The sequence below is a fragment of the Enterococcus sp. DIV0755f genome, from assembly GCF_051713725.1.
GTDB classification, from domain to species: Bacteria; Bacillota; Bacilli; order Lactobacillales; family Enterococcaceae; genus Enterococcus_D; species Enterococcus_D casseliflavus.
Map to the genome: position 1 here is coordinate 1,970,343 of NZ_JBIOQL010000001.1, position 57,671 is coordinate 2,028,013.

Annotated in this window: 52 protein-coding genes, 1 tRNA gene and 1 riboswitch (2 of these 54 cut by a window edge); of the genes, 13 read left to right on the plus strand and 40 right to left on the minus strand. The window is 43.7% G+C overall.

The features are described 5' to 3' along the window. From purH to purC, 8 genes are all read right to left on the minus strand, one after another. Window positions 1-1,481, minus strand: the 5' portion of a protein-coding gene (purH, locus tag IGI73_RS08930; RefSeq protein WP_015509884.1) for a bifunctional phosphoribosylaminoimidazolecarboxamide formyltransferase/IMP cyclohydrolase. The gene continues 55 nt to the left of window position 1, outside the view; 1,481 of the gene's 1,536 nt are visible here — the first part of the coding sequence; it begins with the start codon at window positions 1,479-1,481; the stop codon falls past the left edge of the window. Then, window positions 1,474-2,058, minus strand: a complete 585-nt coding sequence (gene purN / locus IGI73_RS08935; RefSeq protein WP_428207211.1) for a phosphoribosylglycinamide formyltransferase — start codon at window positions 2,056-2,058, stop codon at window positions 1,474-1,476. Before purN ends, purH begins: the two co-directional genes overlap by 8 nt. Next, window positions 2,055-3,101 (minus strand): phosphoribosylformylglycinamidine cyclo-ligase, encoded by a 1,047-nt coding sequence (gene purM, locus IGI73_RS08940; RefSeq protein ID WP_010749591.1) that lies wholly within the window; start codon window positions 3,099-3,101, stop codon window positions 2,055-2,057. Before purM ends, purN begins: the two co-directional genes overlap by 4 nt. 115 nt (window positions 3,102-3,216) lie before the next feature. Beyond that, the gene (gene purF, locus IGI73_RS08945) at window positions 3,217-4,641 is read right to left on the minus strand and encodes an amidophosphoribosyltransferase (protein WP_010749590.1); all 1,425 of its coding nucleotides are present in this window, start codon (window positions 4,639-4,641) and stop codon (window positions 3,217-3,219) included. Continuing rightward, window positions 4,626-6,854 carry a phosphoribosylformylglycinamidine synthase subunit PurL gene (purL, locus tag IGI73_RS08950; RefSeq protein ID WP_197081988.1) on the minus strand — a complete coding sequence of 743 codons (2,229 nt, stop codon included), beginning with the start codon at window positions 6,852-6,854 and terminating at the stop codon, window positions 4,626-4,628. The genes purF and purL overlap by 16 nt, the downstream gene beginning before the upstream one ends. Continuing rightward, the gene (gene purQ, locus IGI73_RS08955; protein WP_010749588.1) at window positions 6,847-7,524 is read right to left on the minus strand and encodes a phosphoribosylformylglycinamidine synthase subunit PurQ; all 678 of its coding nucleotides are present in this window, start codon (window positions 7,522-7,524) and stop codon (window positions 6,847-6,849) included. Before purQ ends, purL begins: the two co-directional genes overlap by 8 nt. Continuing rightward, window positions 7,521-7,793 carry a phosphoribosylformylglycinamidine synthase subunit PurS gene (gene purS, locus IGI73_RS08960; protein WP_010749587.1) on the minus strand — a complete coding sequence of 91 codons (273 nt, stop codon included), beginning with the start codon at window positions 7,791-7,793 and terminating at the stop codon, window positions 7,521-7,523. Before purS ends, purQ begins: the two co-directional genes overlap by 4 nt. Next, window positions 7,784-8,509 (minus strand): phosphoribosylaminoimidazolesuccinocarboxamide synthase, encoded by a 726-nt coding sequence (gene purC, locus IGI73_RS08965; protein ID WP_081116641.1) that lies wholly within the window; start codon window positions 8,507-8,509, stop codon window positions 7,784-7,786. The genes purS and purC overlap by 10 nt, the downstream gene beginning before the upstream one ends. Before the next feature lie 214 nt (window positions 8,510-8,723). On the opposite strand from purC, the gene IGI73_RS08970 reads away from it, so the two are divergent. The 3 genes from IGI73_RS08970 (at window position 8,724) to pbp4 (ending at window position 11,914) form a co-directional block, all read left to right on the plus strand. Then, window positions 8,724-9,158: a hypothetical protein gene (locus IGI73_RS08970; RefSeq protein ID WP_016611022.1), complete on the plus strand. Its 435-nt coding sequence runs from the start codon at window positions 8,724-8,726 to the stop codon at window positions 9,156-9,158. Window positions 9,159-9,258: 100 nt separating this feature from the next. Continuing rightward, window positions 9,259-9,864 (plus strand): DUF1054 domain-containing protein, encoded by a 606-nt coding sequence (locus IGI73_RS08975; protein WP_142964805.1) that lies wholly within the window; start codon window positions 9,259-9,261, stop codon window positions 9,862-9,864. Window position 9,865: 1 nt separating this feature from the next. Then, a complete protein-coding gene (pbp4, locus tag IGI73_RS08980; RefSeq protein WP_347482517.1) occupies window positions 9,866-11,914 on the plus strand; it encodes a penicillin-binding protein PBP4(5) in 2,049 nt (682 codons plus the stop codon). 49 nt (window positions 11,915-11,963) lie between these two features. Here the strand turns inward: pbp4 and purB are convergent, their stop codons facing one another. The 9 genes from purB to IGI73_RS09025 all read right to left on the minus strand — a co-directional run bounded on the left by purB (window position 11,964) and on the right by IGI73_RS09025 (window position 20,193). Further along, window positions 11,964-13,262 (minus strand): adenylosuccinate lyase, encoded by a 1,299-nt coding sequence (gene purB / locus IGI73_RS08985; protein WP_005231933.1) that lies wholly within the window; start codon window positions 13,260-13,262, stop codon window positions 11,964-11,966. A 13-nt stretch (window positions 13,263-13,275) separates the two neighbouring features. Further along, complete coding sequence (gene purK, locus IGI73_RS08990; RefSeq protein ID WP_284591656.1) at window positions 13,276-14,403, minus strand: 5-(carboxyamino)imidazole ribonucleotide synthase; 1,128 nt, start codon at window positions 14,401-14,403, stop codon at window positions 13,276-13,278. Beyond that, on the minus strand, window positions 14,387-14,875 hold the full coding sequence (gene purE, locus IGI73_RS08995) for a 5-(carboxyamino)imidazole ribonucleotide mutase (protein ID WP_010749580.1): 489 nt from the start codon (window positions 14,873-14,875) through the stop codon (window positions 14,387-14,389). The genes purK and purE overlap by 17 nt, the downstream gene beginning before the upstream one ends. A gap of 329 nt (window positions 14,876-15,204) precedes the next feature. Next, entirely contained in the window at window positions 15,205-16,509 is a 1,305-nt protein-coding gene (locus IGI73_RS09000) for a nucleobase:cation symporter-2 family protein (protein WP_010749579.1), read from the minus strand. Further along, entirely contained in the window at window positions 16,509-17,090 is a 582-nt protein-coding gene (locus IGI73_RS09005) for a xanthine phosphoribosyltransferase (protein WP_010749578.1), read from the minus strand. The genes IGI73_RS09000 and IGI73_RS09005 overlap by 1 nt, the downstream gene beginning before the upstream one ends. A gap of 76 nt (window positions 17,091-17,166) precedes the next feature. Beyond that, window positions 17,167-17,264: riboswitch (purine riboswitch) on the minus strand. Window positions 17,265-17,346: 82 nt separating this feature from the next. Beyond that, window positions 17,347-18,024 carry a hypothetical protein gene (locus IGI73_RS09010; RefSeq protein WP_010749577.1) on the minus strand — a complete coding sequence of 226 codons (678 nt, stop codon included), beginning with the start codon at window positions 18,022-18,024 and terminating at the stop codon, window positions 17,347-17,349. Between the two features lie 20 nt (window positions 18,025-18,044). Continuing rightward, the gene (locus IGI73_RS09015; RefSeq protein ID WP_005229997.1) at window positions 18,045-18,650 is read right to left on the minus strand and encodes a glycoside hydrolase family 73 protein; all 606 of its coding nucleotides are present in this window, start codon (window positions 18,648-18,650) and stop codon (window positions 18,045-18,047) included. Continuing rightward, the gene (locus IGI73_RS09020; protein ID WP_034696034.1) at window positions 18,647-19,657 is read right to left on the minus strand and encodes a M15 family metallopeptidase; all 1,011 of its coding nucleotides are present in this window, start codon (window positions 19,655-19,657) and stop codon (window positions 18,647-18,649) included. The genes IGI73_RS09015 and IGI73_RS09020 overlap by 4 nt, the downstream gene beginning before the upstream one ends. A gap of 32 nt (window positions 19,658-19,689) precedes the next feature. Continuing rightward, a complete protein-coding gene (locus tag IGI73_RS09025; protein ID WP_005229993.1) occupies window positions 19,690-20,193 on the minus strand; it encodes a hypothetical protein in 504 nt (167 codons plus the stop codon). A 123-nt stretch (window positions 20,194-20,316) separates the two neighbouring features. On the opposite strand from IGI73_RS09025, the gene IGI73_RS09030 reads away from it, so the two are divergent. Further along, window positions 20,317-21,273, plus strand: a complete 957-nt coding sequence (locus IGI73_RS09030; protein ID WP_005229991.1) for a Gfo/Idh/MocA family protein — start codon at window positions 20,317-20,319, stop codon at window positions 21,271-21,273. Between the two features lie 32 nt (window positions 21,274-21,305). On the opposite strand, the gene IGI73_RS09035 is transcribed toward IGI73_RS09030, so the two are convergent. Beyond that, entirely contained in the window at window positions 21,306-22,268 is a 963-nt protein-coding gene (locus IGI73_RS09035) for an aromatic acid exporter family protein (RefSeq protein ID WP_284591654.1), read from the minus strand. 98 nt (window positions 22,269-22,366) lie between these two features. Here IGI73_RS09035 and IGI73_RS09040 point away from each other — a divergent pair, with 98 nt between their 5' ends. Further along, a complete protein-coding gene (locus tag IGI73_RS09040) occupies window positions 22,367-22,966 on the plus strand; it encodes an FUSC family protein (protein ID WP_005231932.1) in 600 nt (199 codons plus the stop codon). Between the two features lie 44 nt (window positions 22,967-23,010). Here the strand turns inward: IGI73_RS09040 and IGI73_RS09045 are convergent, their stop codons facing one another. The 5 genes from IGI73_RS09045 to IGI73_RS09065 form a co-directional block, all read right to left on the minus strand. Beyond that, a complete protein-coding gene (locus IGI73_RS09045; protein ID WP_428207210.1) occupies window positions 23,011-26,433 on the minus strand; it encodes an FtsX-like permease family protein in 3,423 nt (1,140 codons plus the stop codon). Further along, complete coding sequence (locus tag IGI73_RS09050) at window positions 26,434-27,135, minus strand: ABC transporter ATP-binding protein (protein WP_015509898.1); 702 nt, start codon at window positions 27,133-27,135, stop codon at window positions 26,434-26,436. It abuts the gene before it with no gap. A gap of 195 nt (window positions 27,136-27,330) precedes the next feature. Continuing rightward, window positions 27,331-28,170, minus strand: coding sequence for an SDR family oxidoreductase (locus tag IGI73_RS09055; protein ID WP_428207209.1), 840 nt, complete (start codon window positions 28,168-28,170; stop codon window positions 27,331-27,333). 122 nt (window positions 28,171-28,292) lie between these two features. Further along, entirely contained in the window at window positions 28,293-29,438 is a 1,146-nt protein-coding gene (nagA, locus tag IGI73_RS09060) for an N-acetylglucosamine-6-phosphate deacetylase (protein WP_195961253.1), read from the minus strand. Between the two features lie 68 nt (window positions 29,439-29,506). Beyond that, the gene (locus tag IGI73_RS09065) at window positions 29,507-30,352 is read right to left on the minus strand and encodes a helix-turn-helix domain-containing protein (RefSeq protein WP_015509901.1); all 846 of its coding nucleotides are present in this window, start codon (window positions 30,350-30,352) and stop codon (window positions 29,507-29,509) included. A gap of 159 nt (window positions 30,353-30,511) precedes the next feature. On the opposite strand from IGI73_RS09065, the gene IGI73_RS09070 reads away from it, so the two are divergent. Next, window positions 30,512-30,691 (plus strand): hypothetical protein, encoded by a 180-nt coding sequence (locus tag IGI73_RS09070; protein WP_005229977.1) that lies wholly within the window; start codon window positions 30,512-30,514, stop codon window positions 30,689-30,691. A gap of 55 nt (window positions 30,692-30,746) precedes the next feature. Here IGI73_RS09070 and IGI73_RS09075 read toward each other — a convergent pair whose 3' ends face one another. The 4 genes from IGI73_RS09075 to IGI73_RS09090 form a co-directional block, all read right to left on the minus strand. Further along, complete coding sequence (locus tag IGI73_RS09075) at window positions 30,747-31,964, minus strand: pyridoxal phosphate-dependent aminotransferase (protein ID WP_005229975.1); 1,218 nt, start codon at window positions 31,962-31,964, stop codon at window positions 30,747-30,749. A 167-nt stretch (window positions 31,965-32,131) separates the two neighbouring features. Continuing rightward, window positions 32,132-33,007, minus strand: coding sequence for an ABC transporter ATP-binding protein (locus IGI73_RS09080; protein ID WP_005229973.1), 876 nt, complete (start codon window positions 33,005-33,007; stop codon window positions 32,132-32,134). 10 nt (window positions 33,008-33,017) lie between these two features. After that, complete coding sequence (locus IGI73_RS09085) at window positions 33,018-34,232, minus strand: ABC transporter permease (RefSeq protein WP_325845038.1); 1,215 nt, start codon at window positions 34,230-34,232, stop codon at window positions 33,018-33,020. Beyond that, window positions 34,229-35,341: a hypothetical protein gene (locus tag IGI73_RS09090; RefSeq protein ID WP_428207208.1), complete on the minus strand. Its 1,113-nt coding sequence runs from the start codon at window positions 35,339-35,341 to the stop codon at window positions 34,229-34,231. The genes IGI73_RS09085 and IGI73_RS09090 overlap by 4 nt, the downstream gene beginning before the upstream one ends. Before the next feature lie 196 nt (window positions 35,342-35,537). Between IGI73_RS09090 and IGI73_RS09095 the strand changes: the two genes are divergently transcribed. The 3 genes from IGI73_RS09095 to IGI73_RS09105 all read left to right on the plus strand — a co-directional run bounded on the left by IGI73_RS09095 (window position 35,538) and on the right by IGI73_RS09105 (window position 38,724). Beyond that, window positions 35,538-35,620, plus strand: a tRNA-Leu gene (locus IGI73_RS09095). Between the two features lie 404 nt (window positions 35,621-36,024). After that, a complete protein-coding gene (locus tag IGI73_RS09100) occupies window positions 36,025-37,251 on the plus strand; it encodes an Ltp family lipoprotein (RefSeq protein ID WP_428207207.1) in 1,227 nt (408 codons plus the stop codon). A 201-nt stretch (window positions 37,252-37,452) separates the two neighbouring features. Further along, complete coding sequence (locus IGI73_RS09105) at window positions 37,453-38,724, plus strand: hypothetical protein (RefSeq protein WP_421758634.1); 1,272 nt, start codon at window positions 37,453-37,455, stop codon at window positions 38,722-38,724. Between the two features lie 88 nt (window positions 38,725-38,812). Here the strand turns inward: IGI73_RS09105 and IGI73_RS09110 are convergent, their stop codons facing one another. From IGI73_RS09110 to IGI73_RS09165, 12 genes are all read right to left on the minus strand, one after another. After that, window positions 38,813-39,040: a hypothetical protein gene (locus IGI73_RS09110; RefSeq protein ID WP_005229963.1), complete on the minus strand. Its 228-nt coding sequence runs from the start codon at window positions 39,038-39,040 to the stop codon at window positions 38,813-38,815. Between the two features lie 64 nt (window positions 39,041-39,104). Beyond that, window positions 39,105-39,977 carry a VOC family protein gene (locus IGI73_RS09115; RefSeq protein ID WP_422704114.1) on the minus strand — a complete coding sequence of 291 codons (873 nt, stop codon included), beginning with the start codon at window positions 39,975-39,977 and terminating at the stop codon, window positions 39,105-39,107. 165 nt (window positions 39,978-40,142) lie between these two features. Continuing rightward, complete coding sequence (locus IGI73_RS09120; protein ID WP_438759190.1) at window positions 40,143-40,976, minus strand: sugar phosphate isomerase/epimerase family protein; 834 nt, start codon at window positions 40,974-40,976, stop codon at window positions 40,143-40,145. Window positions 40,977-41,125: 149 nt separating this feature from the next. Continuing rightward, on the minus strand, window positions 41,126-42,619 hold the full coding sequence (locus IGI73_RS09125; protein WP_015509909.1) for an extracellular solute-binding protein: 1,494 nt from the start codon (window positions 42,617-42,619) through the stop codon (window positions 41,126-41,128). A gap of 3 nt (window positions 42,620-42,622) precedes the next feature. Then, window positions 42,623-44,215, minus strand: a complete 1,593-nt coding sequence (locus tag IGI73_RS09130) for a glycoside hydrolase family 43 protein (RefSeq protein ID WP_428207205.1) — start codon at window positions 44,213-44,215, stop codon at window positions 42,623-42,625. Continuing rightward, window positions 44,212-44,658: a DUF4064 domain-containing protein gene (locus IGI73_RS09135; RefSeq protein WP_151195050.1), complete on the minus strand. Its 447-nt coding sequence runs from the start codon at window positions 44,656-44,658 to the stop codon at window positions 44,212-44,214. Before IGI73_RS09135 ends, IGI73_RS09130 begins: the two co-directional genes overlap by 4 nt. Continuing rightward, entirely contained in the window at window positions 44,655-45,572 is a 918-nt protein-coding gene (locus tag IGI73_RS09140) for a pectinesterase family protein (RefSeq protein ID WP_428207204.1), read from the minus strand. The genes IGI73_RS09135 and IGI73_RS09140 overlap by 4 nt, the downstream gene beginning before the upstream one ends. After that, complete coding sequence (locus IGI73_RS09145; RefSeq protein WP_151195048.1) at window positions 45,533-46,423, minus strand: dienelactone hydrolase family protein; 891 nt, start codon at window positions 46,421-46,423, stop codon at window positions 45,533-45,535. Before IGI73_RS09145 ends, IGI73_RS09140 begins: the two co-directional genes overlap by 40 nt. Then, the gene (locus tag IGI73_RS09150; protein ID WP_428207203.1) at window positions 46,420-47,736 is read right to left on the minus strand and encodes a glycoside hydrolase family 28 protein; all 1,317 of its coding nucleotides are present in this window, start codon (window positions 47,734-47,736) and stop codon (window positions 46,420-46,422) included. Before IGI73_RS09150 ends, IGI73_RS09145 begins: the two co-directional genes overlap by 4 nt. After that, window positions 47,733-48,854, minus strand: coding sequence for a glycoside hydrolase family 88/105 protein (locus IGI73_RS09155; protein ID WP_428207202.1), 1,122 nt, complete (start codon window positions 48,852-48,854; stop codon window positions 47,733-47,735). The genes IGI73_RS09150 and IGI73_RS09155 overlap by 4 nt, the downstream gene beginning before the upstream one ends. A gap of 165 nt (window positions 48,855-49,019) precedes the next feature. Continuing rightward, window positions 49,020-49,697, minus strand: coding sequence for a YesL family protein (locus IGI73_RS09160; protein WP_123833678.1), 678 nt, complete (start codon window positions 49,695-49,697; stop codon window positions 49,020-49,022). 15 nt (window positions 49,698-49,712) lie between these two features. Beyond that, window positions 49,713-50,681 (minus strand): ABC transporter permease, encoded by a 969-nt coding sequence (locus IGI73_RS09165; protein WP_005229934.1) that lies wholly within the window; start codon window positions 50,679-50,681, stop codon window positions 49,713-49,715. A 259-nt stretch (window positions 50,682-50,940) separates the two neighbouring features. Here IGI73_RS09165 and IGI73_RS09170 point away from each other — a divergent pair, with 259 nt between their 5' ends. Further along, entirely contained in the window at window positions 50,941-51,828 is an 888-nt protein-coding gene (locus IGI73_RS09170) for a carbohydrate ABC transporter permease (protein WP_015509917.1), read from the plus strand. Window positions 51,829-51,888: 60 nt separating this feature from the next. On the opposite strand, the gene IGI73_RS09175 is transcribed toward IGI73_RS09170, so the two are convergent. Continuing rightward, a complete protein-coding gene (locus IGI73_RS09175; RefSeq protein ID WP_325845023.1) occupies window positions 51,889-54,102 on the minus strand; it encodes an AraC family transcriptional regulator in 2,214 nt (737 codons plus the stop codon). A 162-nt stretch (window positions 54,103-54,264) separates the two neighbouring features. On the opposite strand from IGI73_RS09175, the gene IGI73_RS09180 reads away from it, so the two are divergent. The 3 genes from IGI73_RS09180 to IGI73_RS09190 form a co-directional block, all read left to right on the plus strand. Next, complete coding sequence (locus IGI73_RS09180) at window positions 54,265-55,245, plus strand: LacI family DNA-binding transcriptional regulator (RefSeq protein WP_005229927.1); 981 nt, start codon at window positions 54,265-54,267, stop codon at window positions 55,243-55,245. 71 nt (window positions 55,246-55,316) lie between these two features. Next, window positions 55,317-56,720 carry a tagaturonate reductase gene (locus IGI73_RS09185; RefSeq protein WP_428207201.1) on the plus strand — a complete coding sequence of 468 codons (1,404 nt, stop codon included), beginning with the start codon at window positions 55,317-55,319 and terminating at the stop codon, window positions 56,718-56,720. Between the two features lie 12 nt (window positions 56,721-56,732). Next, window positions 56,733-57,671: the 5' portion of a UxaA family hydrolase gene (locus tag IGI73_RS09190; RefSeq protein ID WP_015509921.1), read on the plus strand. 573 nt of this gene lie beyond the right edge of the window; the window shows 939 of its 1,512 coding nt (coding positions 1-939); it begins with the start codon at window positions 56,733-56,735; its stop codon lies off the right edge, out of view.

The window sequence follows — 57,671 nt, forward strand, 5'->3', positions numbered from 1 at the left end:
GCCATGTCGATCGATTCTTGATCTTTGATACTACCACCAGGTTGAATAATCGCTTTGATTCCTTGTTGTGCTGCATATTCGACACTGTCATCCATCGGGAAAAAGGCATCGCTTGCCAGCACTGAACCAGCCAATTTATTGTTTTCACGGGCTTGTTCCACAGCGATTTTCACTGAACCAACGCGGTTCATTTGACCAGCACCGATCCCGACGGTTTGCTGTTGATTGGCTAAAACGATCGCATTGGACTTCACGTGTTTCACCGCTTTCCAAGCAAATGCCAAGGCTGCGATTTCTTCTGGTGTCGGCTGTCTTTTGGTCACCACGGTCCAATCTGCTGGTGACTCCATTTGATCGTCTGGTTCTTGCACCAATAAGCCCCCAAGGACAGAGACAACTTCTGGCTGTTTGGCTGCTTTTTCGAAATCAACAACCAGCAAGCGCAGATTTTTTTTCTTCGTTAGGATTTCAAGTGCTCCTTCTTCAAATGCAGGTGCAATAATGATCTCAAGAAAAATCCGCTGCAGCTGCTGCGCAGTTGCCACATCAACTGGACGATTTAAGACGATAATCCCGCCAAAAATCGACACTGGGTCTGCTTCGTAAGCTTCTTGGAAAGCTTCAGCAATCGTTTCTCCACTTCCGATTCCACATGGATTCATGTGCTTTAGGGCTACTGCAGTTGGCTCTGTAAATTCTTCTGCGATCCGTAAGGCAGCGTCAGCATCTTTAATGTTGTTGTAAGACAATTCTTTGCCGTGGATTTGTTTTGCGCTGGCAATCGAATAGGGCACGGGTAATGCGTCTTGATAGAAGGAAGCTTTCTGATGACTATTTTCACCATAACGCAATGTTTGTTTCAAAACATAGGTTTTCGTCAAGTTCTCCGTTTCTGTTTCAGCCACCGCTTTGGTCAAGTATTCACCAATCAAGGCATCGTAGGCTGCGGTATGGCGGAAGACTTTGGCAGCTAATTTCTTTCTTGATGCCAACGTCGTATTGCCTTCCTTCAGCTCAGTTAAAACCCAGTCGTAATCCTTGGGATCAACGACAACAGTTACTGAGGCATGGTTTTTCGCCGCAGAACGCAGCATGCTTGGTCCGCCGATGTCGATATTTTCGATTGCGTCGGCTTCTGTGACATCAGGCTTGCTGATCGTTTCTTTAAATGGATAAAGATTGACGACAACGAGGTCGATCGGTAAAATACCGTGCTCAGCCATTGCCTCCATATGAGAAGGCAGATCACGTCGCCCTAACAGACCACCATGCACCCGCGGATGTAGCGTTTTTACCCTACCGTCCATCATTTCAGGAAATTCTGTGATCGCTTCGATGCCGATCGGTTGAAGCCCTGCTTCCTCCAAGACGGTTTTGGTCCCGCCAGTTGAAATGATCTCAAATCCTAAATTGGTCAATTCTTGGACAAATGGTACCAGTCCTTCTTTGTCAGACACACTGATTAATGCACGTTTATTCACGATTTGATAGCCCCTTTTCCACAATTTCAGCTAAAACAGCTGGATAGATTTGGTGTTCCACTTGATGAATTTTCTCTGTCACACTTGTTAACGTATCGTCGGTGTCAATCCGAACGATTTCTTGGGCAATGATTGGCCCTGTATCAATGCCAGCATCGACATAATGAACCGTAACCCCCGTCACTTTCACGCCATAAGCGAAGGCATCGGCAATCCCAGATTTGCCTGGGAAGCTCGGCAACAACGAGGGATGGATATTAATGACTCTGCCTTCATAAGCGGATAATAGGGTGTTCCCGATGATCCGCATATACCCAGCTAAAACAATAAAATCGATGGCATGATAATGCAATTCTTCGATCAATTTCCTTTCAAAGGCTGCTTTTGACGCAAAAGCCGCTGGCTCCAAGACAAGCGTTTCATAGTCTCTTGCGCGGGCTTTTTCTATCACTGGCGCTGCAGGTTTATCGGAAAAGACCAATCCGATCTGCGCCCCTTTGATTTCATTAGCCTGGATCGCATCGGCGATCGCTGTAAAATTGCTGCCCGTTCCAGAAGCAAAGACGGCGATCCTCATCGGACTGCCTCTTTAAAGCAGACAGCTTCGTTGTCACGTTTCGTCACTTTACCGATCCGATACGCTGGTTCTTCATTGGCGGATAGAAGCGCCATTACTGCCGCAACATTTTCTGGCGCAACGGCTAAGACCATACCGATCCCCATGTTGAAAATCTCGAACATTTCTTGGTGAGGAATCGCGCCATGAGCAGCGATCAGATCAAATATCGGCAACTGCGGCCAAGTGTCTAAGGAGATTTCTGCCGCCAGACCTTCAGGCAGCATCCGCGGGATATTTTCAACAAAGCCGCCACCAGTGATATGAGAAATTCCAGCTAGCAATCCTTCTGTCAATAAAGGCTTCAATGCATCCACGTAAATTCTCGTTGGCGTCAATAAACTTTCTGCAAGTGTTTGGTTGTCAAGTTCTGCAAATGTTTCTGCTCCTGTATAGCCATGCTGTTCAAAAAAGACTTTTCTGACTAAAGAGTACCCATTCGAGTGAATGCCTGATGAAGGCAAACCAATCAGCTCATCGCCTTCTTTGATGGTTTCTCCAGTGATCAAGCGACTTTTTTCGACGATTCCTACGGCAAAGCCAGCAAGATCATATTCTTCTGGTTGGTACATTCCCGGCATTTCAGCGGTTTCCCCACCAATCAGGGCAGCACCCGCTTGCACACAGCCCTCTGCGACACCAGCAATGATTTGTTCGATCTTTGCAGGATCGTTTTTACCGACTGCAACATAGTCAAGGAAGTAGATAGGTTCTGCCCCTTGAGCGACGATATCATTCACGCACATTGCGACACAATCAATGCCGATCGTTGTGTGCTGTTCTTGCTGGATCGCCAATAAAAGCTTAGTTCCTACACCATCTGTCCCAGAAACGAGTACTGGTTCTTTCAATTGGTACGATGATAAGTCAAAACATCCACCAAAACCCCCGATTGCCCCCATCACGCCTAGACGTTCTGTTCGTTTCACATGCTTTTTGATCCGTTCGACTACTTCATAACCGGCTTCGACATCGACACCGGCTTTTGCATATGCATTTGCCACGTTTGTTCCTCCTCAATCATTCATCCGCTTTTCTTCATTCAGCTCATTCGTCGTTAACGCAAGTAAACCAGCGGTCCTTCACTGCTTCGTTTGAAAAACCATTTTTGCCTACAATTTATTCAGCTAAAGACGCGAGATAGTTTTCTTCATAATCATACAAAGGGGTTGGATAATCGCCATTGAAATAGGCCATACACAATCCTGAGTAAGGTGCGTCAAAATCTAAACCGATCGCTTCGATCAACCCGTCTTCACTTAAAAAGGCCAAAGAATCTGCTTCGATTTTTTCACAAATCTCAGCTTCCGTATATTTGGCTGCGATCAATTCTTTTCTCGTTTGAATGTCGATCCCGTAAAAACACGGATAGCGCAAAGGCGGCGAACCGATACGTACATGAACTTCTTTGGCACCTGCTTCTTTTAGCAGTTGCACGATACGGCGGCTGGTGGTTCCTCGGACGATCGAATCGTCGACTAGAATCACTCGTTTGCCTTCGACTACGCCACGAACAGCTGAGAGCTTCATCCGTACACCTTGTTCCCTTAACTCCTGCGTCGGTTGAATAAACGTTCGTGCGATGTATTGATTTTTTACTAAGCCTAATTCATAGGGAATACCTGATGCTTCTGCGTACCCGCTGGCAGCAGATAAGGATGAATTCGGTACACCAATGACCATATCCGCTTCGATCGGCGCCTCTTGTGCTAAGCGACGGCCCATATTTTTACGGGCACGATGGACGTTGACGCCAGCGATGTTGGAATCAGGACGGGCAAAATAGATAAACTCCATCGAACATATCGCGGGTTGTACTTCTTGGGTATACTGTTCAATTTGAATGCCTGCATCATCAATGATCACGACTTCGCCTGGTCGGACATCACGAATAAATTCCGCACCGATGACTTCCAACGCACAGGTTTCTGAAGCCACCACATAAGCACCATTGACCATTTTCCCGATTGACAATGGCCGAAAGCCATTGGGGTCTAGTGCTGCGATCATGGCATTTTCGGTCAGTAAAAGGTACGCAAATCCACCTTTAACTTGATTTAATGCCTCCTTGACCCGATCCATAAAAAGCGGTTCTTCGCTGCGACGGATCAAGTGCATGAGAATCTCTGTATCGGAATTCGAGTGGAAAATCGCACCAGCCTTTTCTAAGGATTTCCGTAGACTTTTCGCATTCGTCAAGTTGCCGTTATGAGCTAAGCCAATCTGCTGATCAAAAAATTTGAATAAAAATGGTTGAATATTATCAACGCTACCATTACCAGCAGTTGCGTAACGAACGTGACCAATGGCAGCATCTCCTGTCAGACGCTGGAGGACACGTTCATCCGAAAAGACTTCCGCTAGCAACCCTAAATCACGGTGGCCATTGAGTTTCCCCGCATCATTCGTGACAATCCCTGCACCTTCTTGGCCGCGATGTTGCAAACTGTGTAGTCCGAAGTAGGTGACACGAGCGGCATCTGGATGACCCCAAACACCAAAAACCCCACATTCCTCGTTGAGGCTCTTTACTTCATTAAACATGGAATGGCTTCCTCCCATTTCAATTTCGCCTCAGTAAGGGGCATCTCGATCGTATCATCTTGTGCTTGCATGCGAATCTGGCCATCAGCAGTCACTTCCCCGATCGCTGTTGCAGCAGCGCCTACCAGCGCTTCAAAAGCTGCTTGCTTATCAGGTGCGACTGAAAGCACAAATCGGGATTGGGTTTCTGAAAACAATTGTGCTGCTGGCAATGACACGGTCACATTTAGACCAAAGCCCTTGTCAAAAGCGGATTCGGCTAAAGCGATCGCTAAACCACCTTCGGCACAATCGTGGGCACTTTGAACAAGACCTGCTTGGATCGCTGCGGTAACCAATTGTTGGTTCATTTTTTCTGTTTCAAGGTCAAAGGACATTAAACGCCCAGCGATCTTTCCTGTCTGCAGTTTTTGCAATTCAGACCCATTGAAGTCAGCATGGGTTTCCCCTAGGACATAGATCAGATCCCCCGCTGCTTGGAAATGCTGCGTCGTGATATGCGCCAGCTCTTCGATCAATCCGACCATCCCAATTACCGGCGTTGGATAGACCGATTGTCCGTCCGTTTCGTTGTATAAGGAGACGTTCCCAGAAATGACTGGTGTCTCTAGCACACGACAAGCTTCTGAGATCCCGTCAGCAGCCGTGGATAACTCCCAGAATCCTTCTGGTTTATCTGGCGAGCCGAAGTTAAGGCAGTCAGTGATCGCCAATGGACGCCCACCGGAAGCGACGATATTTCGAGCAGCTTCTGCAACTGCGATCTGTCCGCCGACTTCTGGATCTAAGTACAGGTAACGAGCATTACAGTCAGTCGTCATCGCCAAGGCTTTATTGGTTCCCTTGATTCGTAACACAGCGGCATCACTGCCGGGTCCTACCACGGTATTGGTACGAACTTGCGAATCGTAGGTTTCAAAAATCGAGCGTTTTGAAGCGATCGTCGGCTGCTGCAGTAGATCGGCAAATACAGACGTTGCTGAGTGAATCACTGGAACAAAGTCTGGTGTTTCCTTAAACACTTTGATCCGTTTCGGTTCTGCCATCTCTTTGTAGTAAGTCGGCGCATCTTCAGCTAAAGCATCTACTGGCAAATTAGCGACTTCCTGTCCGTGATGGAACAAACGATAGTTGCCATCATCTGTTACTTCACCGATCACGACGGCTTCTAGATCGTATTTCTTAAAGAGTGCTTCCACTTCAGTTTCATGTCCTTTTTTGACACAGATCAGCATCCGCTCTTGAGATTCTGACAACATCATTTCATAAGGCGTCATATTGGTTTCTCGTTGTGGAACATCATCTAACGTTAAACGCAACCCTGATCCGGCTTTTGATGCCATCTCGGCACTAGAAGAAACCAATCCAGCAGCACCCATATCTTGAATTCCGACTAAAATGTCCGAATGATCCACGATCAATTCCAAACAAGCTTCCAACAAAAGTTTTTCCATAAAAGGATCACCGACTTGTACGGCGGAACGTTGTTGTTCTTCCCCTTCGACAAATTCTTCCGATGCAAAAGTCGCCCCATGTATCCCGTCGCGTCCTGTTTTTGCGCCGACATACATGATGGTGTTTCCAACACCTTTGGCCTGCCCTTTTTGAATATCCTTGTGGGCAATGATCCCTACACACATCGCATTGACTAATGGATTGCCTTCATAACAAGGATCAAATGCCACTTCACCACCGACGGTCGGAATCCCAATACAGTTGCCATAGCCACTGATTCCAGCAACGACTTCTTCCAAAAGATATTTCGTTCTTGGATTATCTAACTCACCAAATCGTAAGGAGTCTAAAACAGCAATCGGTCTTGCTCCCATACTGAAGATGTCGCGGATGATCCCACCAACACCAGTTGCTGCTCCTTCATAAGGTTCCACCGCAGAAGGATGATTATGGCTTTCCGCTTTAAAAACGACGGCTAGATCATCGCCGATATCCACGATACCCGCACCTTCTCCAGGTCCTTGCAGTACTTGCGGCCCTTCTGTCGGGAATTTCCGCAAAACAGGTTTGGAATTTTTGTAAGAACAATGTTCACTCCACATCACTGAAAAGAGTCCAGTTTCGGTATAGTTCGGTAAACGTCCCAAAATATCTTCTGAGATCATCCGATATTCTTCTTGGGTCAATCCCCATTGCTCGTATAATTTCGTGTCTTTGATTTCTTGTGGTGTAGGTTCTTTTACGATCATTTTATCCATTTACCGGCACCTTCCCAAAATTTTTCAATAATGAAGCAAAAAACTTCTTGCCATCTTCTGAGCCTAATAAGCTTTCCATCGCTCGTTCTGGATGAGGCATCATGCCTAGAACATTGCCAGCTTTATTACAGATACCAGCGATGTTGTGTAGGCTACCGTTGACGTTATCTTCATAACGGAAAACGATTTGATTGTTGGCAACCAATTCCTGATAAGTCGTTTCATCACAATAATAATTGCCCTCACCATGAGCGACAGGAAGCGTGATGACTTGATCCGTTTCATATTCAGAAGTAAAAGCTGTTTGATTATTCACTTGCAGACGGACCGGTTTGCAAATAAAATGGAGTGATTCATTTCTTTGTAAAACCCCTGGTAACAAGCCCGCTTCCGTTAAAATTTGAAACCCATTGCAGGTACCAAAGACAGGTTTGCCTTCATTTGCCAGACGAATGACCTCTGACATGATCGTTGAAAAACGGGCGATCGCTCCACATCTTAAGTAATCACCATAAGAAAATCCTCCTGGAAGCAAAACACCGTCAAAACCGGCTAAACTGTCTGCATCATGGCGCACATATTCTGCTTCTGCCCCCATGATATCTTTGATTGCCCACATCAAATCAACATCACAATTTGATCCAGGAAAAACGATCACTGCAAATTTCATAGGGCCGCTTCCTCCATTTGAACCATTTCATAACGGTAGGTTTCCATATTGACATTTGCCAAAAGCTTGTCGCAGATCGCTTCGATTTCTTCTGCTACAGCTGCTTGTGTTTGATTGTTTGAAGGTGTCACTTTGATTTCAAAGTATTTCCCGATCCGAATATCACTGACATCTTGATACCCCAAGCGATGAACCGCTCCTTTCACAGCTTCCCCTTGAGGGTCTAAAACAGATTCCTTATAGGTTACATAAACTTTGACTAAATACATGCTGAATTCTCCTTTTCTAAACGATTTAAGACTTCTTCATAAACAGGAACGATGTCCCCTAAATCACGTCGATAAACATCTTTATCAAGATGCTCATTTGTCCCCATATCCCATAAACGACAAGTATCTGGTGAAATCTCATCAGCCAGAAGCAACTCGCCCTTTTTGGTTTTGCCGATCTCGATTTTAAAATCGATCAAGCGAATGTTGATGTTCGCAAAGATTTCCAGTAACGCAGCGTTGACTTGCAGCGCCAATGTTTTGATCTGGTCCAGCTCCTCTTCTGAGGCAAGCCCTAGATAAAACACATGATCATCATTGATAAACGGATCATCCAAGCGATCTTCTTTGTAGTAAAACTCTACGATCGGCTTTGGCAGTTTGGTTCCTTCTTCGATGCCCAAGCGCTTTGAAAAACTACCAGCAGCCGTGTTGCGAACAACGACTTCTAAAGGAATCATGGTGACAGCTCGAATTAATTGTTCGTGTTTAGACACTAATTGAAGAAAGTGACTTGGGACGTTTTTGTCGGCTAGCCGCTGAAAAAGATGCGCAGTGATCTGATTGTTCAAGGCACCCTTTCCTACAACGGCATCTTTCTTTTGACCATTCAATGCAGTAGCTTGATCCAAATAAACGACTCTCAATACATCCTCTTCGTTGGTTTTAAACAATTTCTTGGCTTTTCCTTCATAAAGAAGCACTTCTGATTCCATAATCCACCTCAGTTAAGTAATATTTTTCACATAGCGATGACACACATCTTTATTTGCTTATTATTCTAACAACGCAGAAAAAGCGGGTCAACGATTATCTGTACATTTACATATTAACAAACACGAATGTTCGCTTTTTACCCATTTGGTTGAAAGTAGATTCCTCTTTAGAAGCAGCAAAGGATTTATAAAGCGTTTACAATATTCTTTTTTCATGCTATATTTAGGTCGTATTGTAGCTACATTCAAGGAGGAGTACTATATGTGGTCGCTAAAGAATCGTGCTGAACTTTTTTTAGCTCATTTATCAGACAAAGAAAAACAACAGCTCCATAACGAATTATTGGCCGTGCAGCAAATCCTTTCCATCAACCAACAAACAAGTTTCTATTTATTCAGTCCCTTCAAAAAAGGGGCGCGCCCTCATTATGCCGAAGAACAAAAGCGTGTTCTACAATTTCAAAATGAACGCAATGACGAATTGATCATTCATCAAATCCATCGCCAAAGCTTATTTAAACATACGTATTCTTTTCGGATTTATTTTAATTTAGAAGAAATGGACTTTTCTTTCTTGGATGATCTTTTGCATCTTTTGAAGGAACAAAGCCAGACACCAACGTTTAAATTGAGTCCAGCGGCAAACTGACTGAGTATCCTTCGATAAAAAAAGGTAAAATAAACAAAAGCCCGTATTTTATCGGGCTTTTTTTGTTATACTATTTTCAGACAACAGAAAGGATACGATTATGCTATTTACGAAACAATCATTTGATGCTTTTTCTTTAGAAACGTTAGACGAACGAATGGAAAAAATCCGTGCCGAGATTCAGCCGATTTTTCAAACGATCGGTGAGGAAGCGATCCCATTAATTGAAGAAAGCTGCCAAGAGCCTTTTTATTTGCATATTGCTCAGCACCGACGCAGAACCGTCTACCCTCCTGCCGAAACCTGGGCAGGGATCGGTCCGAACAAACGAGGCTATAAAATGGATGCCCACTTTCAAATTGGGATCAATCAAGCGTATGTCTTTGTTTGGCTCAGCGTGATCGACCAACCGAAAAATCAGGCAACGATCGCTGAATCCTGGTTGGCCCAAAAAGAATTATTCGATCAATTACCAGCTGACTTTACACTTTCTCCTGATCACACAAAATACGACCACCACCCTATCGCCATGTGGCCAACCTATCTGGAACGATTGAAGAAAGTCAAAAAAAGCGAGCTTCAAATTGGAAAGATTTTTCCGAAAGAAATGATCGAAGACGTTGAGATGGCGGATATTTTAGCAGTTTATCAAACGCTGTTGCCGCTTTATCATGCCCGTATGACGGCTTTGAAGGAGGAACAATAATATGTCAGAAAATCGGCGCTCTCGCAACGAAAAGCCAGCGAAAAAGCCCAAGCGCTTCGTCTGGTTGGCACTTCCTGCCGCCTTATTGGTACTAGGCGGCGGCTATTATGGTTATACCGTCTATCAGGATCGGCAAGAAGAAGCCGCTGCTAAAAAAGCCCTCACTTCCTTTATCGACGCTTTGGCCGATCAGAAGTACAGTGACTTGCCTGCCTTCGTGTCTGAAGACAGTTTAGCATCAACCGGCTTTACCGCAGACGAAGTCTCTGCAAAATACGAAGCGATCTTCACTGGTATCGGTGCCGAATCATTTAAAGCCTCTGGGATTGAGGTAACTCCTAATGACAAGGATTCCGATCAATTCAATTTCCAATACAACGGTTCCTTGACCACCTCGTTAGGTGAATTAACCGAGCTTTCTTATAGTGGCACGATCACTGTAGCAGATAACGAAGCCAAGATCGATTGGTCCCCTCAGTTGATCTTTCCAGGAATGGAGGGACAAGACAAAGTCAATATTTCCGTAGATAATGCCACTCGCGGGGAGATTCTCGACCGAAACAACGAACCACTAGCAGAAAATGGCACGCTTTATCAGTTAGGCGTCGTTCCGGGGCAACTGGGCACGGGAGACGAAAAAAACGCCAATATCAAAGCGATCGCGGAACGTTTCGACCTGACAGAAGAAGCCATCAATCAAGCGTTGGGGCAATCTTGGGTTCAAGATGAGTTGTTCGTCCCCTTGAAGATCATCGAACCAACGGATGAGATGCCAACTGGAACAAGTTTAAAAGAAACGACTGGACGCACTTACCCACTTGGGGAAGCTGCCGCCCAACTGATTGGTTACTTAGGAAATGTAACAGCGGAAGATATCGAAAAAGATGAAACACTAGCAAGCAACGGACAAATTGGTCGTAGTGGTCTGGAAGCTGCCTTCGATAAAGAGTTGCGAGGAGAAAACGGCGGAAAAATCGCCATCACAGATGAAGATGGTGCTGAAAAAGTCGTCCTGTTAGAAAAAGAACGCGCAGATGGCAAGGATATCCAACTGACCATTGATGCCCAAGCCCAAAAGACGGCGTTTGACTCCTTACAAAACCAAGCAGGAGCAACGGTCGTTACCGAACCCAAAACTGGCGATCTGCTGGTACTTGCCAGCTCGCCAAGTTATGATCCCAATAAAATGACCCAAGGGATCTCACAAGAAGATTATGATGCGTATGAACAAAATGAAGACCTGCCTTTCATCAGCCGCTTTGCTACGGCCTATGCACCTGGTTCGACCTTTAAGGCCATCACTGGTGCGATCGGCTTGGAAAATGGCACGATCGATCCTACGCAGAGTATCGCGATCGATGGATTGAAATGGCAAAAAGATAGCTCGTGGGGCGACTACTTTGTGACGAGAGTTACTGATGTAGCTTCTGTGAATCTCAAGGATGCACTGGTATACTCTGATAATATTTATATGGCGCAACAAACCCTATCTATGGGCGAAGATGCCTTTCGTGACGGCTTGTCGAAGTTGATTTTTGGTGAAACATTGGATTTACCGATCGCGATGAATCCTGCTCAAATTTCAAATGAAGACTCCTTCAATTCGGACATTTTACTGGCAGATACCGGCTATGGCCAAGGAGAATTGCTATTGAATCCAATCCAGCAAGCGGCTATTTACTCCGTCTTTGCCAATCAAGGGAAGCTGGTCTATCCCCGTTTAGTGAAAGAGGCAGAGCAAAAAGACAAAGAAGTCTTTAAAGCAGAAACGATCGATCAAATCAATCAAGATTTGACCGCCGTTGTTTCCGATCCAAACGGAACTGCACATTCCTTGGCAGCATTAAACATTCCATTGGCTGCTAAGACAGGAACAGCTGAAATCAAAGAAAAGCAAGATGAAAAAGGCCAGGAAAACAGTTTCTTATTTGCCTTTGATTCGCAAGACCAAGGATTTCTGATGGTCTCCATGCTAGAAGATCGCCAGGAAAACCAATCAGCAACTGGTTTAGCACCTGAGCTATTGACCTACTTAGCTGAACATTATTAAAAAAAAGCCGCAACCTTCAGACAAGGATCTGAAGGTTGCGGCTTTTTTCTTATTCGGCTAAACCGACACGTTCAAAGATCGTGTCGACTTGTTTTAAATGATGGTTGTAATCAAACGCATCGTCTAAGTCTGCTTTGGACAACACATCCGTAATGGCTGGATCAGCTTCTAATAGTGGACGGAAATCCGTTTGCTCATCCCAAGCTTGCGCTGTTTTTGGCTGAACCAAGTCATAGGCTTGCTCTCTTGTCATACCGTGATCGATCAATTTCAACATCACTCGTTGGCTGTAGATCAATCCAAAGGTCGCATTCATATTGCGCTTCATATTCTCTGGGAAAACAGTCAGATTTTTGACGATATTGCCAAAGCGATTCAGCATATAATCGATCAAAATCGTCGTATCCGGAATAATGATCCGTTCTGCCGATGAATGTGAGATATCCCGTTCATGCCACAGTGAGACATTTTCATAAGCTGTCACCATATGGCCGCGAACGACTCGTGCAAGTCCCGCCATATTTTCAGAACCGATTGGGTTACGCTTATGGGGCATGGCAGAAGAACCTTTTTGACCTTTTGCGAAGAATTCTTCAACTTCTCGGGTTTCTGATTTTTGTAAGCCCCGGATTTCGGTTGCAAATTTCTCAATGCTAGTTGCGATCAACGCCATTGCAGAGAAATACTCTGCATGCAAGTCACGAGGTAGTACTTGTGTGGAAATATCTTGCGCACGAATCCCTAATTTTTCACAGACATACTCTTCGACAAACGGTGGAATATTTGCAAAGGTTCCAACTGCTCCGCTGATCTTTCCTGCTTCGACCCCTTTTGCTGCCCGCTCAAAACGCTCGACATTGCGTTTCATTTCCGCATACCATAAGGCTAATTTCAAGCCAAAGGTCGTTGGTTCCGCATGTACACCATGGGTACGTCCCATCATTACGGTATGTTTGTATTCTTTGGCTTTTTCACCAATGATCGTCACAAAACGATTTAAATCTTCCCGAATCAAGTCGTTGGCTTGTTTCATCAAGTAGCCATACGCAGTATCAACAACATCCGTCGACGTCAAGCCGTAGTGGACCCATTTACTTTCATCACCTAAAGATTCAGAGACTGCTCGGGTAAAAGCAACCACATCATGTCGCGTTTGCGCTTCGATCTCTAAGATACGGTCGATATCGAAGGTTGCTTTTTCACGAATCAAAGCAACATCCTCTTTCGGTATCTCCCCTAGTTCCGCCCAAGCTTCATCCGCCAATATTTCTACTTCTAACCACGCTTGGTAACGGTTTTGATCGGTCCAAATAGCACCCATTTCTGGTCTTGTGTAACGCTCTAACATGTTATTATCTCCTTTAATCCCAAATATTGGTTTGATAGATTTCTTCAGTGGTCTCTGCGATATTTTCTGTCAAAACAGTGATATGACCCATTTTACGCCCGGTTTTCGCTTCTTCTTTGCCATAGTAATGGAATTGCCAAGCAGGTTTTGTGGCAATCAACTCATACGTTTCTGTCAATTCATCGCCTAAGACATTGACCATGACTGCTGATGAAAGCAATGACACTTCTGGTAATGGCCAGCCACAGATCCCCCGGATATGGGCATCAAACTGACTCATGGAACAAGCTTCGATCGAATAGTGACCAGAATTATGCGGTCGCGGTGCCAACTCATTGACATACAAGCCGCCACTTTTAGTCAAGAACATTTCGATGGCTAAAACGCCTTGCAGATCCAAGGCCTTCGCAATAATATGAGCGATCCGTTTGGCTTCTTCGGCAACTTCTGGATCAATGCGCGCAGGAGCGATCGTTTGATGCAAAATATTGTTGCGGTGGATGTTTTCTACCACTGGGAAAGTGGTAAAGGTTTCTCCATTACCAGCAACTAAAATCGACAATTCTTTTTCAAAAGGAATCCACGCTTCTAATTCGCACGTCCCTTCACGCAGTAAGTTCATCGAAGGCGCTAAGTCCGCGGTACTGTATAACACGTGCTGCCCTTTTCCGTCATAACCGCCTCTAGTCGTTTTTAACACACAGGGATAACCGATACTGTCGATGGCATCTTGGATATCCGTTGGACTGATGATCGTGGCATAAGGTGCAATTACGATATTGTTAGCCTCTAGAAATGACTTTTCTAATAAACGATCTTGAGTGATTGCTAACAGGTCAGTCCCTTGAGGGATATGCGAATAAGGCAAAATGGAATTCAATGCCTCGACACTGACATTTTCGAATTCATAGGTGATCACGTCGGCACGTCGAGCCATTTCTTCTAAAGCAAACACATCATCGTAGGCAGCAACAATATGCCAATCAGCGACTTGGGCTGTTGGACAATTGGCAGTAGGGTCTAAGACGCCAACCCGAAAGCCCATTTCTTTGGCACTCATTGCCATCATACGACCTAGCTGTCCTCCGCCAACGATTCCGATCGTTGCGTTGGGCATTAAAGGTTTAATCAAGTTGATCACTACTTTCCAATACAATTTCTTTTAATGTATTTCTTCGCGCGTTTAATTTCTCCGCTATCTCTAAATCATACATGGAAAGCATCTGCGCTGCAAGTAGTCCTGCGTTAGTTGCGCCAGCTTTTCCGATCGCTGTTGTTGCCACTGGTACACCAGCTGGCATCTGCACGATCGATAGTAGGGAATCCAACCCGTTTAATGCGCGAGATTGTACAGGCACACCAATGACGGGCAACGTTGTTTTCGCTGCGACCATTCCTGGCAAATGAGCTGCTCCTCCTGCTCCTGCGACAATGACTTTGATTCCTTCTGCACGAGCAGTTTCGGCAAATTCGAACATCAAATCTGGTGTACGATGTGCCGAAACGACTTTTTTCTGATAAGGTATCGCTAACTCATCTAAAATCAAGCAGCACTCCTTCATTGTTTCCCAATCTGACTTGCTCCCCATAATCACTGCAACTGCTGGTTTCATTTGATTTTCCCTCCAACGATTTTTTACTAGTTTCTTCTGAATCAAGCTCAGAAGTATTTTCTCACGAAATTAGTTTGTTAGCAGCAGTTTGTCACTGCAACCCAACGCCCCTTGCATAACACGTTATGACTAACAATCACTTTCACCTTTAAATAGTAACGAGTTGCCGGAGCAATGTCAAAATATTTTCGAACTATTTGCTAGTTTATCTTTGTATCGTTCGTTTTTATGGCTAAGAAAACTATTCAGTCTTTCTGTTTGGTAGGAAAAAGACAAATAAAGGAACAATACAAAAAATCCAGACGAATCCTCGTCTGGATCAAATCAACTTACTGTTGCAAGCTCAATTCCGTCACTTCGTCTGTTTCTTTCGGCAATCCGTTGAAGAACAGATTCAAAACAATGGCTGTCAAACTACTCATGACGATCCCATTGCCTGTAAACATTTGGACGGTTTCAGGCATCTGACTGAATAAGGTTGGCATCATATTGAACCCTAAACCAAAACCGATCGATACCGCAATCACTAACAAGTTCTTGTCATTCATAAAATCAACTTTGCTCAGCATTCGCATCCCTTGAACAGCGACCATGCCAAACATCACTAACATGCCGCCTCCCAGTACTGCTTCTGGAATGATTTGCGCAATGGCACCGACTTTTGGAAACAGCCCTAATACGATCAAAAAGATAGCTGAAAAGAAAATCGGGCGTCGCGTCTTAATACCTGAAAGTTGAACCAAACCTACATTTTGTGAAAATCCAGTATAAGGAAATGTATTGAATATCCCCCCAAGGATCACCGCCAAGCCTTCCGCACGATAGCCGCGCTTTAAGTCATTGCCTGTAATCGGTTTTTCAGTAATATCTCCCAGCGCAAAATAAACACCAGTGGACTCTACCAGACTCACGATGGAAATAATGATCATCAAAACGATCGACCACAGATCAAAGGTTGGTAAGCCAAAATAAAAAGGCTGAGGCAAATGAAACACAGGCGCGTGGGCGATGGCAGAAAGATCCACCAATCCTAAGAGCGCTGCTAAAATGGTCCCACCGATCAAACCGATCAAAACGGCAATCGAGCGAATAAAGCCTTTCCCAAAGACCTGCACCCCAATGATCAAGGCAATCGTCACAAAGCCTAACAATAAATTCGTTGGATCACCAAAGTTAGCAGCTGCAGCATCGCCCCCACCGATTTTAGTGATGGCGACTGGAATCAAGGTCAAGCCGATGACGGTAATCACGGTTCCCGTCACCAATGGGGGAAACAAGACTTTGATTTTCGAAAAAATGCCAGCGATCAGAACAATGAAAATCCCAGCGGCAATGATCGCTCCGTAAATCGCACTGATCCCTGATTTGGTGCCAATCAAAATCAATGGGGAGACAGCTTGGATGGCACAGCCTAAAACGACTGGTAGGCCGATCCCGAAAAAGCGGGTAACAACTAATTGCAAAAGCGTAGCGATTCCGCACATGAAAATATCGATCGAAATCAAATACGTCATCTGAGCTTCATTGAAGCCCAGACCTGTTCCAATCAACAAAGGAACGGCAACAGCTCCTGCATACATCGCTAGTAAATGTTGCAAGCCTAAAACTGCTGAACGGCTATTCGTTTCTTTCATTAGGCATCTCCTTCTAAAAAGCTGACTTGTCCCTCAGACAATGAGGCGATCCGTGCTAGTGAAACAACAGGAATCCCCATTTCTTCAAGTAATTGTCGACCACTTTGGAATGATTTTTCAATCACGATACCGATACCGACGACGTTGGCTCCTGCTTGTTGGCACAGTTCGATCAAGCCTTTTGCTGCTTGTCCGTTTGCTAAAAAATCATCAATAATCAAGACTGTATCCTCTGAAGACAAAAATTTCTTGGAAATCGATACTTGGCTGGTCACTTGCTTGGTAAAGGAATAGACAGATGCAGTCAGCAGCTCTTCATCCATTGTCAAACTCTTTGCTTTACGGGCAAAGATCATTGGTACTTGTAACTGTTCTGCAGTATAAAGGGCTGGTGCGATCCCTGAAGCTTCGATGGTCACTACTTTTGTGATGCCGCTTCCTTGAAACCGTTCCGCGAAGACTGCACCGATTTCTTTCATCAACTCATAATCCACTTGGTGGGTCAAAAATTGGTCCACTTTAAGAACCCCTTCGCCCAGCACATTTCCGTGTGTTTTGATACGCTCAACTAATTTTTCCATCCTAGCTCTCCTCGTTCCTTTCTATTCCATCCTGAAAAAAAAGACACTCTTTTTGCCAAAGCAAAAAAAGTGTCTAACAGGCACGATTTTTACTTATAGTCCGATATTTACGGTATCGGGTAGAGACTGTCGACCATATTTCGACGATATACAAGTAATTTTTAAATGATAGATTCGATTATGCCTGTCTTTGATTAAAAACACAAGCATGGAATGCCCTTTATAAATAAAAATATTCTCATTTGTGGATCATTTCCTACTCTGGCTTCTCCATATCGCGATAGTGTTCCATCTTTTTACTGAAAAGCTCCCCATTGGACGGCGGCGTGTAGGTGATGGCATTCGCGCCTGCTTCAATCGTTTCTAAGATGCTTTCATCGGTTGGTCCACCGGTTGCGATGATCGGCAGCTTCGGATATTTTTTACGGAAGAAAGCCACGGTATCTGCTGTGTCCTTGCCCGCACTGATATTGATGACTTTCACACCAGCTTCAAGCTTGGCATCAATTTCGGTATACTTACTCGTTACGGTACTGATAACGGGAATATCTACAACTTTACAGACCTGCTCCACAGTTTTCAGTGGCGTTGGTCCGTTTAAGACGACCCCGATCGACCCTTGGGCTTCAGCAAACATGCTCATATAAGACGAGCGAAATCCTTGGGTCAAGCCCCCGCCGACACCAGAAAACACTGGAATGTCCGCTGCTTCGATGATTGCTTTCGTAATTGCTGGGTGTGGTGTAAAGGGATAGACCGCAATCACAGCATCCGCATTTGTATTACGGATGATCGCAATATCCGTTGTGAAAATAATGGAGCGGATTTGTTTTCCAAATATTTGAATACCGCTAGCCTCTCGAATAACTTTAGGCACTTTCACGATATCTTTACGCAAATCGGTGGTGATTTTTGGCATATATTTTTCTTCCATAAGCAGCCAACTCTCTTTTCTTATTGATCAAATCGATTCAATTGGTAGGTTTCAATTACTTGAATGATTTTGCTGGCATAATCCGGATCCGTTGCATACCCTGCATCTTGTAATGCTTGTGCGGCACTGCGGTAGTCGTTTGCTGTCAAGACATTTACATAAAGTGCAGGATTCCAATCCACACCATTTACAAACAACATCGTATGATCATCCATTGATTCTTCCCAAGTATCATAGACACGAAAATCTCCTTGAATCGTGACCCATTCTCCATTATAAAACTCTTGGGTATCTAATGTCACCTTTTTTGAATGGCCAAACGACTTAATTCCAAATAAATTATTGTATTCACTGGCTAGAGAACTTTGACCCCAATCTGATTCAAGGATTGCCTGTCCAATAATGATACTTGGTAAAATCCCGTAGCCCTTTTGCAGTTCTTGTGCGTAAGGAGCGATGCGATCAATAAATTCTTCATGGGAGATGGCTTCCGTGTTTGTTTCTTCCTCTTTTGGAAGGGGGTCTGCCAAACTATTCAAGGAAAAAATAAAAGCAATCCCAATCAAGAATAACCCTAGAAAGACTAATGGGAAACGAGTCTTCTGTTTTTTTCGTCTTGCGCTCATTTTTTCACTTCCTTTGTCTGACTAAACACATTTTCAGAAAACAAATTGCCTCCATTCAGCAACAACTCATCTTGTGTAAGCTCACTGCTTTCTTGACTTTTAGCAAGAGACCCCTCATAGATCCAGTCCTCTGCCAAAGGATCTTCCCATTCGTGAGAGGACAGTTCTGCTTCTTTTCGAGCGATGTGTTCTTTTGCTTCTTCCAGAAACTCTTCAAAGGTCAACTCCTGCTCCTCAATGTAGGTTGCCACTTCGACCCCTACATATCGTAGATGCCAAGGCTCATAATCGATTTGCGTAATAGCATGTTTTCCTTTCGGGTAACGGATGATAAACCCATACTCCCTTGCATGAGCTTGTAGCCATTTTCCACCCTCAGTATCACCGAACCCCTCATTGAGCAGTTCTCCTGTATGATTTTGATACCAATCCTGATCCACAACATCAACAGCAAGCCCAGTATGGTGTTCGCTATAGCCAGGCTCAGTAAAGGTCAGTTTCGTGATCCGAATTGCTTCTTCTTTTGTATGACCTTGACTCATCAGGGTGTTGACATTGGCATTGAATATCTCCTCTTGATACGCGACTGAACGGTAGGCAGAGACCATCACCAAAGGATGTCCTGCAGCTTTTGCGGCATCTGCCAGCTTTTCATAAGCTGAAACGATGCGTTGATCGACGAGATAGCCATTCGACAATTTCCCTAAATCTTTTTGGGCAATTTCGCTTTTGATTTTATTGTTTGGGCCTACCAAAACCAATGACCAATCATCCAATGAGACAGTTGGAAAATCCTCTTCGTTCACTTCATCACTAGCACTTGCTTGTTCTTGTGACTCTTGCGTGTTCCCATTTGGCTCTTTTTCATTTGTTTCTGTTGTTTCACCCGTTGATGCTTGATCTGTTGAACGAGCGATACTTGCACTCTTTGTTGGGGTGACTGCGGTCACTCGGTTCACTTGAATGGTTAAAAGAACCAGAAACAAGAAGCCCGCCGCCGCAGCCATTCCATAATACTTTTTCAAAAAATATCCTACCTTTAGTTGTAAGTTTCTTCCAGATTTTCTTTGACCCACTCCAACAGTTCGATTTTTTCATTGCGAATTTGCTGCTGAACAAAAGCGGGCAATCGGAAGTTTAGTATATCATCATAACCCCACTCATCATACGTAATACTGACTCTCAAATCAAGGTATTGGGCTGTTTCTTCAGATTCTGTTAACAATTCGACTTTCGCTAAATCGCTTGCTAACCACGTTCTGGCGATTTGAGTCTTCATTTTTTTGAACTCGACGACCGCTTGATTGCGTTTTTCTGGATAAATGACGGTTTGCCGAATGATTTTTTGGATCAACATCCATTCATAATCTGAAAACAGCAGCTTCACTTTCTGATTTTCAGCAGGTGACAGACTCATTGTGCCATTTTTCCATGCCTCCCATTGCTCCTCGGTGATGCCTAATTGTGTTTCATAAAACTGTTTTTCTGATGCGTATTGCTCGATGATGGTATTTAAAATAATTGCAATTGATACATTATGCATATGTTATCCCTCCTCTTCTATATTTTACTGAAAGTCAGCCGTAATGGAAACTTTTTGCGATTGTTTTTGATTATTTTAAAGAATTGATTTCTTTTGTTATACTAAATACGAAGGAGATGATCAATGATGAAAAAATACCGTTGGGGAATGATTGGCCTCGGAGATATCGCAACGCAATTTGCTGCTGGCTTTTCTAATGAAGCAAGTGAACTATATGGGGTCAGTGCCCGGAGTTTCCCTAAAGTCCAAGCATTTGCTGAGAAACACTCTATTCCCCATGCCTATGAAAGCACAGATGCCATGTTAGAAGATCCGCAAATCGATATTGTTTATATTGCAGTACCTAATGATCTTCATCATGAATTTATTATGAAAGCTCTGATGGCAGGAAAACATGTCCTCTGCGAAAAAGCCATCACCACCAGTGCCGATGAGCTAGCGGAAGAACTAGCCTTAGCCAAAGAAAAAAACCTAATCTTAGAAGAAGCAATGACGATTTTCAATATGCCGGTTTATGCTCGGTTGAAAGAAGAGATCGATGCCGGACGCTTAGGAAAATTAAAAATGATCCAAGCACCATTTGGCAGCTACAAAGATCCAGACCCAAGCAATCGTTTCTTCAATCCAGATTTAGGTGGCGGTGCTTTATTGGATATCGGTACGTATGCTGTTTCATTTGCCCGCTTTTTCATGACGGATACACCAGAAGTGACGTTTAGCAGCATGAAGCCCTTCTCTACAGGTGTGGATGAACAATCAGTCACGATCCTACAAAATCCAGCCGATGAAATGGCTAGTGTCACGCTGACTTTTCAAGCGAAAATGCCTAAAACCGGTATCGTCGCTTTCGAAGAAGGATACATTACCGTAGATGAATACCCTCGTGCGGACAAAGCCGTGATCCATTTCCGAGATGGAACAAATGAAGTGATTGAAGCTGGCGACAGCAGTCAAGCCCTTAATTATGAAATTGCCAATATGATCAAAGCCATCGATGGCGAGATCGAAGGATCGATCCATTTGACCACCGATGTCATTGACGTTCTTGATCAAATGCAAGCTTTTTGGGAACAGCAGTAAAATGAAAAAGACTCCTTTTTGGGAGTCTTTTTTTAGCGTGCTATTGTTTGCATTTGATCAGAAAAGTCGGCTTTGATTTCAATAAAACTTTTAAAGGTTTGCAGAAACTGAAACAGCTGAGCGCGATTTTCAAACTCTGCTCTTGTTTGGGGCAATGGCTTTTGTCGATAATCTTCATAAAGCGCAGCAATTTTTGCCAAGATCTCTTTCCCATCGTTATTTTCGTGAAAGGACTCGGCAGTAAAGGATAGCAACTCTTGAAACGCATTTGTATAGGCTTCTTCTACCCAAAACAACTGCAATAAGTCAACCATTTCTAAGAGTAAGCGTGCCTGACTTTGGCGCATGGTAAAGTACTCTTCATAATAGGAGGCTTCTCCTCGCCATTGATTTTCACTATGCACCATTGCTTGTTGTTTGCCTTGCTTGATATCCCCCAAAAGCGTTTGGCAGACCTGGGGAAGCGTCGCCTTTTCTTTTTCAGTTAAGGCAATCGACATGTCTTTTAAAAGACTTTTAAACGATTCTTCCACTAATTGCTGTCTTTCTTTCAATGCTCGTTCGCCATCTGGCATATATAAATTGAACAAAAGTGCAAAGCCAATGCCAATACTCATCAATAAAAAAGCATTCCCAATCAGTGGCCAAGCAAACGAACGTTCCATCATATAATGGGTCACCAAGACAGAATTGACGACGATCCCATCGGTCAAATTGAAATAGACAGCGGTTGGGATAAAGACAAAGAGAAAAAGAACAAATCCTATCGGCCCAAAGCCTAATAAATGGAAGCTGACAAAAGCTAAGAGCGTTGCGATCGCCAAAGAGATCAAACGCCCGATTCCCGTAAAAAGTGACGTTTTCTTTGTATTGCCGACGCTTAAAATGGCGATGATCCCTGCGGCTGGCGCATACAAAAGACCGATCTGTTGTGCCAGAAACATTGATAAACCAGCAGCAATCGCCGTTTTCACGGTCCTCATTCCGATTTTCATTTTTGTCACCTCCTGTGAAAAGTATACTAAATTGTGAGGAATAAGACTAGAATTTCTCAACTGCTTTGGGTATGATTAAGTAAAGGGGGCATTTGACCATGAAACTGGGGCGTTTTCGCTTGGGTATGCGAACGATAAAAACAGCCATTGCTGTCATGCTTTGTATTCTGCTCTTTCATTTTCTTGATCGTGGCCAACCATTGATTGCTGCCTTGTCGGCTGTCTTTTCTTTGCGACAAGACCTGACCACAACGATCTCTTTTGGTAAGTCACGGGTATTAGGAAATACGATCGGTGGTGGTACAGCCATTTTTTACTTTTTGACGAAGCAATATTTTCAAAATGACTTTCTGATCGAATTGTTTGTCTTGCCAGCGCTAGTCATTTTTGTCATCGTTTTTTCAGATGGCATCAATAACAATTCTGGCATTATCTCTGCTATTGCGACGATGCTTTTGATCACTTCCAGTGTCCCTCAAGGGGAATCGATCATCTTCGCCTTAGACCGTGTATTGGACACCTTTATCGGCACGTTAGTTGCCCTATCGATCAATTTCGTCATTCGACCACCTGAGGAAGAGAAAAAGGATGAGATCCAAGAAGATCTGGTGGTGCTGAGGCAAAAAGAGCTTGAACTAAAAGCCATGCTAGAAGAAGTCCAAGGCGAGATTTCCGAACAAGAAAAACAAGAAAAATAAAAACAGCCTTTTTCCAGAATCATTCTGAGAAAAGGCTGTTTTTGTTACTCATTGGCTTTCAGTGCATCAATCATATTGACATGTTTCAGTTTGAAATACATTGCGATCCCTACCACGCTTGAAAATAAGCAGGTCAATCCAGCGGCATACACATAGCTCATTGGTTCAACTGTCGGTGAAAACATGGCGATATCGACTTCGATGGTCTGTAAGACAAATTGATGCTGAAGCACCCCTAATAATAAACCAAATGCAATGCCGAAGATCGTCAGAAAGATATTTTCACGAAAGACGTACATGGTCACTTCTCGATCATAAAAGCCCAATACTTTGATGGTCGACAACTCGCGAATGCGTTCCGCTATATTGATGTTGTTCAAGTTGTACAACACGATAAAGGCTAATGCCCCCGCAGACGAGATCAAGATCCAGATGACGATGTTCAAGGTTGCGGTCGTGTCATCTAAGGCATCCGCTGAAGCTGAGAGGAAGGAAACATTGATGACATTGTCTTGTGCCATCAAATCAGCCGCGATCGCTTCTTCCTCCGATTTCGTCAAGCGCTGACTGAATTTCAATAACTCACTGTTGTAAGAAGGGGCGGCCTGAAAGATCTTTTGATACGCATCTGGGGTCAAATAAGCAAAATGCCCTGTGTAGTTTTCTGCGATTGCAGCCACATTCAGTTCAAATGCTTCGCCGCTTTCATTCGTCAACGTTATCGTATCACCCACCGATAATCCAAACAACTTAGCAAGCTTTTCATTGATGATGGCACCCTCTCCTTCTAGCTCGTAAGCTTCTCCTGAAACCCGATCATTCAAGTGGACAAATCTCGATAAAGCCGCAGGATCTTCTGGCACGGTGACGGTTACTTCTTGCTGCGTGACCCCCGATTGAGCCAACGTCAGACTTTCCGTATGCAAGAATAACCCTGCTTCAAAGCCTTCAATATCTTCTGAGGCGGCTTTTGTTTCACTCATTGCTTCAGAATCCTCATCATCAAAGGTGATCACCGCCTGATACTGCCAGATTTTCTCAAACTGTAAAGGAATGATATTGCTGATGGAATCTCTTAGGCCAAATCCAGTCAAGATCATGGAGGTACATCCCGCGATCCCTAAGATGGTCATGAGCATTCTGGACTTGTAGCGAAACAGGTTTCGCATTGTAACTTTTTGAATAAAACTTAAGTGCCGCCATATAACGGTGATTCTTTCTAAGAGAATTCGTTTTCCTGTTTTGGGTGCTTTTGGTCGTAACAATGAAGCCGATGACTGTCTTAAATCAAAACGTAAAACCAGCAGCGCGATACCGATGGTGCAAAGCAAGCTGACTCCCACAGCAATCAATGAAAGCCGCAAATACCATGGGGTGTCATACTCCGTGAGATTGTAAAGCGGTCCATAAGCTTGAATGATGATTGCTGGAAAAAAGGAAAAGCCGACTGCTAGACCCAATACAGCACCTGTGATGCCTGCTGCAGAGGAATAAAGCAAAAATTTCTGTCCAATCTCCCAGTTACGATAGCCTAATGCTTTCAATGTACCAATCTCACTGCGTTTTTCATCGATCATCCGCGTCATGGTGGTTAGACTGACTAACGCTGCAATCAAAAAGAAGATAACTGGGAAAATCGTCGCTAACGAAGAAACCCGTTCCGCATTGTCTTGGTACTCTGAATAACCAGGATTCGCATCGCGGTTTGCGACACGATAAACTGCCGGTTTTAGATCCAACAATTCCTGCTCTTTTTCAGCAACTTCTTTTTTGGCATCTTCAAGTTTTTCGCGTTCTTTTGGTGCTTTTTCTTTAAATTCGTCAAGCTTTTCTTGAAGGATTGCTTCGTTTTCTCGATATTCTTGCCAACCAGCAGCTAATAAAGACTGACCCTTGGCTTTTTCAGAAGCTAAGGTCTCACGAGCGTCGCTCAGCTGCGTCTCTCCTTGGGTGATCTGGGTCTGCGCTTGTGCCAATTCTTGGCGCCCAGCTCTGATTTGGCTCCAGCCAGCATTGACTTGCTGTTGTGCCTGCTGAAGTTGCGCTTCTTGGTCATTGATCGCAGCCATTTGCCCAAGTAATTGCGCACGTTGTTGCTCACCTTCGGCAATGAGTGGACGCAATGTATCTTCAGCTGCCGTCAGCATAGTAGCAATCATCGTTTCATCGATTTCCTCCAGATCAGGAATCGGACCAAGGACATCTGTCGGCAGGTTCAACTGTGCCAGAGCGGCGGTTACTTGTGCATAGACGGTAGGCAGCTGGGCCATTTGCTCCTCTGCAGAAAGTTGACCCACACTTCTGATTTGATCCATGCCTTGGTATGCCAGCGCCAGTTGCTCCTCTACCTGCTGGATGCCCCTTTGTAGTTCAGGTCTTTGTGCCAAAACGGGTGCCAACTGAGCTTGGGCTGACTGTACTTGGGCTTCTTGCTGAATCAATGCTTGTTCATTTTGATCTAGCAGGCGTTGATTTTCGATCAATGCCTGTTTCCCCTCAGCTAATTTTTGCGCTTCTCCATTCAATTGCTCTTGGGCAGTTTGAATCTCTGTCTGAAAAGCTGCTTCTTGTTCCGTCAACTCCTGATGCGCCTGCGCCAATTTCTCTGTTGCGTCGTCAAGTTCCGCTTGCGCTTGCTGCAATGCTTCTTCGCCATCACGAATCTGTTCTTTGGCCTCATCAATGGCTGGTTGCGCTTCATCGATCAACTCTTGCCGCCGTCCTTGTGCCCGCGGAGCCAACCGTTCTTCTACTTCATCACTTACTTGATCCCTTTTTGTCTGATATGCTTCTGAATAGCTAGCCACTTGCGATAGCTCATCAAAACGAACTAACAATCTAGCATACGCAGTTTCTTTAAAATCTTCTTCTGGAATTACTGCAAAGTAATCGACCGTTCCATTCCCAACGGTACTATTGCCTCGATGAAAATTCTCAATAAATTCGGGACTATTGACAAAGCCAACGATCGTGTAAGTGTGCGTTTCTAGCTGGTTTTCACCGTTTTCTGGCAGTTCGAAAGTTTCATCTAGTGCAAACCCACCGCTGCTTTGTGCCGCTTGATCCAAAGCAATTTCCCCTGACTTTTGCGGCAATCGACCAGAAGTCACCTGATATTGATTGACTTGCCGCTCTTTCGAAAGGGAAAAGACACGGATCACGGCACGGTGATTTTCGGCATTGATATCGGCGATCTGCTCTGCTTCAACAGACGTGACACCAGGCATTTCTTCAATGATTTCCCGATCGGCAGTCGACAACCCTAATGTTGACGCAATCGTAAAGTCCGCTAATTTCTGGCGAGCAAAATAATCTTCAGCTGCTTGTTCCATATTCGGACCAGTTGCACTGATCCCCACAAAAAAAGCGACCCCTAAAAAGATAATGCCTAATATGGACAAAAACCGCCCGGGTGCTTGCCTGATTTCACGTAAACTGGAACGTAATAATGTTTTTTTCATAGGCATTTACCAAGAAATAGAGGCAATTGGAATCGGATGAGTATTTTTTTCCATCTTGCGGACCTTTGCATCATTGATATGGATCACACGATCAGCCATGGGAGCCAATGCGCTGTTATGTGTAATGATCAAAACGGTCGTCCCAGTCTCGCGAGCCGTTTTTTCTAGAATTGCTAGAATCTGTTTCCCCGTTTCATAGTCAAGTGCCCCAGTTGGTTCATCACAAAGCAGCAATTTGGGCTTCTTCGCAATAGCACGAGCGATCGTGACTCGCTGCTGCTCGCCACCAGACAATTGCGCTGGAAAGTGATCCAAGCGATCACCAAGCCCAACTTGGGTCAAGATCTCAGCTGCATCAAGTGCCTCTGGCACGATTTGTGCTGAGAGTTCAACGTTTTCTCTGGCTGTCAAATTAGGGACCAAATTATAAAACTGAAAGACAAAACCGACATCTTTGCGGCGATAGGTCGTCAATTGTTTGGCATCAAAGCCAGCAATATCTGTTCCATCAACGATCACTTTGCCACTATCACATTGATCCATTCCGCCTAATATGTTCAAAACGGTGGACTTACCAGCGCCACTTGGACCAAGGATCAGTGCGATCTCTCCTTTTTCTACGGAAAACGAAACACCATCATTAGCAGCAATAACCGTGTCGCCCATTGTGTATTTCTTCACTTCTTTCACAACTTCGATATAACTCATTATGTTCCTCCAAGAATTCCAGCGCCGCATGCGCTTTCTCGCTTAATAGTGTATCATACTTATTCCTGCGAAAGAAACAGCAAAAAAGCAGCTCATTTTATCAAATTAAAAAATCTGAGACAGAATGAGCATCATTTTGTCTCAGAATCGATTTTACACTTCCATCTAATTTGATTGACAAAGAACAAAAACCAATCATTGTGCTTGGTCGGCAATTCTTCGCTGGGTTTCTTCCCAAAGTTTTTGCGCTTGCTGCCGCTCATCAAGGATCTCCGTCGGCACTGCCTGCCGATCGACAAAGTAGCGCCCGCTAATGCCAGCCACCTCGGGGCTTAGTGCCAAATATATCGCTGTATCAGACCCTTCCTCTGGTGTTTTGAAAAAAGGCGTGAGCATTTTGTAGACAGATTGACCAAATCCTGTTTGTCGGCTGACCCCTAAGCTGGTCGCCACAGCTCCCGGATGCAAGGCATTGGCAGTAACGGTCGTATTGCGCAGTTGAAACGCAAGCGCATCTGTAAATAAAATCAGGGCTTTTTTTGAGCGGCCATATTCCCGCCAAGGCAAAAAATTCGCCACATCGAAAAAGCGCTGATCCTTTTTCTTTACAAATTTGTAAGCACCAGAAGCAACATTAACGATCCTACCAGCATCCGCACGTTCCATTAGCGGCAATAACTGACGGGTCAGTTCAAAATGCCCCACGTAGTTTACGCCCAGCATTTGTTCAAATCCATCGGTTGTTCGCTCTTTTTTTAAATTGACGATGCCCGCATTATTGATCAGTACATCCAATTTCTCAAAGCGGGCATTGATTTCAGCGGCTGACTTGCGTACGCTAGCCAACGACCCCAAATCACCGATCACTAGATCGATGCTTGGATTGCCTGTCTCTTCCTTCAAACGTTGCTGTGCTGCCTGCCCTCGTTCGGCAGAACGGCAATACAAAATCACATGCATCCCCAATTCTGCCAATTGTTTGGCTGTTGCAAAGCCCATGCCAGCGTTGGCACCCGTAACTAAAATCGTCTTCAATTTGCCACCTTCCCCTTCTAAGAATACCGTTTTCTTTCATCATAAATGAAAACAAAAAAATCTGCTCAAAAAACAGATCAAGAGAAGCTCTCTTCTTGTTTCTTGAAGCAGATTGTTTCATTTTATGCTTGGTAACGGCAAACACCATCTAAATAAGTGGCTGCTAAATTCATTTCTTGATCCAAAACAATGAAGTCAGCTGGACGACCTTGTTTGATCATACCGCAAGCGTGGTCGATGTTGCAGCTGATCGCTGGGATCAAGCTGGCCATCATGACCGCTTCTTGAGGGGTAGCAATTCCCCAGTCTACAACATTTTTCACGGCTTCTTTTAGTTTCAAAATGCTGCCAGCAAGATTGCCTGTTTCCATTCGAGCCGTGCCATCTTTTACCACTACTGGAAATTCACCTAAAATGTAATCACCGTCTGGCATACCGCCAGCCATCATACAGTCGGTGATCAAGGCCACATGGTCATGACCAGCTTTTTCCATTAAGATCTCAGCTGCTTGAGGATGCACATGGTGGCCATCACAAATCAACTCAGAAAAAACTTCTTTTAATGAAAGTAAGGCGCCGACCATTCCAGGTTCACGATGGTTTAATCCGCGCATTCCGTTGAAGGCATGAACAAAGACACTGGCACCAGCTTCTACTGCTGTTTGCGCTTCTTGTAACGTTCCGTTACTATGCCCTAGTGCAACCACTACGCCTTCTTCCGTCACTTGCGAAACAAATTCCTTCACACCTTCGCGCTCAGGAGCCAAGGCGATTTTCTTGATAATTCCACCAGAAGCTTCTTGCCATTCATGGAAGGTATCAATATCAGGATCACCAAAATAGATCGGATTTTGTGCCCCTTTATGTTCTTCAGTAAAGAACGGTCCTTCAAAGTAGATCCCTTGGATCTTCGCTCCTGTAACTTCGTCTTTGACTTTCCCAACGGTTTCAGCAACATCCCGCAACCGTTCTTTGCTAGATGTTAAGGTTGTCGGTAAGAAAGATGTCACACCACAAGACAAAAGACCTTCTGACATGGCTTTGATGCCTTCTGCATCGTTATCCATCACATCATGGTTCATAAACCCGTGGATATGAGTATCCACAAGACCCGGTGCTACCCATTTGCCTGAATAATCTTCTACGTCTGCACCAGCAGGGACTTCATCGACGATCGCGCCGAATTTTCCCTCCTTGACCTCCAAGTAACCAGGGCCATGAACCGCTGATTTCAGAAAGAATTTGTCTGCGTAAATATATTTATTCATCTTGATCGCTCCTCTATTTCTTTTCTTCCTTAAAAGTACTCTTATTTGCAGCAGAAGTCAAGAAAGGTCTACACCACTTTGTCTGATTGGCGAATATCCATGACGGCACGATACAGTTGAAAACTTTTTTCAGCTGCTTTTTCTTCTTTTAGTCTTTGAAGCAATTGTCCTTTTAGTTCAAACAATTCTTCTAGAAAATATAAGCTATTTTTCTCTCTCGCTAGAGCAATGCCTTCGTTTGTTACTTTTAGCGCGCGACAGTCTTCTTGTTGCTCCTTTAAAAAGACCGCATAGTTGTAATAAATTTTAGTCAGCGCTGTGGACAGTCGCTCCGGCGGCAAGGCATGCATGGCATCGTAGGCTTTTTCTAAATAAAAACGCGCCTCACCCAGTTGCAGCAAGTCACTATAGACACGACCCATGCAGCTCAGGATACGAATTTCCATCACCGAAACGTTGGTCTTATCCTGTTGATAGGAATAGGCCAATCCTTTTTTCAGCGCCTCAAGGGCGGCATCATAGTTTTGATCGAGGAAATAATCACAGCTACCTAGATAGTAGTAATACATTTGCATATCTGAATCCAGATACAAATAATCCTTGATCGCCTTGTCTTCCATTTTTTCCCGCATTTCTTGAAATTGTTTATGGACAAAATGTGATTCGATTTCGGCAAAGATTTGATTGGTTTTGTTGATCTCTTCCGAATGAAGCATCATTACTTGATCTAAGGTGACGCCTAAGCGTTGGCAGATTTGGTACATCACCCAGACATTGGGCAGCTCTTCGTTGTTTTCGATACGACTTAACACACTTTGCGAACAAATATCTTCCGCTAACATCTTCTGGGTCATCTTTCGTTTCAACCGAATTGAACGGATATTTTGACCAAAAGATTCATCTCTTTTTTTCATAATCGTCCTCCAGGGGGAATTCTAAAAAAATCGAACGTTTCTTGTCAAAAATGCGAATTCGCATTTTTAATTTTCTTTATTTTAGCACATAATGACAAAAAGGAAAGCAATTTCAAGAATGTCTTGTTATTTTTCCACAATTTCAAATGAGGTGTTAAGATGACGATCGACAGTACGATCTTTTTTACATGGGAAGGCAAAAAATACCAAGGGATCATCGAACGGGAATATGAAAATTCGGTCCTCGTTCAAGTGACCGATCCTAGTGCTGAAATGCTGGATAAGTTTACCAATCGGATGATTGTCAGCAAAAAAATTTGTCAACCAGTTACCGAATAAAAACATAAGCACCGCTCCCTCACGATCGCTGAAGGAGCGGTGCTTTTTCATGTACTTACTTCTGGCGATACGCTGCCAAGAATTCTGTCATTTTTTCAGCAGTCGTTTTTAAATCTTCCATATTAGGAAGGTAGACGATACGGAAATGATCGGGCTGTTGCCAATTGAACCCACCGCCGTGCACCAACAAGATATGGTGTTCATGTAAAAAGTCGAGAACAAATTGTTCATCATTGGTAATGTTAAAGCGCTGAATATCAATTTTAGGAAAAATATAAAAGGCTGCTTTCGGTTTCACTGCTGACAATCCAGGAATATCATTGATCGCCTTGTAGATAAACTCTCTTTGTTCATAGATTCGACCACCTGGCAGCAGCAGCTCATCGGAGCTTTGATAGCCGCCTAGTGCAGTCTGGACGATTTGTTGCGATAAAACATTGGAACACAGCCGCATCGATGACAACATATTCAAGCCTTCGATATAGTCTTTGACATTGGACTTATCCCCGCTGAGAACCATCCAGCCAACGCGGAAGCCTGCCACTCGGTGAGACTTAGACAAACCGCCTAGCGTCACAACGAAGCGATCTGGTGCTAGTGTAGCAATCGGTACATGGACATAATCATCCATGACTAAACGGTCATAGATCTCATCGGAGAAAATGATCAAGTCATGCTCACGAGCAACCTCGACGATTTGTTGCAAAACTTCTTTCGGATAAACGGCGCCGGTGGGATTATTTGGATTAATAATGACGATGGCCTTCGTCTTGCTGGTTACTTTGGCTTTGATATCCTCGATATCAGGATTCCAATCTGCTTGTTCATCACAAATATAATGGACGGGTTTGCCGCCAGCTAATGAGATCGAAGCAGTCCACAAGGGATAGTCTGGCATCGGCACGAGCACTTCGTCCCCATTGTTACATAACCCTTGCATACACATCGTGATCAGCTCGGAAACACCATTACCTGTGTAAATATCATTGATGGTCACATCAGGAAATTTTTGTAATTGATAATATTGCTCGATCGCTTTACGGGCCGAGAAAATCCCTTTTGAATCAGAATAGCCTTCCGACTCTCGCACATTCATAATCAAATCTCTAACGATTTCATTTGGGGCTTCAAAGCCAAAGGGCGCGGGATTCCCCGTATTTAATTTTAAGATACTGATGCCTTCTTCTTGCATCCGATCAGCTTCTTCTAAAACAGGGCCGCGTACATCATAACTGACCCCTTCAAGTTTTGACGACTTCGAAAATTTCTTCATATTCCATTTCTCCTTTAACCATAGGTCAACGTCAGGTTATTGGTTCTCGTCGTTGATCTCTTTTCAGATTGAACCTATTATAGCAAAAAAATTTTAACTGTGGCGAAAATTTTTCACCTCTGGGTCGAGAGGGCTTGCCCTGCGTTCATCCACTGAATTTGGTTCATTCAGGAATTTTCAGGAAAATACTTCAAGTACAATTCATTTAACGCCAAATGCCCCACCGAAAAATCAGTGATTCCTGCTGCGATAAAACGTTGCGGCAGCTGCGGATCGCTGATTTCTACTAGATAGATTCGCCCTTGCAGATCGATAGTCACTGTCGTTAACTCTGGAAAAGCCACCAAGAAATCCGCCGAGTCCGTCTTTACATACAACGGTTCATTGACCAACGACTTGCGGCCAAGGTATTCGTGAATGATCTTACCGTCTTTTAAAAACAAGACCCGATCCGCGTAAGAATCTAAATTCGTCAGAATATGCGAAGCGATCACGATCGCTTTCTTTTGCTCCCGCAAGGCTTTCAACACATTAGAGATCAATTCGACATTTGTCGGATCTAAGCCATTCATCACCTCATCCATCAGCATGTATGGCGTATCTGTCACGATCTGCATCGCAAAACACAGACGTTGCCGCATCCCCAGCGAATAGGTTCCCACTGGGCGTTTGATATAATCGCTCATTCGCAAACGAGCAATCGTTTCTTCCACCAAGCGTTCCTCTGAACGCCACATTCGCTGATACAGTTTCAGATGCTCGAGTCCGCTTAAATCATTGTACAAATCATTTTGGTCAGGAAAAAATGAAATTTGTTGATGCGCTGCCACTTCTGATTTTTTGGTCACATATACTTGACTGCCGTTTAAAAATACTGCGCCTTCATTCGGCTGGATGAAATTCATCGCCACATTCAGTAGCGTGGATTTCCCAGTGCCGTTAGGGGCGACTAACCCGACGATCTCCCCGGGAGAAAAAGCAACGGAAAGTTGATCCAATACTTTTCTCGTATACGTGACAGTCACATTTTTCAGTTCTAACATATCGTTCCTCCTATGCCAAATGAAATTTTTTGCGTTGGATCGTCAAAAAGAAACACAATTCGATCAGAAGCCAAACCCCGCCTAATAAAAGTAAGCCTTTTTCCATCGTAAATCCTGCAGAACCAAAGTAAAAGCGTGTCCAGCCTGAAAGGACTTGTCCCACATTTTGATACAGATAGACATACAGCGTTTTATCAAGGTAGGCACTAAACCAGCGCCGTTGGAAAAGAAAGGGCGAAAGCAAACAAAAACCAGCCACAAGCAGATTAATCAGCTCTGAGCGAAACAGGGCACTGAACAGCAAGATGCCGCGACAATAAAGAAACTGCAAGAAAAGCGTTGCAAGAAAACATTGACTTAAAAAAAGACCGATGGCTTGTGTTTCAAAAGCATTGAAATCTGTGATCGGGTAGCGGGCATCAAAGGACGATGATAAAATCGTGACTGGCAGTTCCAAGGAACCAAAGCCGAATTGAATACCAGAGCCAAACCAGATAAAGAACATGGTTCCTAGCGTTGCGATTGCAGAACCAACCATCAACGCTGCCGTTTTACTCCAAAGGATCTCTTCTGCCGATAATGGCAGTGAAAGAAACAGGGATTTATGTCTTCGTTCTTTTGGTAAACAATCGATCGCCAAAAATAAAGAAACAGCAATTAATAGAATCGGTAAATATTCAGTAAAGCTTCGCTGTAATGCTTGCACCCCCGTTTTTTGCTCCATGACTGCTTGAGAGAGTTTGCTATTGGGCAGCTGGCTAAAAGCTTCCATCAGTTTTGCGGTTGATGCATAGCCGAAGCGCCCGTCATACCCAGCATAGTAATTTCGAAACGTGTAATAATCAGGGGTATAAAAAATATTTCGTTCATCGGTAAATTGCAAAGCGAGATGGTACCAAGTACTTGTGCTTTGTGCGTATGCTTGCCAGTCTTTCTCGGCTAGCGCGTCGAGCCGTTGTTTTTCTGCTTCATTCCATGGGGTAAACATTTCGACTGCCATGAATGCCGACCAATGGTCAGAGGGATTGGCTGCTTGTTGATCAAGAAAATCTTGTCGCACGGTATAGCGTTGTTGCATTTCTGTTTTATCTACTCGTTCAATCGGGCGAAAGTCTCTTTGCCAAAAACTGTAAACGCCGCTGTAGATCAGCAGCAAGCAAAAAAGGCCGATGGTTTTCTTGCTTTTTAACAGCTGGCGTAATTCAAAGAAAAAATAGTCTTTCATCCTTTACCTCCTCTCAACAAGCGATTCTGTTTATCCGCAACAAGCATGATGCTTAAACAAAGGAAGATCCACACTAGCGTCAGCAGCCAACTGGCATAGACGCCCCAAGAAGTGCCAGAGCCCAAAGCAAAGGCACCCGAATAAAATTTATCCATAGCAGCTAGATGAACTGGTAATATAGGGATCTTTTGCAGCATCGGAATCAAGCCGAATCCATAAAAAAGCACCAGTAAAAAGAAAGAGACGTATCGATTGGCTGCGACCATGTTCATGACAAAACCTAAGCATTCGATCAAACCAATCAGCAAGGCAAAAGAAACCATATTAGATAAAACACTCTGCCAAAAAGGTAAGGCTACCCAATCCCCACTGAGATAGACGGCTACTGGATACTGCCAATCCCCGAACTCCCCCAGAAGACTCATTGAAAGAAAGACGCCTAAGAAAAACACAAGCAAGATTCCTAAATTGGTGATCGTTTTGACAAAAACCTTACTGACCATCCGAATCGGGAAAATCTGTGGGTATGAGCGGATCAAGGAGAAGTGTTCTCTTTCTTCTAATAAATTGTCACTAGCAAAAAATGCCCAGAAGAAGAACCCAAAATTCAGTAAAAACGTTATTGCCAAAGCGACAGCCGTCTGGGTATTAGCAGCCGTGAGAACCGGATCTTTTTCTTGCTCGACTAAGGCTTGATAGACCGTCTGCTCTTGTTCGATCGACCACATCGGCGGTAAAAAGGCTTTGTCATCAACTGAAGACGCCCAAATCTGCTTTTTTAGCTCCGCCATTTGAATACTCGTTTGATTAAATCGTTCATATTCCTCCATAATCAAGTTGGACAGCTGCCGTGAGGTCAGAGTATTGTTATCAAGTAATAGCTGATATACCTCTTGCTCATCCGGTGAACCAGATTGATTGGCTTGGTAGCGATCAACAAGCCGTGAGGCTTCGGCTTTTTCTGCGGTAATGGTAGCGGGCAAGTTGATGGGTGCCATTAGTTTCAAATAAACGGAAAAACTGCAGCCTAAACTAAAGGCACCAATGAGTAGGAAGATGAATACTTTCTGCTTAACAGCTTTTGCCAGTTGGTTTTTAAAATAGTTCATTTGCTCTCCTCTCAAAAAAATAATTATTCATTCTTTTAGCATACCTTTTATGGAAAAAAATGCAATATAAAGTCTGAAAATTCTTTCAAATAGCATGACGAAAAGTTATTGACAAACCTGTTGAAAATCAGGTAAGATATTTTCTAGACGCGGCGTGACAGTACTACCTTAGCCTGCGTTTCCTTCTATAGTATTTGCGGAAATGACGGAATGGCAGACGTGCAAGATTGAGGGTCTTGTGAGCAATCGCTCGTGTGGGTTCAAATCCCATTTTCCGCATCCTTACAGCTTCCCATTGCGGGAAGCTGTTTTTTGTTTGCACAAAAGATCCCCCCTGGCGATCCTTCAATGAATTCCCTCGATCGCTTTGATCTTGAGTACCTACTCCTCAAAAGTTGAGAGTAACCTTCCTTTCCCCAAAGATAAAAAATCCAATAAAAATCCTTTTATCGTTGCATTTAGTGATATTTTTCATATAAAATGAATAATATAACGACTATTCATAAAATTTAGTTCGATATTCCGTTTTTTCTTATTAGCGTATCAGAAACAATTGCTTGAATGAACTTGTGATGGAAATCTTTTCAACATTTTTTCCATTCACCTGCCCTCCTCCTTCCCCCAGATGAACCAACCTCTGCCGACCGTTTTCTCAGTTACTTTCGATAGAAAGAAGGAGTCTAATGAAAAAAAGAATACTGATCACCCTATTGTCATTCGTTATTTTGCTTATCGGCTGCACGAAGGCAGATGAAGAACTGTCAGAGACCGTTGCGCTTGGCATCGACGCACGACTGGAATATACAAACCAGTCTGGAACGGGTTGGGCCTATTATCAACCAGCGACCTTAGAATTGCTGATTGCCGGCAGCCAAGCCGAACTGGCTATTTTGGAAGAACTTGATTCTTCCGACGAAGACCTTCAGCAATTGATCAGCCACACGATTGATTTGATGGCAACCGCTGAACGAGCGTTAGTGGAGCGTCGGATCAATGTCCCTGCTTGGTTTGCTGCTCGCATTGGTTATAGCCAGGCTCTGGCTGCGATTCATGAACGGAGCCCTATCATTCTCAGTAATCAAGACAACCTCAACAGTCTACTAGAGGTAGCAAACGAAACGATTCCTGAAGCCGATCCGCGGGAAAAGCTGGGGCTTTTGGCAGACGATATCGAGCAGCTTCAGCAGCTCACAGAAGATGCGCTTACTCTTCATCGCACAATCGAACTTGACGATGGACTCACTGCCACCGTTTACCACACAAGCGAAACAAATGTTGACGTCTTCGTTTTTGCGATGCCCGATGAGGAGTACGCATCTGGGTTTACTGTTCTGAATCGGGAAACTGCCGACGAGCAAAAAGCTGCTTTCTATGAAACGATTTTACGAGCGCTCGCCGTAAATATTCCTCGTGAATCAATGATGTTTATGAATCGATTCGATCAATCTTCTGATGAACATCAGCTGGCGGTGATGACCTATGGCTTTGATCATGACATTGATCAAGACATGGTCACTACCGTGTATCAACAGCTTCAAGAAGCAAACGCCAAACAAGAAGCAGCTTCGGCTTTGCAGCAAGAGCAAAACAATGACGAACAAACTCAGACCGAGAATAAAGGATCTTCAGAACAAAGACGAGCGATCGCTCGTGCCGAATCCTTTACGAACCTCATGGCTTTCTCACGTGCACGATTGATACAACAATTAGAATTTGAAGGGTTTACCCATAATGATGCCCAATGGGCAGTTGATCAGCTCACGATTGATTGGAACGAGCAGGCGTTGAAGAAAGCAAATAGTTATCATTCCTTGATGAGTCTTCCTCCTGACAACATTCGCCGGTTATTGGCTTTTGAAGACTTTTCAGAAGAACAAATCGACTACGCGATGACAAACATAGGTAACTAAAAGCTAGCGAAGAAAAGGGCATCGCGATGCCCATATGCTGTTGTAGTGACCTCAAAAAGTTAGGTTTTTTGGTCTAACTTTGGGGGCTCAGTTGATGTCCCTTGTATTGTGGCTATGTTTATACCCAAGAAAGAGCTCGATCTAATGCGTTCATTCGTACAAATTGGCGAGGTTTACTAGAGTCTCACGAGGAGGAGAAAAATGAAAAAACAAGTTTTGTTGCCTTTATTACTAATACTGTCCCTGATTTCAGGATGTGGGACGATAAATTCAGCAAGCCCTGAGGAACTTTCTGAACGCATCGGTGCAGCTTTAGATGCTGGTTGGGAACATACCTATCATGCAGAAAATCTTACTTATGATTTAAGTATTGAAAATCTCGAACTGATGATTCGAGGCAAAGAAGCAGAATTGGCCTTTCTAGACCAGGTCAATAGCAACTCAAAACACAAGGCAGCATTCATTGAAAACACGGAAACAATGATCGCACTCGCTCAAGAAGCGATCGAAGCTCGCTATCTGGATATGCCCAGTTGGGTTGCCGCTCGCAATGGCCGTATCGAAGCCTTACTTGCCATCCATGAAGAGAGCCCGATCATCGTCAGTAGACGAGCAAAATTGCAAGAATTATTCAACGAATACGAAGAGGATTTGGTACTAGTGACCGCTGGAGCAAACAATCCTCTTGCCGATGAAGAAGGGATCAATGAAGATACACGAGAAAAGCTTGGTTTGACACCTGATACACTTGAGCACTTACACCAACAAAGCGAAGACCAAGAAATCGAGTGGCAGAGTGCGATTGATTTGGCGAACGGTGTGACCATGAATGTCTTTTCAACAAAACATGAGCCAGTGGGGATTCTCACATTTACGAATGCTGGTGAGACCTACCCTTCCGCAATCACTTTGTTTAATGGACAAACGACGGAAATCGTTCCCGAGATAATGACTCCTTACGAAGCCGTTTCCGCTTATTTTTACGAAATTGCCGATGCTGTTTATGAAACGATTCCATACGGTTATCGATTTCTGGTTGAATCACTATGGCTTGAACTGGAAAACGACAATCGTTTTCAGTTCAGAACCTACGTGTTTGATAACGAAGTGACCGAGGAAACGATTTTAGCAGGGTTTCATCTCGCCCCGACTGTAGCAGCACGCTATGAGCGCGAAAACAATGCGACAGAACGAGAACGTGAAGCCTTTTTCCTCGTTAGAGCGCAAGGAAATCGTCGCTTTTATTCAAAACAAGAGATGGCAGAACTGTTAGAAACAGAAGGTTTTACTGCGGAGGAAACACAATGGGCACTAGAAACCCTAGATGTAGATTGGTATCGCCATGCTTTAGGACGCGCCAATCAATCCCGTCGGGTGTTAGGGATCCGTCAAAGAAATATGGCTGCTCATCTTGAAGGGAACGGCTTCTCACCTGATGAGATCGAATTTGCGATTGAAAACATGGAAAATTAATATGTAGGGGACGAGACCCCATTTCCCATTTTGTCTTAGCTTAAACAAAAAACCGACCAATCTTCCTGTTTAAGATTGGTCGGTTTCTTTATTTTTTGGTTTTGATTGGTACCATGGCTTTGCGCCGATGCTGCTTCATTATTGCTTGAAGACCATAGACACCAACTCCGATAATTCCTGCAAAAGCCGAAAAAGCAATAAAAATCACAGGAGACGCCCCACTTTCTATTAATTGTTTCCCTTGGACAAAGAAAAATAAGCCCATGCTGATCAATAATGCTAGAAATAGTGATTGTCCCGCCCCGTTTTTTTTCATGCTTGCTCTCCTTTTACTTGATTATAGGTTATTCTCTCATTTCATGAATGAAAAAACCTCCATCTTAAGGCTGATTCTTTCTTTCGATGATCAGATTGATCCCATTCGGATCAGTCAAATGCAAGCGGCTGTCTGTTTCTAACTCATACGAAACGCCTCTTGCCTTGAGATGACTTCGTAACGTAGAAAAAGCCAAAGCTGGCAAAACGATCGTAAAGTACGCTAAGCCTAGATCCTGTTCTTCCATAGCTGGAACATTTCTTCCCATCCAAATATTCGATCCGATATGGTGATGGTACGAACCAGCAGCAAAAAACTTTGCTTGGCTACCAAAATCTGAGGTCAAACGCATGCCTAAAACTTCTGTGTAGAATTCTTCTGTTTTTGCCAAGTCCGCCACTTTCAAATGGACATGCCCCACCGTGGTGCCAACTGGAAAGGTCGTTTGAGATCGGTCAGCGGCTCCCAGCACGCCTTGCGCGTCCATTTCGATAGTAACGCCTACGATCTCACCATCTGCTCGAATATCCCATTCACTCATCGGTTTGTCACGATACACTTCGATCCCATTTCCTTCTGGATCGCTCAGGTATAACGCTTCACTATATCCATGATCGCTGGCACCATCCAGGGGAGCTTTGGCTTCCAAATAATGAATCAGCATATTTCCTAGGTCTTTACGGCTAGGCAAAAGAAACGCCGTATGGAAAAGGCCTGTTTTCCGTGTCAAAGGCAACGGATCACTCACCTTCTCTAGAACTAAAAGCTCTTGCGCTCCCACGCCTAATCGCGCGTGATCTACACTTTGCTCCAATAAAGTCAGGCCGATCACGTCCGAATAAAACTGGCTCATTTTTTCTATGTTTGCTACTTTTAAAACGACTTTGCCAATTGCGGCTGCTGCATCGATTTGATAGGTGGATTGAATCATTGTCATCGCTATTTCCTCTTTTCTAAACAGTTAAATTCACTTGTACCTTTAAGTATAACACTAACTTTTAGTAAGTAAATAAATCTGCTTGTTGAGGAAAGGACTCCGTGATCTTCCGTGATTCCTAGAAACAAAGCATTTCCTCATCAGTCACAATCAAAGACAACTCGCTCACTTTTTCAGTGCTTCAATCAGTGAAATGGCTGGCTGCATCGCTTCTTCGGTCGTCCCTTCTAACACAACATAACAATATGGCTTGTATTCAGCGGTGATGGCCAATAGTTGTTGATAATCAATCATTCCTTCTCCCAATGGGACTACCTTGATTTTCCCATCGATTACTTGATAGTCTTTCAAGTGCAAGCAAACGATGGCATCGCCAAAGCGGGAAAAAGCTTCCCTTGTCAAAGCGACTTGCTCTTGATAGTTCTTCGCAGTAATCAGATTGGTTGGATCAAAGATGATCCCTAAATAGTCAGAGGGTACCCGTTCCAGCAATTCTTGGATTCGGTCGATCGATGATAGTGGATGATTCAAGCCCGCTTCAATTCCTAGCATCACTTGATGTCTCTTAGCCACTTGGACCAAACGCTTGATCACCTGAACCAAATCATCGAAAACGACGTCACTAAAATTTTCCTCGGTATACCCCATATTTGGCAAAACCGAACCAGTTTCACTTGCGACCATAGCTGCATCAAAATATTTGGCATGTGCGAGATAGGTCTCGAATCTGGATAAAATCGCTTCCCGTTTTTCCAGATCAGGATGGATCAGATTACAATAACAACTTAATAAAGCGACCTGAACGTGAGATTGACCAAAAACTCGTTTGAAAAAGCGGCCTAAACCAGGGATTAATTGCTCTGGCTCTGCCCATTGTGGGAAGGATTTATTTAATGCAAATTGAATGTTATGAATGTTTTGGGCGGCAATTTTTTGCGCTAATTCTTCTGGGGACCCATAATTCTTTAAATCATGCCCCCGAACAGTTAGTTGAAACATAGCTTCTCCTTTCTTCACTGCTTTTGAAGCAAAAAGAAGACCAAGCAGCCAATCACTTCAACTGGTCTTGGTCTTCAAATCTTTCAGCAGTAGCGGCTCCTCACTTCATCTATTTCTTCTCAATAGATGATCAGAACCTTTTGTGACCTTTATTGTTGTGAACGATAGTCTTCCGTGAACTCGTCAATGATTTGCTGTCCACCATTTCTTAAGAAGGTTTCGATCGCTGTATCAAACCCATCGATCTCGATTTCCCCAGTCATATATTGGTAGTAAGCGTCTGAGATTCCTTCAATCAAGCTTGACCATGAACGATCATAGGTTTCAGAGGTCAGCGATTGTGCAGGATTGATCACCGCAAACTCTTCATTTTCGCGAATCTTTTCATTGGCTAAGTTGACATATGGGTTGCTTGAAGGGAAAACTGTTACTAATTCTGATGGACGAGACGAAGAAAATGGTTGTACTTCTTGTTGCCACTTCGTATCATCTAAACGGACATAGACACCCTCATCATCAATTTCATAATGAACACCTTCGATCCCTTGCGTCATCAACGTAAACGGCTCTTCGTCCATCAAATCATTGATAAATTTCAAAACAACACGTAAGTCTTCTTCGGTTTCAACATTGTTTTTCGGAATGGCTAACCAGCCGCCCATTCCGCCATTGGTATCAGAAAGGATACGACGTTCCACATTTTCATGGACGATATCATTGATCAAGACCCATTCCATATGCTCTTCATCAGTACCAGCTGCATCATCAATGTAGTTACGTACTTCTTGCAAACCACTCAATACGATCCCACCACGACCTTGAACGATATAGTTCTTCTGATCATTTTTCGCCATTACCGCAAAATCAGAATTCATCCAGCCGTTATCATAGATATTACGGAACCATTCCATTGCTTCTTTGTATTCTGGTTGCATAAAGGATGGCATCACTTCATCATCATCCGTGATCGTAAACCAATTGTCTGCACCAAAGTAACCTGAAAGTGAACGGAACCCAACGTTAAAGGACTCATCACGCTCTACGAAACCAACCGTATCATCCGCACCGTTTCCATCTGGATCATCTTCCGTAAAGGCTTGGGCAACAGCTGCTAATTCTTCTAATGTCGACGGCACGTCCAAGCCTAAATTATCCAACCAATCTTTTCTGACAAGGACGCCATAACGCGCGATCGGTTTTAAAAACGGAACGCCGTAGATTCGACCATCAATTCGAGAAGACTCTAACCGATCTTCGGAAATTTCTGCCAAATTCGGGAACTCTTCTAAATAGGGTTCCACATCCCAGAACATTCCAGATGCGAGTGAGCTGCGGACGGTTGTGTTATTGATTTCTGTCAGACTAACGATATCTGCTAAAGAATTCGACGCCAATGCTGCATTCAAGCGTTCTGTTTTTGAAGCATCTGGCACCCACGTAAAGTCGATCTCGACCCCTGTGTATTCTTCTAGCTTTTGCGTGACATCTCCAGATGGTGGGGAAGCAGTATGTAGCATCGCCATCCAAGAAATACTTGATTTCCCTTCGCTTTCTGGTCCTTCAGGTGAACCTCCACCATCGCCGCAGCCTGCTAAAAACAGTCCAGCACATAATAATAAACTTGCAACTTTCAACTTTTTCATTTGTTAACCTTCTTTCTCTATTTTTAGGGAGCCATCATCGAGCGGATCTTTCCCTTGATACGTAAAATATTCAAAATCGGCATAGCTTTTGCCAAAGTGATCTAAATCATGGGCACTGATTCCAATGAAATTCCCCGTAAAACCACCAGACAAGAACTGGATGTTTTGCTTTTTAAAGGGATGCCACGTTTGTGATTGCCGATAGAACCATTGGGCTTCTAGATAAGAACCGACTACTTTCAATCCAATCGGCTCACTTGCAGCAGCGAGGGGCAATTTATCTGGGAACAAGTGAAATTCTCCTTCACAACACCGCAGCAACCGAAGGACCTTGTCTTCTTTTTCATCATAGGTTACGTAGAAAAACAAATAGTTTTCTTCATTTAAGAAAAGCGACAATCCAGCCATCTGATTGAACGATTGGGGGTGGTATTCCATCACTGTTTCAGCTTCAAAACAAACGTCTTGTTGACGAATCGCCAATAAGTGCTTATGAAAGTTCGATTGCATCGATTCTCCGCCGATCAATCGCAAATACCCTGGTCGCTCACTCAGATTGCACCACTCTTCATTGGGCAGCAATCGTCTGCCGTTCCATGCTTTTTGCAACGATCCTTTAAAGTCATCAATAAAAACAGCAGGTGATGCCCTTTGCTTCTGAGCGTCGCTAGCGAGCCTGATGGTTTGATCTGGGATCGTATCGTTATTGCTAAGACGCAGCCATCCTTCGTGATCCCAATAGACAGTTTGGAGTGCTGTCTCTCGTCCAAGGATCGCTGCCCCTTCTACTGGCCGAGTCATCAAATAGCTCATGACCCATTCTCCTGATGGCGCAATCGTCAAACTGCCATGACCTGTACATTGAAAAGGGGAATCTTCGCGCTGATAGGCACGCATCATGGGAAAATGCGGATCTACTTCATAAGGTCCAGTGATGGTTTTACTACGACAAACTGTTACCGCATGACCTGCACCCGTTCCTCCTTCTGCCGTCAGTAAGTAATAACACTCATTGTGGTAATAAAGATGCGGTGCTTCAGTCTTCGCCAGCTGGGTTCCAGAAAAAATTGGCACTCTGTCACCGATCAAGCACCCTTGTGCTTCAGAGTATTCTTGGAGCACGATCCCCACCGATTTATTTGGTGTATCCTTACGATAATCCCAAAGCGCATTCAGTAACCAGATACGCCCCTCTTGATCATGAAACAAGGACGGATCAAAGCCACTACCATTTAAGTAAATGGGCTCACTCCATGGCCCATGAATGGTAGGAGCCGTGATGAGATAGTTTCGACAGTCTTTGAAGGGGCGTGTCGTGTTGCGAACATTTGTATAGACACAATAGTATTGTCCGTTTGCGTAGCTGATTTGCGGTGCCCAAATGCTGCAATTTGCTGTGTTGCCTAATAAATCCACTTGATTGGTCAGAATATCTGTTTCATGGGACCAATTGACTAGATCTTGAGAACAGTAGACCCGAATTCCTGGCAACCACTCAAAGGAAGAAACCGCTAAATAATAAGTATCCTCGACTTTTAAAATACTCGGATCAGGATGAAACCCTCTTAAAATCGGATTATTGATTATTGCCTTCATGCAACCCCTCCTTGTTTGCTGACTGCGTCCGTTGTTTTTTTCTTGTGTCCGTCATCGCGATGGAGAAAACAAAAACCCGCCGCTAAAAAGAAACAAAAGGCAATCGGAAAAGCGATCATTTGACTACCAATCAATGTCACGACACCAGTCAAAAAATAAATAGCACAAGATTGCTTTCGATAATTACGATAGCGAACAAGCATCGTCGCCACTGAAACCAATATCAGGAGTGCCAACAGCGTGAAGCCAAACCAAGCACCGAGTGTTTGAAATTGCGCCAATGCTGCTTCTGCCGTCATTTGATTCAGTATAGTGGGAAACGCACGTTGAAAGATCTCTTCGAACTGCTGGACAGTCATTTGATTGATCGCCAAGGAAAAGCCGCCCATAAACACCAGAGCGAGAACCATCCCGATCCAGCCAGACCATTTTGCCTTGCTCATTTTTCTATCACTCCTTCAAGAGTCACCCATTCAGGACGTTGGGGACTTCTTTGGTAACAACACATTCGCTCCGTGAATGTGACCGTTTGGTGGCTTGCTGTTTTTCCCCAATCCGACCATCCGCAAGGGGCGAGCTGTTGATCAAAGCAGCAGGATAAAAAGGTGACTTTGGCGTCATTACGCCAAGGACGGCCTAAATAATAGGCTTTGTCCCCTGTCACTCGGCACCGATCGAAGGTTAACCCGCTTGCTTGTTTGCTGGTTGAGGCAGCAGTAACGTAGTTCGTTTGTGGTGTATTTTTACAATGCAAGCGACACTCTTCAAAGGTGGCGAAACCACCGCCAAAAATAAAATCGACTGTTCCACTGATTCTGCAATGCAAAAACAAACTCTGTTGTTGGTCAAAGATTGTCTTTCGCCAAGGACTGATCATTGGTTCGCCTTCTTTGGTATATTTTGGCAATGGACCCAGGCACAAGGTATCTTGAAAAGCATCGAGATGACAGCGTTCGAAGCGAATGTCATCCCCTTCGATATAGACGGCAACTGCTTGCCCGACTGCTTGCCCATACCCTGCGTCATTGATGATGGTCAGGTTTTTTACAAAGACTTCTCGGCTATTGATAAAGAGCGTCGCTGTTTGAAACGTTCCTCTTTTTTGCCCATTTTCATCGGTTTGCTCGGCAGCCAAGTGGTAGCATAAGAACGTGTTAGGTTCCGCGATCAACGTAAGCTGGTTTTTATAAATTTTCACCTGTTCTTGATACACGCCAGAGGCGATCGTGATTTCACAAGGTACGTTTAAGGCTTCAGCAGCCAGCACGGCTGCTTGGATACTCGTAAAATCACCCTTTTGCGGCTCTTTACTAACCTTTAGCTTGATAGGAGGTGCTGTTTTAGAAATTCGATCCACTGCGCTCTCATCTCCTTGGTTTCTTCATGACCGCCTGGCAAGCAACACGCCTGCCAATGCTCCTTGTAGCCTATTGCTTCATAATGCTGTCCGAGCTGCTGATCCAAACGAGCGACGCCGCTTGAGGGGCAGCCACGATCCTCTTTGCCAACCAAACTCAAACGCGGGCGTGGTGCGATCTGTTTTTGGATCGCCGCAGTCGTAAAGTCTTTCAACACATTAGGAACATAATAGTAAAACCCATGTTTGCTTAGACGGTCCTCTTCGATCAATGCTTGATAGTCCACTTGTGCTGCCATGTCCACCACCACTGATATCCGTTCATCTAGCGCTGCCAACCACCAGCTCATCAAGCCGCCCATAGAAAGTCCCAATGTGGCGATAGCGGAATGTCTCACTTCTTTGCGGGAAGCAAGATAGGTCAAAAACTGTTGGTTGTCATAGATTCGTTGGCCCCATAATGTTTTGCCTTGCAACAGAAACCGCTTGTAGCTATCATTCTCACCGTTTTTTCGTTCGCCAAAGCCCCACATGTCGATCACCCCAACGGCGACGCCCAAGTTCATAAATGTCGTGAATAGGCTTTCTTTTTGCATATAACACGGACTTTGTCGCAGTTCTTCTTTCCCCCTCGTGAAGTCGCCGCCATGAGAATGATTGAACAAAACGAGTGGAACAGGTTGCTGAGAGCTAGGATAAGCAAAGTATGCAGGGACATCCTCTTCTTGATTTAATCGTAGAAGTAAATGTTCCAAGGTATAATTTTGCACTTGCTCTTTTGTTTGCTGAACCACTTGTGGTGCAACTTTCATATCAGGACCTAGCAGCTGTAGTAACTGAGGATCCCTCACAAAAAATCTCCTTGAAATGCCAGAGGCTGACGATTCTCAAATGATTGTGTGACGGTGATTTCCCGACTATTCTCGATATGGAACGCTTCAGTTACGCCTTCCAAATTGATACGATCAAACTGAATATTCCGTCCACAGCCAATATAAAAGCCTTGTTTTGTCATCTCTTCGATACCTGTCATCATTGCAGGCTTTCCTGGAATTGGGTGTTCAGCCATAGAGACAGCAATATCTTGGAAAGTGATATCTGAAATAAATTGTTCAGCCAAGCCATAAACAAACCCAGCGGCCGCATGAACATTCCGAGCCGAGATATTTGCAAAATGGATTCTCCGAAAATGAGGGGTTTCCTCGGTGATCGGGTACGGATTTTTATCCCAAACATACTTTTCTTTGCCTTTCGGTCCACAAAAATAGTAAAGATTTAAAGTGAATGGACAGATAACATTATCCATCACAATGTTATTCACTCGAATATCTTCGATCGTTCCGCCACGTCCCCGACGGGATTTCAACCGAATCCCACGATCGGTATCTTGAAAAATACAGTTACTGATGGTGACATTACGAATATCGCCGCTCATCTCACTACCTAGAACGACTGCCCCATGCCCATGAAGCATATGGCAATTTACGATCGTGATATTATCACAAGCGACCCGTTCTTTGGTGTCCTCCGTTCCTGATTTGATGGCGATACAATCATCACCAACATCGATATGACAGTTACTGATGCGGACATTTTTACAAGATTCAGGATCGATCCCATCCGTATTTGGCGAATCCGCTGGATTTTTGATGCGAAGATTATCGATCGTTAGATCTTGGCAAAGAATCGGATTGACGGTCCAACTTGGTGAATCGACAAGACGGATATCTTTCAACGTAATTTGCTGGCAAGAGTCAAAACTGATTAATTTTGGTCGTGGATAAGCAAGCTGTTCACGGTTTTCCCGAAAGGTCTTCCACCATCTTTGCCCTTGTCCATCAAGCATTCCTAGTCCTGTGACAGCGATATTTTGCGCATTCTCGGAATATAAACAAGAGGCATAAACTTCCCGTTTGACCCCTTCCCAGCGAGACACAACGACGGGATAGTCTTTGGGATCATCAGAAAATACTAGGGTCGCCCCCAATAGTAGGTGCAGTTCAACATTACTTTTTAAAAAGAGCGCTCCTGTCGGATAGCGTCCTGCGGAAAAAGTGATTCTGCCTCCTCCTTGTTGATGCAATTCATCAATTTTTTCTTGAATCGCTTCTGTCAACAGACCTTCTTTTTCTTGTAAATCAGCTGTAGTCAATTGGATATTCATTTCTTGCTTCCTTCCTCCGTTAGTGGTTGTAGCAGTAAACTCGCTTGTAAAAAGGCACCGTATCCTTTGAAATCATTCGTGATAACGGGTTCACTGATATAGTAAACAAACGTACCATCCCGATCATCTGGTCCACCAAGACCAGCAACTTCACAGTTTCTGATCAGATTCAACCAGCCTTCTTTTGTTAAAAAGACAAACTCATCAAGCAATCCTTGATAGGTCTCTTGGGCAAACACTTGCCATTTTTGATCGATGATCCCTGCTTTGACTGCTTTCGCTGTTGCGTAACAAATCATTGAAGAAGCGGATGCTTCTAAATAATTCCCACGCTCACTGCCTTTATCTAAGACTTGATACCACACTTTTTTCTGGGGATCTCTTACTTTAGCAAGAGCTTCTAGACAGGAGACAAACATTTTTTCTAATGGATTCTTCTGCTCTGATTCCCCTAATAGCACCATCGTATCTGCGAGAGCCATCATGAACCATCCCATTGATCGTCCCCAGAAATTTTTTGAACAACCGGTCTCAGGATCTGCCCACGGCTGGACTTTTTGTTCATCCCACGCGTGATACAAAAGACCCGTTTTTGGATCTAGGGTATGAGTAAAGCATAAGGTGAATTGCTTGATTACATCTTCCAATGCTTCTTCTTTCTCAAATGTCAGTGCGTATTCTGTTAGAAATGGGGCCCCCATATATAAGCCATCTAACCACATTTGATAAGGATAGATTTTTTTATGCCAGAACCCGCCTTCGCTTGTTCTTGGCATCTGCTGTAATTGTTGATACAGCGTGTCCAAGGCGATCTTGTATTTTGAAGCACCTGTTTCTTTGTATAGTAAGAATAAACATTTGCCATTATTGATGTAATCGATATTCATCGCATCCATCTGATAGTTTTTGATACAACCGTCTTCGTCAATATAAAAATCCATCGTGTTTTGGATATAGTCGAAATAGCGTTTGTCACCAGTTTGCTCATAGGCTTCTTTCACGCCTTGTAAAACGACCCCGATGTCATAGGACCATTTTCCGTGATAAATTTTTTCTTTGCATAAGTAGTCATAGCGCTCAAATAATGTGTTCAAAGCAATTTCCGAATAGTTCTTCATGTACGATACTTCCTTTTATTGTAGTCTCCTCAATTCATAGAGCTATTTGAATGAATCCGTTTTACCGGCTGTATTTCATGAGGGTTCAGCTTGTCTTGCTATTTTCAGGTGTTCTCTAGTAACCGTTTTGTTTGCGGACCAGTAAAAGTCTTTGAGCCGTTTTCTTTAGATAATGACCTCCTCTCCTTTGCTGGAAACGGTTTGCTCCGTAGTCGATGCCGTTTTTGAAACCACCTGATCTGTTTCAACTGGGTGGATATCTTGAAGAATTTTTTTACCAGCAAGGGCAAAAACACCACCAACTAAGCTGCTACCCATCAAAAAGAGGCCGATCAAGAAATAACTGCCCAGGACTAAATAGCCAACGATCAAAATCGTCCAACTTATGATCGAATAATGCAGATAGCCTAAACCTAACAACGCACTCCCCCGCAGGATCTCAAACACGGTCACAAAGTTGGTGGCTGCCATGACGGTATACACGTGCATGAATAAAAAGAGAAACGCAATCAAAAAGAGGACATTCGCTACTTGGATAAACCATGGAAATGGCGCAAATATGTTGGTGATCACGATCGCTGCAATGATCAGAAACAACCAACTGATCAGCACCGATTGTCGGAACCGTTCTTTACTATAGTAGAAAAAACTTTTGATCAAAGGTGGTCGTTCATGAAGACGAAGCCAGCGATCATAATATTTCATCATGGCATACGACGCAGGGCCAATGCCAAAGAGGACCCCTCCCAGGAGAGTCACACTGAGCCAAAGAAAGTGAAGTGCGATCAGCGTCAAAAATGCGAGTAATCCTTCGTTGATTTTCGTGATCTTTTCGATCGTCATGTGATCCCTTCTTTCTTAATAAATCCCGTCTTCGCCAATTTTTTTCGCCAAACGATTCGCAAAGATAACGAGGATCAAGCCAACAAGTCCTTTAAACAGCCCAACAGCTGTCGAGTAACTCAATTGACCATTTTGAATCCCGGCGGTATAGACAAAGGTATCAAAGATTTGGGCAACTTCACGGTTCATTGAGTTCATCAACAAGAACATATGCTCAAAGCCCATATCTAAGATCGAACCGATCTTTAAAATCAATAAGGTTACGATCGTTGGACGAATACAAGGCAATGTGATATGCCACATTTTTCGTAGCTTGCCAGCCCCATCCATATCCGCAGCTTCATAAAGCTGTTCATCAACATTGGTAATAGCGGCTAGATAGACGATCGTCCCCCAACCGGCACCTTTCCAAAGATCTTGGAAAATGTACATTGGACGCAACCACGTGCGGCTTGTTAGAAACGGGATACGTTCGCCACCAAGACTTTCGATCATGTTATTGATTACACCACCTTCTGTCGTTAATAAAACATAGAAGATGGAAACAACGATGACCCACGACATAAAATGAGGCAAATAAATGATGGTTTGAATCCCTTTTTTCAAACGGCGATTGTTTACTTCATTTAGCATAAGTGCCAATAATATAGGAAAAGGGAAAGAAATCGTGATATTTAAGAAAAACATGATCAGTGTATTGCGCATCAACATCACGAAGGTATCTTCAGTAAAGAGCCGAATAAAATGAGTGAAGCCAACAAAGGGGCTTCCTAGGATCCCCAAGAATGGTTGGTAGTCTTGAAAAGCGATGACCAAACCGCCCATCGGTATGTAACGGAAAATAAGAAAATATAAAATCCCCGGCAATACCATAATATAGAGGGCACGATTTTTTCTGATTTGCGCCCATTTTTTCTTTTTCAGCCGCAGCCGCTGTTCTTCTTCATTAAGTGGTGAGAAGTAATTATCAACTTTTGTTTCCATACTTGTTCCTCCGAATTTTTTTGATTTGATAGTCCCATGGTAGCGTGAAAAAAAGATAACGTATATAATCATTTTCTCAGCTTTGAAAAGGCATACATTTTTTAGGATTATTTCTCAATCGAATTGGAAAACCCTTGATTTATCAACGTTTATCACTATTGTGAATTTTTTAACATGTAAAAGTGATTATATACGTTGTCCCCGCCTCATGATACGTTGGAAGTACCTATTTAAGTAAAAAAAGATGGAGGTTTTTTCTATGCAACAAACCCTGAAAAAAACGAACCGCCCGAAAAGTGAACGGGTCGTTCAAGGATTTATTATTGGCTTTCTACTACTCTTCACCTTAACGTGTCTCTTACCTTTTCTAAACATTCTCGGAAGCTCCTTTGCTTCTTCTTCTGAGATCGCGACACGAACATTTATCATTATCCCACGTGAATTTAGCTTAAATGCTTACCGGTATATTCTCTCGACACCCACGATTTTTACGAGTATTGGTGTTTCCCTTTTCGTGACCATCGTCGGAACGGTTCTTTCAATGATCTTGACCTCTTTTATGGCCTATGCTCTTTCGAGAAAATATTTGCATGGACGCGGCATCTTCAACTTTATTGTCGTATTTACCATGTTGTTTAGCGGTGGGATGATCCCAAGTTTTATTTTGGTACAAAGCCTCGGCTTGATCGATTCTCTCTGGGCATTGATCTTACCGAGCGCCATCAGTGCATATAATATGATCATTATGAGAAACTTTTTCCAAGGGATTCCTGATAGTTTAGAGGAATCCGCAAAAATGGATGGTTGCTCTGATTGGGGCGTCTTTTTCCGTATCATCTTACCCCTTTCCTTACCATCGATTGCGACGATCTCTTTGTTCTACGCTGTTAGTTATTGGAATACTTATCAATCAGCGATCTTGTACATCAATGATTCAGCGAAATGGCCGATCCAAGTGCTCCTTCGACAAATCGTGATCGTCTCCAGCGGGATGAACGCTGATGCCGCTAGTGTCGATGTTGTCCCCCCAGCACAATCCGTAAAAATGGCCGTGATCGTCGTTGCGACTCTGCCAATGTTGATCGCCTATCCATTTGTCCAGAAGTATTTCGTGAAAGGTGCAATGGTTGGTTCCGTCAAAGGGTAACCAACAGGCAGCAAAGAAAAAAGCGCTTTTGATCAACGATCAAAAAGCGCTTTTTTTCTTTTAGTCTTTGGATCGTTTGCGATACTCTCCAGGGGTCATCTGTTCTTTCTTTTTGAAAAAGCGGATGAAGTTTTGAGAGTTGGTATATTGAAGGTTGGCTGCGATTTCCTTGATCGTCATATCCGTTTCCCGCAACCATTTTTTGGCGATTTGTAACCGATAGTTTTGTAAGTAATCGGCAAAATTGATGGATAATTCCTTTTTAAACACATTACTTAAGTAATTGGCATTATAATGCAGCTGTTCAGCAATGCTATCTAAGGAGAGATCTTGATCGTATTGTTGGTGTACGATCAAGACCATCTTTTCAGACAAGGAGCGAATTTCTCGATCTGTTTTGGCTTGTGTCGTTTCAACGATAGGTAAAACTAACTCATGATAGATGATTTGCTCAACTTTGAACAAACTAGTTTGGTTGAGCACGGATTGATAAACTTTACGACTATTCTGCAAGCTGGTATGATCCGCTCCTAAGAGTTGCCCTAGCTGAACGATACTGTTGATCAACTTAAACAAGGCACTTTCAATCGTCAACGGATTTTTGTTTTCATGAATGATTTCCCGTACGACTTCCGTGTAACTCGCTTTGATGGTCGCTAGTTCCCCACTACGCATCGCATCCAAAAAGGTGCTTTCTGCTTCTCTAGGGTATTGAACGATCGCATTATTGTCTAATTGTGCTGCAATGTCGTCAAAAAAGATAATGACTTCTTCCCCTAAATTCATTCGATAGTGCAAGGCTTCTTTGGCGTTATCAACCGCTAATTTGGTTTCTACGAGGCGGTCGTAGGATTGTGAGACCCCACAACTTATTTTGATTTTCAAGTAATCTTTTGCCGCTTGATGGATCTTTTGACAATAGGTCAATACTTGTTTTTGGTCAACTGATTCAGGAAGCTTTAAAATCGTTCCTTGGGTTTCTTGACTGGAGATGATTGGTTGAAAACGCAAATTTGCTGGAATGATCTCAGAAACGAGATTCTCGATGGCAAGCAAGAAAATATCAATAGTCGCTGTTTCTCGTCCACACAAATCATCGATTTGAATCAGTAATACGGCAAAGTGTTCTGTTTTGGATACTTCATACCCAAATTGTGACAGTTTTAAGTGAATATCTTCTTCTGAGATACAGCCGCGAAACAAGTTTAATAGAAACAAGGATTCTAATTCGGGCTTTTGATGCTCGACTTTGACGGAGAGATCGTGGTTTTGATGTAAGACCTGGTCGATATCGGAAATCAACTGATTGACTTCTAATTTCTGACCTTGTTTTTTAGGCTTTAAAAGCTCACCGATCCGATTGATGGGTGAAGTAGCCACGATCGCAATGCGATAGGATACTAATAAAAAGAGGATGATCAAAAGACTGCCAATCACGATCAAACCGCTTCTTAATTCACGGATTGCTTGTGAAACGCTAGCAGGCGCCAGGCGGATCACATGATACCACTGATTGTAATCCGATTGTGTGACCACATACTTATTGTTTTCTTTGTCAGTGAAGATGCCATCGCCGTGGGCAGCTGCAATCATTGTTTCTTGTAAGGCAGAATCGATCACTTCACCATTATCGAAAAGCAGTTGTCCGTCAGCATGAAAAATATTCAAAAAGGAATCGTCATGATCTGCCACCAACTGCGCAATGGTATGGTCTTGGATTTCAGCGATCCCCAAAGCAGTGGTTTCCTGTCGAAACACAGGCAGCGTCATCACCATTTTTAAATAGCCATCTTCTGGTAACCAATACAAGTAGCGTTGGTTGTCGATCAACGCTTGAAAAGCAGCAAGTTCAGTATCATCGATCTGTTTTAAGGAGCCTTCTTCGATTTTCCAATGCTGGTTCAAATTCACCAATTGGTAACTGGCGTTTTCGATCCCCATCACACCAATGTAAGCCAGTTGTGAATTGATCTCTCGTACTTGTCGATAATTCGTCACAGAAAACGGCTGTTCCATCGTATCGGAAAAGCTTTGTGTGCTACTGTATGTAGAAAAGGCATACTCCACCATCTGAATTTTTTGATCCAGATTTTCTTTGACTTGGTTGACCAAATTATGTTGACTTTGCAAAAATGTTTCTTGAATGTTTTGATACGTTCGATGATAAATGACCCCACTAAACCCAATTATTAAAGCGCTACCAATTAGAAAAATCAAAATAAATATTTTATAAAACAAGTTGGACGTTTGATGATAGCTTAAAAAGAATTTCATAGACTCCCTCCCATTACCTGACTATCTTCTTTTATACTAGCACATCCCAGAAAAAGTTCCTATGTTATTTTGAAAAATGTTTCACGTGTGCATCCTTGGTGTATTGACATTCTCGTGGGAACAAGCTATGCTTAAATCAAGCAAAAAGGAAGAAGGTTTTCTATGGTCACGATCAAAGATATCGCCAAAGTCGCTGGTGTTTCACATACAACTGTTTCTCGTGCGCTAAACGATAGCCCATTAATTAAGCCAGAAACAAAAAAGAAGATCGCAGCCATCGCTGAATCTTTACACTATGTGCCCAATGTCAATGCCAAAAGTCTGGTGAATCAAAAATCCTATATCATTGGTCTTTATTTTTCTCATCTATCCATTGGTACTTCCGATAGCTTTTTAGTCGAAGTGATCAAAGGAATCAGTGATACCCTACCATCCGAATATACTTTGGCGGTTCACGAATTATTGCAATCCGATACATTTGATGAAGAGCCGAATCGCCTCGATGGAGCGATCGTGATGAGTCAAAGCGATCGTGATGACGGTTTTATCGCTGCTCTTTCAAAGAAAAACATTCCCATCGTCGTTTTGAATCGTCAATTGCAGGATGCAACTTTGATGAATGTCACTAGTAATGATGCCCAAGGGGTCTATCAAATGATCACCTATGTGCTTGAACAAGGCTTTCGAAAGATCGCCATGATCGAAGGGATCGCTTCCTTTGGTTCCGCTAGAGAGCGCCGCAAAGGATTTATGAAAGCGATTCAAGAAAAGCAGCTTGTCTGCCCGAAAGAATACTTCGTAGCTGGCGACTACTCGTTGGAAAGCGGTCAGCTGGGTGCCCAGCAACTACTCGCTTTACCTGAACCACCTGAAGTGATTTTTTGCGCCAATGATGACATGGCGATCGGTGCGATCAATGCCTGTCATCAAGCAGGACGAAAGATCCCAGAGGAGATCGGCATCATCGGTTTTGATGATAGTTCTTTTTCTCCCTATACGTATCCCCCATTAACAACGATCCGCAAACCAGTCTATGAAATGAGTCAATTGGCAGCAACCCTGCTGTTGCAAGCATTTGCCAATCAAGTAGTTGAGAAACAACATTTCTTTGATACCTCGTTAATCATTCGTCAATCGTTGTAAGCCTCTTGTTTTCAAGAGCGCTTACGCAAAAAATGTTAACGTGTGCATAACTATTTTTTAAGGAGGATTCTATGAAAAAAATTACCGAACAACCCCATCAAACCTATCCAGCCCGAGTGATTCAATTCGGGGAAGGCAATTTTATGCGGGGCTTTTTTAACTGGCAGCTGCAGCAAATGAACAAGCAAGGTCTTTTTAACGGCAGTGCCGTTGTGGTACAGCCGATTGATCACGGCTTGAAAGAGCTGTTGGCACAACAAGAAAATCTCTACACCGTTATCTTAGAAGGGCTTGTCGATGGCGCTTTATCTCAAACATTTGAAGTCATCTCCACCATTGATCAAGTGCTGAATCCTTATCAGCAATGGGAAGACTATCTTGCTTTAGCCGAAGACGAGCAACTTGAGATCATCGTTTCTAATACGACGGAAGCAGGTATTGCGTTTCACCCAGAGGATACCTTACACGATACCCCTCCCCAAAGTTTTCCCGCAAAACTGACCGCTCTTTTGTATCGTCGTTTTCAACTACGAAAAAAGGGATTTTTGATCATTCCTTGTGAATTGATCGATCGGAATGGGGAAAAACTAAAAGAGATCGTCTTACAATATGCCGCATTATGGTCTTTGGAATCAGACTTCGTCAACTGGTTAGAAAAAGAAAACACCTTCTGCTGCAGCTTAGTCGATCGGATCGTTCCAGGATATCCTCGCGACAAAGTGGCACAATACCAAGAGGTTCTTGGCTATGAGGATGCCGTAATGGTCACTGCGGAACCCTTTATGCTATGGGTGATCGAAGGAAACGGCGTAGCCGAAAAGCTCCCTTTGCAAGAAGCTGGGTTGAATGTGATCGTGACAGAAGATATGACTCCTTACCGTGAACAAAAAGTACATTTATTAAATGGTCCTCATACGGCGATGGTTCCACTCGGTCTTTTAGCGGGTTTAGAAACCGTTGAAGAAGTAATGAACGACCGTGAATTTGCAGCCTTTTTGGATGGTCTTTTTCAGGAAGAGTTGATTCCAATGCTTGATTTGCCTAAAGCACAGCTTGCAGCTTATGCGGACCAAATCAAAGAGCGCTTCAGAAATCCTTATGTGAAGCATCAGCTGCAATCGATCGCTTTAAACAGCGTCTCAAAATTCCGTGCGCGTCTTCAACCAGTCTTAAGTCGTTATGTCCAACAAAACCAGCAGGTACCAAAACGAATCACTGCCGCACTGGCTGGATTGCTGACTTTCTATCTCACACGACCCTTTCAAGATGATGAGCTAGTGACAACCATATTTCAGCAAGTGAAACAATTACCAGCAGAAGAACAGATCGCAGCTCTATTAAAAAATGAGCAACTTTGGCATGCAGACCTGAGCTTTATGACAGAGACAATCAATGAAATGTGCGCATGTCTAAAACAAGACGGACCCCGCCAGTTACTTGCGTCGATTGACACCCCTGAGCCAAGTTTGAAATAAAGGAGAATCTTTATGTCCAGCACATTAACAGAAACACCCGCGCAACTATTGAAATTGCACCCTAAAGACAATGTCGCAGTCGCATTAAAACCACTAGCTGCTAAAACGACCCTTGCATTTGAAGGCCAAACGATCACCCTTTTTGAGGATATTCCACAAGGACACAAAATCGCCCTCAAAGACCTCGCACAATCACAAGACGTGATCAAATATGGCTATCCCATTGGACATCTCTTAGCTGACGTGAAAACTGGCCAATGGTTGCATACCCACAATGTCAAAACCAACCTTTCTGGCACCTTAACATACACCTATGCTCCCGATTTGCATCCCGTCCGTTATCCAAAAAGGGCTGCGACGTTCCAAGGGTACCGTAGGGCAAACGGCAAAGTTGGAATTCGTAATGATTTACTGATCGTGCCAACAGTTGGTTGTATCAATGGCATCGCAGAGATCATTGTTGAAAACTTCAAGAAGAATCATCCGGATCTTGGCACTTTTGATCATATTACGATCCTTAAACATCCCTACGGCTGCTCTCAGTTAGGCCAAGATCATCAAAACACCCGTCAAATTTTAATTGATGCGGTGCATCATCCAAATGCCGGTGGCGTCTTGGTCTTTGGCTTAGGTTGTGAGAACAACACCGTTCCCGAGTTTAAGAAAAACCTGGGTGACTACGATCCAAAGCGCGTCAAATTTATGGTGGCACAGGAAAGCGACGATGAAATTGCGGTCGGCGAAAGCTTATTAGAAGAATTACTGGAAGCAGCAAAAGAGGATCAACGAGAAGCCGTTCCCTTGAGTGAGCTAAAGATCGGGTTAAAATGTGGGGGTTCCGACGGGTTTTCTGGGATCACCGCCAACCCTTTGTTGGGGGCATTTTCTGACTTTTTAGTTTCTCAAGGTGGCAGTACAGTCTTGACGGAAGTACCCGAAATGTTTGGCGCT

What these genes read in the sequence shown, in the direction of transcription:
- purQ (WP_010749588.1), bottom strand. Translation starts at nt 7,524, where the DNA reads ATGAAATTTGCAGTGATCGTTTTTCCTGGATCAAATTGTGATGTTGAT.
- IGI73_RS09090 (WP_428207208.1), bottom strand. Translation starts at nt 35,341, where the DNA reads ATGAACTATTTTAAAAACCAACTGGCAAAAGCTGTTAAGCAGAAAGTA.
- purL (WP_197081988.1), bottom strand. Translation starts at nt 6,854, where the DNA reads ATGGATAAAATGATCGTAAAAGAACCTACACCACAAGAAATCAAAGAC.
- IGI73_RS09130 (WP_428207205.1), bottom strand. Translation starts at nt 44,215, where the DNA reads ATGAAGGCAATAATCAATAATCCGATTTTAAGAGGGTTTCATCCTGAT.
- IGI73_RS09015 (WP_005229997.1), bottom strand. Translation starts at nt 18,650, where the DNA reads ATGAGCGCAAGACGAAAAAAACAGAAGACTCGTTTCCCATTAGTCTTT.
- IGI73_RS09150 (WP_428207203.1), bottom strand. Translation starts at nt 47,736, where the DNA reads ATGAATATCCAATTGACTACAGCTGATTTACAAGAAAAAGAAGGTCTG.
- IGI73_RS09170 (WP_015509917.1), top strand. Translation starts at nt 50,941, where the DNA reads ATGCAACAAACCCTGAAAAAAACGAACCGCCCGAAAAGTGAACGGGTC.
- IGI73_RS09155 (WP_428207202.1), bottom strand. Translation starts at nt 48,854, where the DNA reads ATGAAGAACTATTCGGAAATTGCTTTGAACACATTATTTGAGCGCTAT.
- IGI73_RS09100 (WP_428207207.1), top strand. Translation starts at nt 36,025, where the DNA reads ATGAAAAAAAGAATACTGATCACCCTATTGTCATTCGTTATTTTGCTT.
- IGI73_RS09000 (WP_010749579.1), bottom strand. Translation starts at nt 16,509, where the DNA reads ATGAAAGAAACGAATAGCCGTTCAGCAGTTTTAGGCTTGCAACATTTA.
- IGI73_RS09025 (WP_005229993.1), bottom strand. Translation starts at nt 20,193, where the DNA reads ATGCATAATGTATCAATTGCAATTATTTTAAATACCATCATCGAGCAA.
- IGI73_RS09160 (WP_123833678.1), bottom strand. Translation starts at nt 49,697, where the DNA reads ATGACGATCGAAAAGATCACGAAAATCAACGAAGGATTACTCGCATTT.
- IGI73_RS09110 (WP_005229963.1), bottom strand. Translation starts at nt 39,040, where the DNA reads ATGAAAAAAAACGGGGCGGGACAATCACTATTTCTAGCATTATTGATC.
- IGI73_RS09045 (WP_428207210.1), bottom strand. Translation starts at nt 26,433, where the DNA reads ATGCCTATGAAAAAAACATTATTACGTTCCAGTTTACGTGAAATCAGG.
- IGI73_RS09085 (WP_325845038.1), bottom strand. Translation starts at nt 34,232, where the DNA reads ATGAAAGACTATTTTTTCTTTGAATTACGCCAGCTGTTAAAAAGCAAG.
- IGI73_RS09070 (WP_005229977.1), top strand. Translation starts at nt 30,512, where the DNA reads ATGACGATCGACAGTACGATCTTTTTTACATGGGAAGGCAAAAAATAC.
- purB (WP_005231933.1), bottom strand. Translation starts at nt 13,262, where the DNA reads ATGTTAGAGCGTTACACAAGACCAGAAATGGGTGCTATTTGGACCGAT.
- IGI73_RS09050 (WP_015509898.1), bottom strand. Translation starts at nt 27,135, where the DNA reads ATGAGTTATATCGAAGTTGTGAAAGAAGTGAAGAAATACACAATGGGC.
- IGI73_RS09075 (WP_005229975.1), bottom strand. Translation starts at nt 31,964, where the DNA reads ATGAAGAAATTTTCGAAGTCGTCAAAACTTGAAGGGGTCAGTTATGAT.
- IGI73_RS08970 (WP_016611022.1), top strand. Translation starts at nt 8,724, where the DNA reads ATGCTATATTTAGGTCGTATTGTAGCTACATTCAAGGAGGAGTACTAT.
- IGI73_RS09010 (WP_010749577.1), bottom strand. Translation starts at nt 18,024, where the DNA reads ATGGAAGAAAAATATATGCCAAAAATCACCACCGATTTGCGTAAAGAT.
- IGI73_RS09180 (WP_005229927.1), top strand. Translation starts at nt 54,265, where the DNA reads ATGGTCACGATCAAAGATATCGCCAAAGTCGCTGGTGTTTCACATACA.
- IGI73_RS09020 (WP_034696034.1), bottom strand. Translation starts at nt 19,657, where the DNA reads ATGGCTGCGGCGGCGGGCTTCTTGTTTCTGGTTCTTTTAACCATTCAA.
- IGI73_RS09030 (WP_005229991.1), top strand. Translation starts at nt 20,317, where the DNA reads ATGATGAAAAAATACCGTTGGGGAATGATTGGCCTCGGAGATATCGCA.
- purF (WP_010749590.1), bottom strand. Translation starts at nt 4,641, where the DNA reads ATGTTTAATGAAGTAAAGAGCCTCAACGAGGAATGTGGGGTTTTTGGT.
- purE (WP_010749580.1), bottom strand. Translation starts at nt 14,875, where the DNA reads ATGAAACCAGCAGTTGCAGTGATTATGGGGAGCAAGTCAGATTGGGAA.
- IGI73_RS09125 (WP_015509909.1), bottom strand. Translation starts at nt 42,619, where the DNA reads ATGAAAAAGTTGAAAGTTGCAAGTTTATTATTATGTGCTGGACTGTTT.
- nagA (WP_195961253.1), bottom strand. Translation starts at nt 29,438, where the DNA reads ATGAATAAATATATTTACGCAGACAAATTCTTTCTGAAATCAGCGGTT.
- IGI73_RS09035 (WP_284591654.1), bottom strand. Translation starts at nt 22,268, where the DNA reads ATGAAAATCGGAATGAGGACCGTGAAAACGGCGATTGCTGCTGGTTTA.
- IGI73_RS09115 (WP_422704114.1), bottom strand. Translation starts at nt 39,977, where the DNA reads ATGACAATGATTCAATCCACCTATCAAATCGATGCAGCAGCCGCAATT.
- IGI73_RS09135 (WP_151195050.1), bottom strand. Translation starts at nt 44,658, where the DNA reads ATGAGCAAGGCAAAATGGTCTGGCTGGATCGGGATGGTTCTCGCTCTG.
- IGI73_RS09165 (WP_005229934.1), bottom strand. Translation starts at nt 50,681, where the DNA reads ATGGAAACAAAAGTTGATAATTACTTCTCACCACTTAATGAAGAAGAA.
- IGI73_RS09040 (WP_005231932.1), top strand. Translation starts at nt 22,367, where the DNA reads ATGAAACTGGGGCGTTTTCGCTTGGGTATGCGAACGATAAAAACAGCC.
- IGI73_RS09005 (WP_010749578.1), bottom strand. Translation starts at nt 17,090, where the DNA reads ATGGAAAAATTAGTTGAGCGTATCAAAACACACGGAAATGTGCTGGGC.
- IGI73_RS09105 (WP_421758634.1), top strand. Translation starts at nt 37,453, where the DNA reads ATGAAAAAACAAGTTTTGTTGCCTTTATTACTAATACTGTCCCTGATT.
- purS (WP_010749587.1), bottom strand. Translation starts at nt 7,793, where the DNA reads ATGTATTTAGTCAAAGTTTATGTAACCTATAAGGAATCTGTTTTAGAC.
- IGI73_RS08975 (WP_142964805.1), top strand. Translation starts at nt 9,259, where the DNA reads ATGCTATTTACGAAACAATCATTTGATGCTTTTTCTTTAGAAACGTTA.
- IGI73_RS09080 (WP_005229973.1), bottom strand. Translation starts at nt 33,007, where the DNA reads ATGTTAGAACTGAAAAATGTGACTGTCACGTATACGAGAAAAGTATTG.
- IGI73_RS09185 (WP_428207201.1), top strand. Translation starts at nt 55,317, where the DNA reads ATGAAAAAAATTACCGAACAACCCCATCAAACCTATCCAGCCCGAGTG.
- IGI73_RS09120 (WP_438759190.1), bottom strand. Translation starts at nt 40,976, where the DNA reads ATGTTTCAACTAACTGTTCGGGGGCATGATTTAAAGAATTATGGGTCC.
- IGI73_RS09175 (WP_325845023.1), bottom strand. Translation starts at nt 54,102, where the DNA reads ATGAAATTCTTTTTAAGCTATCATCAAACGTCCAACTTGTTTTATAAA.
- pbp4 (WP_347482517.1), top strand. Translation starts at nt 9,866, where the DNA reads ATGTCAGAAAATCGGCGCTCTCGCAACGAAAAGCCAGCGAAAAAGCCC.
- purN (WP_428207211.1), bottom strand. Translation starts at nt 2,058, where the DNA reads ATGAGGATCGCCGTCTTTGCTTCTGGAACGGGCAGCAATTTTACAGCG.
- purC (WP_081116641.1), bottom strand. Translation starts at nt 8,509, where the DNA reads ATGGAATCAGAAGTGCTTCTTTATGAAGGAAAAGCCAAGAAATTGTTT.
- IGI73_RS09065 (WP_015509901.1), bottom strand. Translation starts at nt 30,352, where the DNA reads ATGAAAAAAAGAGATGAATCTTTTGGTCAAAATATCCGTTCAATTCGG.